Consider the following 47,017-nt stretch of genomic DNA (forward strand, 5'->3'; position numbering starts at 1 on the left):
AGTTCGAGAGACGCACAGTTCTCACCTTTTGATCCAGAATCGCCACCTTTCGCATCCCGCGCCGGCCTATTCTTGGCCGAATGAGGTGAAGCGGTAGCCCACGCCGACAGGGGCGCTGATCTAGGCGCGGTCCGCGCTCCTCACTTGCCAGTGTTCCAGATGTCCCGCGGCGCTTGGCCGCTGCGCTGCGCGTGTGAGGTGGTGACAGGGCGTCCACCGAGTACCTCCGCCCAGTCTCGCATGGCCGCGATGCTGACGTAGGGTGTGAAGTCGTCGGCGTTCAGTCCCGCGCGGTGTGCGGCTTCCTGACCCATGTAGGCCGGACTCAAGCTTCCCGTAGCGAGCGCCGCGCGCTCCGCGCGGCGATGCACAAAACCTGCCTTGAAGACCCTGAGCAGGGTCTCGTTTTCTTCGTCCGACAGATCCACAGTCGCCTTGTCGCCCGCGCGGTATCCCCGCTGGAACATGTCTGGGTCTGCGGTGGTGTTCAATTTCTTTCTTTCGTGGGCGGGGCGCGATGGGCCTGGCGCTATACGCAACGTCTCGCCGAGCGGCATTCCGCTGCGCTGGCGTGGCCGCCAGCCGGCGCATGCGGGATGGCGGCCCGCATTTTATCCGCTCGGTGCACGCTCGCGATGTGCGCCTCTAACGCGGACCGCGCTGCCGAAGACTCCTCGCCCACGTCACGCAGCACGCGAGTCGTTCCGATCACAACTTCTTCTTCCTCCTTTTCTTCCTACTCTTCGTACCCTTCCGTCGCGGACCGGTGATCCCGGCCGCATGCTCGGCAAAGACCGCCGGCGCCCTGCGCTGGACCTCCTGCCGCGAAAGCACATGTTTCGGGGTTGACGCGGCGGATCGCGCGGCTGGCGTGCTGAGGGTCCTGCCGATGCCCGGGCGACAAGGCATGTGGCGCTGGAGTTCTTCGGTTCCTGGGCCAGCCGCCTCGAGGTGGAAGATCCAGTGAATTACGAAAATGGGTAAAATAGGCAAAACCAGGAATTTGAGGATTCTTCGCATGTCTGCACCTATCGTCCAAACCGCACGGATCGAGCGCCTGTCGCGCAACCTGCCTTCGTTCTCCGCAACCAAGCTCGCCTCGGGCATGCAGGCGGTGACCACCACGGTCATGGCACGCGGCGCGGTGGTGATCACGCGCCACGAGCGGCCCGCCATGGTGCTGATGTCGGTGGAGCGCTATCTGCAGATGGAGCAGGCGTCCGAGCCAGATCTTGACGCGCTCACGCACCGCTTCGACGACATGTTCGCGCACATGCAAGGCGAGGCAGCCGCTCAGGCGATGGCGGATGCCTTCGCCATGGATCCTTCGGAACTCGGCGAGGCGGCGATGGCGGCGGCCACCGCCCAGCCCCGCGATGCGACAAGCCGCTGATCGCTGATGTCAGCGCGCATTTTTGTGCTTGCCGGCGTCAACGGGGCCGGCAAGAGCAGCGTGGGCGGCGCGGCCCTGCTGCACAAGAAGGTCGACTATTTCAACCCTGATCTGGCCGCGCGCGTGCTGCTCGATGCCAATCCGCGGTTGGCGCCCGAGGCTGCCAATGCCCAGGCCTGGGAAATTGGGCGCAAGGGTCTCGCGCGGGCGCTGGCCGAGGGCCAGAACTTCGCTTTCGAGACGACTTTGGGTGCCCGCACGATCCCCCAGATGCTGGTCGACGGCGCACGGCAGGGGGCGCAGGTGCATCTTTGGTACGCCGGGCTGTCCTCGCCGGAACTCCATCTGCAACGCGTGCGCTCTCGCGTGGTCGCCGGCGGCCATGACATTCCCGAGGCGAAGATTCGCGAGCGTTATGAGACCAGTCGCGCCAACCTGATCCGGCTGCTGCCGTGGCTGGCGAGTCTGCGCCTTTACGACAACAGCGCCGAGGGCGATCCCAAGGCCGGATGCAAACCCCAACCTCGGCTGCTGCTGCACATGGAAGGCGGCCGCATCGCGTTTCACATTCCGCTGGACCAGGTGCCGCAATGGGCCAAGCCGATCATGGCCGCCGCGTTGGCTTAGCTTTTTCGGGGGCCGTGCCGATCGGATCGTTCGTGAACTGCCGCGGCCAGCAACGACGTAGGCACCTCGTCCCGTCGCGCCCGCACAAGGGAGCACGGGGCCGCGCACTGCCAGCACCATGGCGCGGCAGCGCTGCGCCCGGTCGGAAAACCGTCCCCTGGAACCTGTCGCTCGCGATCGCGGTCACCGAGGCACGCGACAGCACAGAGCGTGCGCGGGGCAGCGTCTTTCCGGGACGTGCGATGACGGAGGTGGGGCCGTCGTCGACATCTCGCAGCCTGAAACCAAGACCTGACCTTGGCGATGCGCAGATGAAGGTCGATGGCGCTTGACGGCGTGTCGCCTCGGAACAAAGCTTCCTGCGTCAGCCCTGACTCGATGCGTCTCGCCCTGACCGTATCTCCCATTTGACGAAGCGTGGAGACGGCCGCAGGGGCACAGCTCGGACCGAAGTGCACGATGGGCGATTGCTATGCCCAGCGCCGGCTGTCCGTCGCCCAAAGCCTGGGGACGCAAGCGGCCGGCGGAGAAGTCGCGAATCCTGTCGTGCCGACTATGCCCAAGTGGCGTGTTCGGCGGCGGGCTGGTGCGCTGACGTTGGAGGGATCGGATGCAGGCACGTTCAAGACGCTTGCGATAGTTGTCGTCGACCGCTCAAGATAATTGTCGTCCGCCAGCTTGCCTGTGAGCCCTGAGGCTGCGCCCTCGTTCTCGCGTTCAAGGCGAGGCGCTGCGCGCTTGTCGCGTGCTCGGCGCGTACCGCGCGCCTGCGGCGATCTGGAGCGCTGCGCTGCGACAGGGTGTGATCTGCAGGGGCTGAAAAGTCTTTCCCTTTTGCGCTTTGCCTGCTGAGCAGGCCTTGGGGCAGATCGCCGACGCGCTCTGACTTCGGAGCCGGTCAGCGAGGCGTCCAGCCGCGTTCCGCCGCGCTCATGCAAAGCTCAATCGCCTCATGTGACCGACATCACCGCAATGATTGCCCCCGAATGGAACTACATCGGAAGGCGCGTCCAGCATGAACCGGGTTCCCGCCTCCTCGATGCAGACGCACCGCGGAGTGTTGTCTTCGGTCACTGCCGAGAAAAACGCATGGACAGGTTTCTCGATCGCGCGCAAATTGCTCAGCGATCCGCTGACGTGTCGGGCGCCGAGGTCGTGAGTCCGTAGAACTCGTGCAGCTTGGCTGCGAGCAGCTGTTTGTCGGGCAGCTGCGTCTTGTATTGCGCCACGAGCGCCGGTGACAGCGTGCGGCTCAGCGCGTACTCGACGACCTCGTTGTCCTTGGAGGCGCAGAGCAGGACGCCGATGGCGGGGTTCTCGTGGGGCTTGCGGACGTTGCGATCCAGCGCCTTCAGGTGGAAGTTCAGTTTGCCAAGGTGTTCGGGCTCGAAGCGCTCGACCTTGAGTTCGATTGCCACCAGGCAGTTCAACCCGCGGTGGAAGAACAATAGGTCCAGTGCGAAATCCCGCCCGCCCACCTGAAGCGGGAATTCCGAGCCGACGAAGCAAAAATCCCGTCCGAGCTCAATCAGGAACGTGCGCAGCTGGGCCAGCAAGCCCCGGTGGAGGTCGGCTTCCGTATGCACAACTGGCAGGTTCAGGAATTCGAGCGCGTAAGCGTCCTTGAACAGGTCCGCTCCCGCCTGTCCATGAAGTTGTGTCACCGCCGGTGACACTTGAGCGGGCGTCAGCACGGCCTGCTCGAAAGCCGCCAGGCGAAACTGCCGCACGAGTTCGCGCTTGCCCCAGTGCTCCTGAACGGCCAGACGCAGGGGCGGCCGCTCGCTCAAGTACGTGCTGGTCCCTCGTGAGGCGACGCTTTGAGGGTGCCTTCACGCGCCACAGCTAGCCGGACCGAAAGGACAACCTCGTCGTCATTGCCGTGGCGGCCGCAGGATGTCGAAGACGTGGCGCACGAGTTCGTGCAGATGGTGACCAACGCCGAGCAGGTCCGGTACCCGGTCGAACTGGGCCTGGTCGGCGACAGCCGCGTCACCCTGGCCGCGCTGCTGCCGCTGCTGCCGCTGCTGCCGCTGCTGCCGCTCCTGCAGCCCAAGGCGCACGGGGCGTGGCGCCGCGGCAACGAAGGCGACACCGCGCGCTGGTGGCGCGAACTCGAAGAGCGCACGCACGTGGAGGCGACACCGGGGAGCCCGCAGCGCGTGTTCTGGGACACGCCCGAAGCCGTCGGTCCCGCATGGGACGCCGCCTTTGCCGCCGACAGGCCCATGCTGCTGGAGATGGTGACCGACGCCGCCATTCCGCTGCCGCCCGATGTGTCGCTGGCAGAGGCCAAGGCGTATTTCGCGGCACTCTGGCACGGGGACTTGGAGGCCTTGCGCACGTTGAAGGCCGTGGCCAAGGAGTATTGGGCGAGCGCCACGGCCTCGTGAACGTGGCGACCGCTCCATGACATCTATCGCGCCGGTGCGCAATCCGCACGCGCGTGTCGGGCGATCGTCCGACACGGCGGCGCCCAGGCGCTATGCATCTTCGTGGTGCGCGGGCGTGCGGCACGTACCGATTGGCACCGATTCAACCCCATGTTCAGGAGACCCACGATGAGCAGCAAGCCGGTTACGAGTTCGGGCGATGAAGCCCTTTCCGGCGTCGGCACCGGCACCGGCACCGGCGATGACTCAGCGAGCGTCAACGCCGAGACGGGCTCGCGTGAAGAAGCCATCCGTCGTGCCGCCAATGCGAGGTACGAGCGACGCGGCGGTGGGGCCGGCCATGAGGCGGAGGGCTGGCTGGAGGCCGAAGCCGAAATCGCGGGCCGCGCCCCCGGAAAGCCCTGAGGACCCATCCACATGGCAACCAGCAGCATCCTGGGCGGCGAACGCGCCCCCATCGAACCGAAGGGCACGGACGAAGAAAGCCTGGGCCCCAGCGACTCCAGCGACAGCGGCAGCGATGCGGCGGGAACCGGAGAGCACGCGTCGGCCGAGCCGCAAAGCGACGAGGCGACCAACGCCGACATCCTTCCCGATCGCGTGGGCGTGTTGCCGCACGCGGCGCAGGAGGTGTCCGCGGCGGTAGATGACCCCGAGGAGGCGCGCGCCGAAGACCTTGCCGTTGAACGGGGCGAGGGCGAGCAAGGCGAAGAAGGCGAAGAAGGCGAAGAGGGCGACGAAGACGCCGGGAACGCCTGATGCCCGCCCGACCTGTTGGGGCGCCGGCCAGCCAGGAGCGGTCGTGGCACCGCGTGGACCGCACCCTTCGTACCGTGTTCGGCCACACCCGGCTGCGCGGCGGCCAGCCCGAAGTGATCGGGCGCGTCATGGCGGGCTTGTCCACGCTCGCCGTGATGCCCACGGGCGCCGGAAAGTCCCTCTGCTATCAGTTGCCCGCCGTGCTGCTCGAAGGGCGCACTGTCGTGGTGTCGCCGCTCATCGCATTGATGAAGGACCAATGCGACCGGCTCCGTGAACTCGGGATCCATGCGGTCCAGGTGAACAGCTCGCTCGGTGCCGAGGAGTTGACGCAGGCTGAAATGGACATCGAGAGGGGTGACGCACGCATCGTGTTGACTACGCCCGAGCGGCTGGCCGACCCGGACTTTCTGCAGCAACTGGGCGCGCATCCGGTGGCGCTGGTCGCGGTCGACGAAGCGCACTGCATTTCGCAATGGGGCCACGATTTCAGGCCGGCATTCCTGGAGATCGGCCCCGCGATCCGCAGGCTTGGCAGCCCGCCGGTCCTTGCGCTCACGGCAACGGCGAGCGAGGCCGTGGCCGCCGACGTGATGAAGTTGCTCGACATCCCGCGTGCCGGGCGAATCGAAACCGGCGCCTACCGCGCCAACCTGCATTTCGCCGTCGAGCAGTCGATGGACGACGAGGAGCGGCTGCGCCGCACGGTGGAGTTCGTGCAGCAGGCGGCGGGAAGCGGCATCGTCTATGCCGCGACGGTGAAGGCCGCACAGCAGGCGTTCGACGCATTGAAGGCGCGCGACGAATCCGTGGCGCTGTACCACGGCAAGCTCGGCACGCGGGAACGCAACGCGGCGCAGGAGGACTTCATGTCGGGCAGCGTGCGCACCATGGTGGCCACCAACGCGTTCGGCATGGGCATCGACAAGCCCGACATCCGCTTCATCCTGCATTGCCAGATGCCGTCGAGCCTGCATGCCTACTACCAGGAAGCGGGCAGGGCCGGACGCGACGGCGAGGACGCGAGTTGCGTGCTGCTGTTTCATGGCAAGGACCGGACCGTGCAGCAGTTCTTTCTGGCCGGAAGGTACCCGCAGCTCGAAGACCTCGACGCGATCTACCGGCAGGTGCTCGCCAACGCACCGGAGGCCGAAGGCTGGAAGGTGGCCAGCCTGCTCGCCGCCCTGGACCGTCCGCGGGCCCGGATGCAGTCGGGCATCGCGGTGCTCAAGCAGGAGGGGATGCTCAAGACCGACCGGCACGGACGCCTGTCGGCGGTTCGGCGCGCGGCCGTCAAGGTCGACCTGGCGCAGGTGCTCGAGGCCTACAAGCTGCGGCGGCTGCAGGATCGCGAGACGCTCGAACGCATGGTGGCGTATGCCCAGTCGGGGCAATGCCGCTGGCAGTTGCTGCTGAGCGACCTCGACCCGCGTGCCGAGCTGAACCGCTGCGGCACCTGCGACAACTGCCGGCGCATCGCGGCGCACGAGGCCGCCATGGCGCAACCGATCGTGGTGAGCGAGAGCGCGACGCCGGCCGGCAAACGGCTGCGGGCGTTCGCCGCGAGCGAGGCGGTAAGGGTGAAGCGATTCGGCGCCGGCGTCGTCGTCGCGTCGGACGCCTCGTCGGTCACGGTCGCCTTTGCGGACGGCAGCCAACGCAGCTTCCACCCCGACTATGTGACCGCCGCGAGAGCCCGGTGACTTGGCGAGGAAGACGGGATGTCTCACTCGATGCGCCTGCGCGTTCCTACAAACCCCGCCATTGCGGGCGGCCCTCCAACATTCTCAAACGTCTTCCGGAACGCACTTCACCATGCCCGTCACCGCCGTTCTCGTGGAAGACAACCAAGTCATTCGCGACAACCTCATTCCGACCATCGAGAGCCTCTCGGCCGCGCGGGTGGAAGGCATCGCGGAAACCGAGGAAGACGCCATGGCCTGGCTCGACGCGCATGACGGCCACTGAGACGGGGCCGTGGTCGACCTCTTCTTGCGCGAGGGGTCGGGACTGAACGTCGTGGACCGCTGCCGTGTGCGCGAGCCGCATCAGCGCGTGGTGATCTTTTCCAACTATGCGACGCAAGAGAACCGGCGCAGGGCGCTGCTGCTCGGCGCGGGCGCGGTCTTCGACAAGTCCACCGAAATCGACGGCCTGCTCGACTTTCTGGCCGAACTCAATGGCCCGTAGGAGCCGTATCTTCGTCCAAACGGCCTCTACAAGGCCGAACTGATCCATCGTCGGGCACCGTGGAAGACCAAGGAGGCGGTGGAGTTCGCGACGCTCGAATGGGTGTCCTGGTTCAACCACCATCGCCTGCTCGAACCCATCGGCTACATCCCGCCTGCAGAAGCTGAGGCAAACTATTACCGGCAACTCGCCAGTCAGACCGCCACGATGGCGGCATGACTTAAACCAACCGGCCTCCATGAAAGCCGGGGCGATTCAGTCGGAGTTTCACGAACGCTGCTTCGTTCTCAAGGCATGCTTTGGCAAAAGCCGCATGACTGCGCAACAGCTGCAAGAGCTTTTCGCCGGCCGCGGTTGCTTTGTTGCCGGTGCGCCACCAGGCCGAGGGGTGGTGAACCCGGTAGCAGCGGATGCTTCGGTCCAACCAGAAGCTCCACTGATGTCCTTTGCCAATGCCAAACGCCTCGCAATCGTCCGAACCAGTGCACCTAAAAGATGATGGATTCTTGGTGGGGTGGTAGTGAGGGAAGAACTCGCGCCTGACGTCGGCCGAGTCGATGCCGTTCGCGAAGACGATCAAGTCTGGCCGCAAGACCTCTATTTGGATGGCGAGCAGGACCTTCGAGAGCAGGCGGACAACAGGCCATACAGCGGTGTACCTGCGCGGGTCGCGGCGTTTGTAGTCCACAGCGAACAGATTCGAGTAGATCTGCAAGGGGGCGATTTCTCACCTTATGGTTCTCCCTACACGCCGAAAACCCGTCGGTGCGCCGGCTCGGCGATGCCATCCGGCGTGCGGTGAGCAGCCAGTCGCGCATCATCAACGACCTGCTGGACCTGTCGCGCATCCGCACCGGCAAGCTCCGGCTCAACCGGGTGACGGTGGACCTGGGCGAATTGGCACAAATCGCCGCGGCGGCCGCCATTGCGGGCGTGCCCGCCAAGAAGATCGAACTCGACGTGCAGTGCGAGGCCGGGGTGGCTTGCCATGGCGACCGCGTCCGCGTGGAGCAGATTGCCTGGAACCTGCTGAGCAACGCCGCCAAGTTCACGCCCGACGGCGGGCGCATCGCCGTTCGCGTGGGGCCGACGAGGGCTTTGCACGGCTCACCGTCACCGACAGCGGGTGCGGCATCGCGCCCGAGTTCCCGCCGCATGTGTTCGGCATGTTCAACCAGGCCCACGATGGGGTGGCGCTCAACGGCGGCCTGGGCATCGGGTTTGCGCTGGTGCACGAATTGGCAGTGGCCCACGGCGGCCACGTGGAAGCGAAATCCGACGGCGCCGGCCAGGGTGCCGAGTTCATCGTGTGGCTGCCGCAGGTCGGCGCCGAGGTGCCAGCGCCGCGCGAGGCACCGTCGGCCGACGTGGACTTCAAAGGATGGCGCGTGCTGGCGGTCGACGACTACGCCCAGGCCCTGGTGCCGTTTGCTGAAGTGCTGCGCCTGGAAGGCGCTGTCGTCGACACCGCTGCGAGCGGCAAGGAAGCCCTGGCGCTGTTGCAGACGCCACGCTACGACCTCCTGGTGTCCGACCTCGGCATGCCTGAGATGGACGGCTTCCAGCTCATCGGCGAGGTCCGGCGGCAGGAGGCCACACGCGACCTGCGCTCGGTGGCGATGTCCGGCTACGGACGCCGGGTGGACGCACGCCGTGCGCTCGAAGCCGGCTTCGATGCGCACCTGCCGAAGCCCGCGTCGATCGAGGAACTGAAGGCCGCGATCAGCCGGCTCTGATCGCGGCCGCGGCCGCGCCCGGTCGAAGGGCGCCGGCGGGTGTGGAGCGGGTTACTTCGCATTCGCCGCGAGCTGTTGCGCGTGCTTCAGATGGCCTTGCACCACCGGAAGCATCTTGCCCGCAAGAGCCTTCAGGTCAGCATCCGTGGCTTCGGCCTGGGTCTTTTTCAACAGCTTTTCGGTCGCTTCATGGTCGCCAACGCCGGCCTGCTTCACATAGCGGCTGTCGAAGGTCTCGCCTCTGAGCGCCTTGAATTCGAGCGCCACGGCCTTGTGCTTGAGATCGGGACCGTTCGGCAGGTCGGCGCCCTTGGCGGAGGCGAGCGTCTTCACGTCGCCCAAGGCTTTTGCATGGTCGTCGACCATCATCTGGGCAAACTTCTTGATCTCGACATTCGACGATTTTTCAAGCGCCATTTTTCCGGTTTCGACTTCGGCCATGTTGGCCTCGGCAATGTCCTTGAGCATGGACGCGTCGGCGGCAGTGAGCTTGTCCGCCGCCCATGAAGCAGGTGCAAGAAGAAGACTGGTTGCAAGCGTGGTGCCGAAGAGCAAGGGATGAAGACGGAGCATCATGAAAAGCCTCCATAGAAGAGTTGCGACGCGTGAAATCTGCACGTGCGTTTGCGTTCGTCGCGTAGGAAATGTCTGAAAGCAGGCGCAACGAGAACGCCAACGGCGAAGGACGGCGGCGGCTCAATTCTTCAGCGCAGCCCTGAGCTTGGTCACGTCGCCGGTCTTCACCGGTGCTGCATCGTTGCCCCACGCCTGGCGGATATAGGTGAGGGCCTGCGCCATCTGCACATCGGTCAGGGTGGATGCAAAACCGGGCATGGCCTGGAGCGCCGGCCCTGTGGCGGTGGCCGCGCTGGTGCCGCCCTGGATCACCACGCGAACGATCGACGTGGGGTCCTCACTCAACAGCGTGGGATTGCCGGCCAAGCGGGGAAAGACACCGGCGACGCCCTTGCCATCCGGATGGTGGCATTGCGCGCAAAACGACCGGTAGACGCCGGCACCCGTTGATTCGACATCCAGCGTGTGATTGCCCTGTGCCAGCGTGCGGGCGCTTTCGTCGCTGGCCGTGTAGCCGCCTTCGTTGCGCCGCGCGGGCAGGCTCTTCAAGTAGCCAGCGATTGCCTTCGCGTCCGCGGGGGTCAGGTGCTGCAGGCTTTTCTCGACTTCTTCGGCCATCGAGCCAAAGGCAAAGCGCCCATCGGCATAGCCCGTGCGAAGAAAGCTCGCAATGCTCCGGGCGTCGGTGCGTCCCAGGCCGGCACCCCGGTCGCCGGTGAGGTTGGAGGCATACCAGTTGTCGTTGACCATGCCCGTGAGGAACCTCTTGGCCGACTCGTCGTAGCCGCGCTCCTGGTAGGCCATGCCGCGCGGGGTATGGCACGAGCCGCAGTGGCCGAACGATTGCACCAGGTAGGCGCCGCGGTTCCATTCGGCATCGCGACCCGGATTTTCGGTGTACGTGCCGCGCGAAAGAAACGCAGCCTTCCAGAACCGCAGTGCCCAGCGCTGGTTGAAGGGAAAGGGCATCTTGGTCGCTGGCGGCGCGTAGTCCGAGGCAGGCACCGCGTGCATCAGGTACGCGAACAGCGCGCGCAGATCTTCGTCCGTGGCCTTGGTGTAGGCGGTGTACGCCATCGCCGGGTAGAGGTGCCGTGAGCCCGGCGCCGTGCCCTCGCGCATCACGCGTTCGAAGTCGGCGAAGGTGTAGCGGCCGATTCCCTGCTTCGGATCGGGCGTGATGTTGGTGCTGATGATCGGCCCCAGCGGCGTCGAGAGGGCGCGGCCGCCGGCAAACGGAATGCCGTCGCGCTGCATGGTGTGGCAACTGGCGCAGCCGCCGATGCGCGCGAGGTACTCGCCACGCGCGAGCAATTCGCTGCCAGGCGGCGCGGACACCTGTGCGCCCGCCGCCACCGGCAGCACGCCGATTGCGGCCAGTGCGCACCAGGCGAGACGTTTCCGATCGATGGTCATGGGCTCTTCGGCAACAAGGCGCCGCCCTCCGCCGGGCGATCGGCGACAAGCCAGCGCGCCGCAATGACCAGTGCGCCCACGAGATAGGCGACGCCCCCGGGGACCCACATGACCAGGCCGCCCATCTGCTGGTCCTGCAGCGGGTCGAAGCCCAGCGCCGACGAAGGCTCCACGTACAACGGATACCAGAGGCCCGGCGCGAGCGCGAGCAGTGCGCCGAGGGCGCCGGTGTGGACCATGGTCGTGAACAGCGAGAGCATCGAAAACGCACCGGCCTCGCCGCCGCTGCGCCGGCCGAAGATGCTCCACCAGAACAACAGCGCGCTCACCAGGAAGCTCGTGTGCTGCAAGGTGTGGATCCACGGATGCAGCAGCGCGGCCTGGAAGAATCTTGGCGCATGCCAGAGCCAGAGTGCTGCGGCGTGCAGCAGCCAGGCCGCCAGCGGCGCGGTGACGCAGCCCCAGACCGCCTTCGCCGGACGCCAGCGCACGGCCACGCCGACGGCCGCGCGCCAGCCCGCCGGCAGCGCCCACATCCACACCCCCAGGGGCCTGCCGAGCACCAGCAGCGGAGCCGCGACGAGCATGAGCAGTTCGTGCTGCACCATGTGCGCCGAGAACAGCGCTGCGCCCAGCGCGTCCAGCGGCGAGACCAGCGCCAGGACGAGCGTTGCCCATCCGCCCGCGAATGCGGCGACGTGCCGGCGGCGCAGTGCGCGCGCCGTGGGCCCGGAACGCGATTGCAGCCGCCAGAAGCCGCATGCATACAGGACGAGGCTCATCGCGAGCGCGCCGACGACCACCGGATCGAAGCTCCAGGCGAGCGACCATCCGGCGGGTGCCGAAGGGTCGATCACATGGGCCGCCGCCAGCCCCGGCCACAGGAGCGCCGAAACCAGCGTGGCTTGCGGGCGCAAGGCCGGCAATGTCGGATGGGCCATGCGCTTTTGCCTGTCAGCCGCGCGGCGCCAGGTAGATCACCGCATAGATCGGCAACCAGCTTCCCACCACGAAGTACCAGTACATCGCGTTCTCGCACACGTCGACAAAGCGCTTGCCTTCGAACGGGCCGGTAAAAAGCAGCACGGCGAGCACGCCCGTGTCGATGGTGTCGGTGACGAGGTGCGTGGTGTGGAGGCCGAGCAACAGCCAGACGATCGAGCCGTAGGCGCTGGCCTGCCAGCTGACGTTGAGCGTGGTGAACTCCAGCGCGCGCAGCGTGAGGAAAACGAGTGCAAAGACCACGCAGACCGAGAGCCAGATGCGCGTGCGGCCGCGGTCCTCGCGTTGCGCGGCGCGCTTGGCCATCTCGTTGGGCCACAGGCTTACCAGCAGGATGGCGGTATTGAGCGTGCCCCAGCGCAGCTCGGGCGGCACGGCGTCGATGGGCCACTCAACGGCCGTGCCGCGCAGGTAGAAATACATCATGACCGCGATGGCGAAGACCGTGCCTTCGATCAGCATCATCCCCATGGTGCCCCACCACATCAGGCTGCCGGCGCCGAAGCTGTAGCTCGGGAGCGCGCTCACATCGAGCACCTTGCCGGCGCCGGTTCCCTTCGCGTCGGCTTGCATCATGGCCGGCGCTCCAGCGAGAGGGCCCGTGCCGTTTCGGCGCGATCGGGCCAGAACCAGCCGATGACGGCCAGGGTGAGGGGCAGGGCGCCCCACACCACCGCCCACGGCGTGTACACCGAGCCGACGAACAGCGCGGTGGTGGCCACCGCGCTCGCGAAGGGCCACACCGAGGGCTTCGGAAACAGCGGCCGGCTTTGCGGATGCGCCGCGCGTGCGCTGGTCACCAGCACCTCGCGCGCGTCGGCGGCCAGGCCACCCACATGCGGGGGCTCCTTCGCGGGACCCCACAGCGGTTCGGTGCCGTGCACCACGGGTATCGCGTCGAAGTTGTGCGCGGGCGGCGGGCTCGGCACGCTCCATTCGAGCGTGCCCGCGTTCCACGGATCGCTGGCCGCCCGGGCGCCGCGGCAGAGGCTGAGCGCGACGTTCACGAGGAACAAGGCCATGCCCGCTGCGATCACGAGCGCGCCGATGCTCGCCAGGCTGTTCATCGATTCCCACCCGAGGCCCTTCGGATAGGTCCAGATCCGCCGCGGCATGCCGTGCAGGCCCAGCAGGTGCATCGGGAAGAACGCCACGTTGAACCCGATGAAGAACAGCCAGAAGTGCCAGAGGCCCAGCCGCTCGCCGAGCATCCGCCCGGTGAACTTCGGAAACCAGTAGTACACCGCGCCGAAAAGCGGAAACACCGCGCCGCCGAGCAGCACGTAGTGCAGGTGCGCGACCACGAAATATGTGTCGTGCAACTGGAGGTCCAGCGAGACCGAGGCGAGCATCAGGCCGGTCATGCCGCCCGCCACCAGGATGACGAAGAACGCCAGCACGAAGTACAGCGGCGTCTTCAGCACGATCCGCCCCTGCCACAGCGTGGCGATCCAGCAGAAGATCTGCAGGGCCGAGGGCACCGCGATCGCCAGACTCGCCGCGGTGAAGAACGCCTTGCCGACCTCGGGCAGGTTGGTGGCGAACATGTGGTGCACCCACAGGCCGAAGGCAAGGAATGCGGTGGCGATCAATGCGAGCACCATGGCCCGGTAGCCGAACACCGGCCGGCGTGCGAAGGTCGCGACGATGGACGAGATGAAGCCCAGCGGCGGAACGAAGATGAGATACACCTCGGGGTGACCGAAAAACCAGAACAGGTGTTGCCAGAGCAGCACGTCGCCGCCGCGCACCGGGTTGTAGAAATGCGTTCCCACCAGCCGGTCGAGGATCAGCGCGGTACTGCCCAGCATCACCGAGGGCATCGCGAACAGCACCATGAACTGCGTGACCAGCGTTGCCCACACGAAAAGCGGCATGCGGGCCAGCGTCATGCCCGGCGCGCGCATCTTGAAGATCGTGGTGATGAGCACGATGGCCACCAGCAACGCCGAGAGTTCGGTGAACGTGATCATCTGCGCCCAGATGTCCACCCCTTTGCCGGGCGCATAGTCCGACGACGCCAGCGGCACGTAGCTGAACCAGCCGGCGTTCGGCCCCGACCCCAGCACGAAGCCCGCATAGAGAAACGCACCGCCCATCACGAAGACCCAGAACGCGAAGGCGTTCATGCGCGGAAACGCGACGCTGCGCGCGCCGATCATCAGCGGCACCAGGTACAGCGCCACCGCCTGCATCACCGGCACCGCGAAGAGAAACATCATCGTGGTGCCGTGCATGGTGAACAGCTGGTTGTAGAACTCCGGGCTCACGATATGCAACTGCGGGCGGGCCAGCTGCAGCCGCATGAGCAGCGCGATGATTCCGCCGAGAAAGAAAAACACGAAGGTCGCGACGATGAAACGGCGCGCAACGGTCTTGTGATCGATCGCGCCCAGCAGGCCTCGCCAGCCGGGTGGATCGCTCCAAGTGTCGGCGAGCGCCTGCCGCACCTGCGCGCCGGCGTGCGGTCCGTCGCGCAGCAGCCCGGCATCGGCGCTCATTGCAGGCCTCCGAGGTAGGCGACCAGGGCGCGCACCTCATCGGGCGCCAGCCTGCTCGACGGCATGGTGCTGCCCGGCTTGAGCGACTGCGGATCGACGATCCACGCCGCAAGCGTGGCGGGTTCGTTGGGCACGGTGCCCGCGGCCAGGAGAGCGCGGCTGCCCACGTGCGTCAGGTCGGGGCCCAGCGACCCCGCGGCCGCGGTGCCGCGCACCGTGTGGCACTGCGCGCAGTTCGAAGACATGAACAGCTGCTGCCCGCGCACGGCGTCCGCGTTGGCGGCGGTGGCCGTGGGTGTCGCGGCGGGGCTGCGTTGGCCGGCGCGCCACCGGGCATAGGCCTCGGGCGACTGCACGGTCACGCTGAACGCCATCAATGCGTGCTGCAGCCCGCAGAACTCCGCGCATTCGCCGCGGTAGTTGCCGGCCTTGTCCGCCTGCAGCACGAGCTGCGTGCTGCGCCCGGGCAGCATGTCTTTCTTGCCGTGGAGGCTCGGCACCCAGAAGGTGTGGATCACGTCCGTGCTCTTGAGCGAAATGATGACCGGCCTGCCCACGGGCACATGCAACTCGCTGGCAACGGCGAACTCCGGCTTGCCGTCGCTGCCGAGATAGCGCGCTTCCCACCACCACTGCTGCGCCGTCATGTCGATGCGCACCGCGTCGGCCACCGGCAGGCGCGACAGCGCGCGGTCGGTGAGCATGTCGGCGCCCAGCAGCACGGCGAGCAGCACCGCCGAGGTCGCCGTGGCGCCGACGACCCATCGGCGCGACGCGGTCTCCGCGCCGACCGGCGCCGGTGCGGTGGCGGCCGCACGAGACGGGCGTCGCGCCGCCCGCACCAGCGCGACGATGAGCGCCAGCAGCACGAGCGCGAACACGGCCATGCACATCCACAGCGTGAACTGCCAGAGCTCGTGGATCCGGGCAGCCTGCGCGCCGGCCGGCCGCAGCGCACTGTGTGCGGCGGTGCCGGACAGCCACATGCCGATGTCCGCGGCAACACGCCAGGCCGGCTCCAGACCGGCGAATGGGTGTAAACCGAGAAGACAGGCCGAGTTGCGCACCGGAACCTTCGAAGTGGAGCGGTTTTTCTAGCAAACGCGTCGCCGCTTGCCAATCGGCGGCGGGCGCGAATCGACGTGTGTGCAGCCGGCCGGCAATTGTCTTGCGCCAGGCCGGCAGTCGACCGACAGGCCGGTTCGGCAACGACCTACAGCCTGCGGCGAACGGGGGCATACGTTGACCCCACGCCATAACAGAGCCGGAGCACCCTGTGACCGACAAAACGCGATTCGAGCCCTACACCCACGCGGCCGGTGGATGGGGTTCGCTGAAGGCCGTGAGCAGCTATCTGCTGCGCGAACGCATTCCCATCGCCGGCGCGGAGGCCCTGTACAGGCAGAACAAGCCCGGCGGCTTTGCCTGTGTGAGTTGCGCCTGGGCCAAACCCGAGCATCCGCATCCGGCGGAGTTTTGCGAGAACGGCGCCAAGGCCACCGCGTGGGAACTCACCGCCAAGCGCCGCCCGGCATCGTTTTTTTTGGAGCACACCGTCACCAGCCTGCGGGCGTGGGACGATCACGAGCTCGAAGCAGGCGGGCGGCTGACCGTGCCGATGAAATGGGATGCCGAAAGCGATCGCTACCTGGAGACCAGTTGGGAAGAAGCCTTCGCGGGCATCGGCGCCCAGCTGCGGGCGCTTCAGGCCGAGGACCCCGCGTCGGTGGTGTTCTACGCCTCGGGCCGCGCCTCGCTGGAGTCCAGCTACATGTACCAGCTGCTCGCGCGCCTGTACGGCAACAACAACCTGCCCGACAGCTCGAACATGTGCCATGAGAGCACCTCGGTGGCCTTGCCCGAAACCATCGGCGTGGCGGTGGGCACCGTGCGGCTGGAAGACTTCGAGCAATGCGATGCGATCTTCATCTTCGGCCAGAACACCGGCGTCAGCAGCCCGCGGATGCTCCACCAGCTGCAGGACGCGCGCAAGCGCGGCGTGCCCATCGTCACCTTCAATCCGCTGCGCGAACGCGGACTTGTCGAGTTCGTGAATCCCCAATCCCCCACCGAGATGCTGACGCCCGCGCACACGCAGATCAGCACCCAGTACCTGCAGGTGAAGAACGGCGGTGACCTGGCCGCGCTCACCGGCCTGTGCAAGGCGCTCGTGGCGGCCGATGACGAGGCCATCGCCGAAGGCCGCGCGCGCGTTCTCGATGCGGAGTTCATTGCCGGGCACACCGACGGGTTCGAAGGCTTCGCGGCCTCCTTGCGCGAGACGGCGTGGTCCGAGATCGAGACGGAATCCGGTGTGCTGCGGGCGCAGCTGGAAACCGCCGCCGCCACGCTCGCCAACGCCAAGGCAGTCATCGGCATCTACGGCATGGGCCTCACGCAACACCGTAAAGGCGTGGAGAACGTGCAGATGGTCTGCAACCTGCTGCTGCTCGGCGGCCACATCGGCAGGCCGGGTGCAGGAATCTGCCCCGTACGCGGGCATTCGAACGTTCAGGGCCAGAGAACCGTCGGCATCACCGAGAAGCCGGAGCTCGCGCCCCTGGACAAGCTGGCCGAAATGTATGGCTTCGAGCCTCCTCGCGCGAAGGGCCTTAACACCGTGGAAACCTGCGAGGGCGTGCTCTCGGGGCAGGTGCGTGCGTTCGTGGGGTTGGGCGGCAACTTCGTGCGCGCCGTGCCGGACACGGACAGGCTGGAGGCCGCATGGCAGGGCTTACAGTTGACGGTGCACGTGGCCACCAAGCTCAACCGCAGCCATCTGTTGCCTGGAAAGGTGTCCTACCTGCTGCCGTGCCGGGGCCGGATCGAAACCGATCTCCAGGCCAGCGGCGAGCAGACCGTGGCGATGGAAGACTCGACCGGCGTGATGCATGCGTCGAAGGGCGTCGCGACGCCGGCGGAAACCACGGTGCGTTCGGAGCCGGCGATCATTGCGGGCCTTGCCCGAGCCAGCTTGCTGCCCAAACCGAGGGTGCCGTGGGATGACTGGGTGGCCGACTACGCGCTGGTGCGAGACCACATCGCGCAGACTTTTCCAGAAATCTTTCACGACTTCAACGAACGATTGAAGGCGCCCGGCGGTTTTCCGCGCCCGCTGCCCGCGAGGGAGCGCGTCTGGAAAACGCCCAACGGCAAGGCGAACTTCAAGGGCTATGGCCGACTCCATGCAGACCCCGACACGCCGGAGACGGGGCCCGACGTGCTGCGACTCATGACGCTGCGCAGCGACGATCAGTTCAACACCACCATCTACAGCCTGGACGACCGCTTTCGCGGTATCCATGGCACGCGCCGCGTGCTGCTCATGAATCGCGACGACATCCGGCGCCTGGGCTTCGCGGACGGGGATATCGTGGACGTGAGCACCGCTGTCGACGACGGCCACGCGCGAAGCGTGCGCGGCCTGCGCATCACCCCATACGACATTCCGGCGGGCTGCGCGGGCGGCTACTACCCCGAATGCAACCGGCTGGTGCCGCTGGCGCACCATGCCGAGAAGAGCAAGGTGCCGGCGTCCAAGGCCATTCCGATACGGCTACAGGCATCGCTGGCCGCGCCGGCCATGGCAACGGCAGCGCATTGAGCCGCGAGGTCGAGAAGGCGCACATCGGGAACGCGTTCCGATTCGAGCTTTCGAAAGTCACGGTCCCCGCGGTCCGGCAACGCATGGTGGCAAGCCTGCTCAATGCGGCGCCCGATCTTGCGCAACGCCTGGCACAAGACCTCGGAATGCAACTTCCGGCGCCCCTGCCCAAGGCGCTGGAAAACCCTGCGCAGCCCGAGGTGGAAAGCTCGCCGGCGCTGTCCCTGATGGCACGGCCTGGCGACGGCGGCATCCGCACCCGCAAGGTCGCGGTCCTGATCGACCATGGCGTCGAGGGCGCCTCGTTGCAACAGCTGGTGTCGTCGCTCGTGGCGACCGGCGCCGTTCCGCGTCTTGTCGCCGCCCGGCTGGGCACCTACGTCGGCGCTGGCGGCGAAAAATTCGAGGCCGACGCCACGATGGAAAACTCGCCCGGCTTCCTGTTCGATGCAATCGTCCTGCCCGACGGCGAAGCGGCGGTTGAAGCCCTCAACCAGGACGCCCGCGCTCGAGTTCCTTCGCGACCAGTACTGGCACTGCAAGACCATCCTCGCGTTCGGCGCGTCCGATGCGCTGCTTGCCGAAGCGCAAATCCCGATGACCCTGCCGGATGGTGCCGTCGATCCCGGACTCATCCTGGCGGATGCCGCGAGCGCCGACGAAGGCATCGGAGCGTTCATTGAGGCAATGGGAGCGCACCGTCACTTCGGACGGGAAAACGATACGCCGAAGGCCTGACGATCGTGCGGCCGCGCGCAATCTGAACGGAGGAGAACACTTGGCACCTATGTTCATTGCCGCGAACGGCATCAAGCTGCGGGTCGTGACTGCGGGCCCGGCCACAGCGCCGCTCGTGATCCTGCTCCACGGTTTCCCAGAGACCTCCCGAGCCTGGCAGCGCTACATCGACCCGCTTGTGGCAACCGGTTGGCGTGTCGCCGTGCCGGACCAGCGCGGCTACGGGCAGTCCGACAAACCGAGTGCGGTCAGCGACTATGTTCTGGATGTCCTGGCCGACGATGTCTGTGCACTTGCTGCGGCGCTGGGTGCTGAAAGATTCGCGGTCGTGGGCCACGATTGGGGCGGCATGGTGGCTTGGCACCTGGCGGCCCGCCACCCCGGCTTGATCGATCGCCTGGCCGTCCTGAACGGGCCGCATCCGGCAAGCTTTCTGGGCTACGCGCTGACGCACCCGTTCCAACTGGCGCGCAGCGCGTACGTCGGTTTCTTCCAGTTGCCGCTGGTTCCGGAAGCATTGCTGAGTGCGCATGGGTTTTCGCTCCTGCGCGCAAGCTTGACCAGGACCAGCAAACCCGGCACCTTCGATGACGAGCTGCTGGCAGATTACCGGGAGGCATGGGAAGAACCCAGGGCGATCGGCAGCATGCTCAATTGGTATCGCGCCATGGCATTTGCCCGTCCCTTGTCGACACCCATCGAATCGCCGACCTTGGTTTTGTGGGGTGGGCAAGACTCGGCGCTGGAAGCCGGCCTGGCCGACGAAGCGCTCAAATACTGCACCAACGCAAGCCTTGTTCGCCTCGAAGATGCGACGCATTGGCTCCATCACGAGCAACCGGTCCAGGTGGGCAAACTGCTGTGCGACTTTTTCGCTTCGGCTCAGCCGTCAGCGGGCGCCTGACCGTCCGCCCCCGGGGACTCCCGCATCTGCCAGAACTTCCAGGCTCCAAGCGCGAGCGTCTGTCCGGCCAGGTCGCGCGGCCTGGACTACGCGGGAGTCGTCCCCCTCCTACCTGCATGCGATCTTGTGCCAGCCACATTCGCGGCTTGTCGCGAGTCGCTGAAAAGGAATACGCATGGATGCAAAAGTGTCGTCGCCCGATCCGCACCGGAGGCCGGATACCCGCACGGCCGTCGAGCGCTATCCCATCGAGATCCACGTCAACGGGGCAGCGCATGACCTGGAGGTCGAAGCCTGGGTCACCCTGCTCGATCTCTTGCGAGATCGCCTGGGGCTCACGGGCACGAAGAAGGGCTGCGACCACGGCCAGTGCGGCGCCTGCACGGTGCTGGTGGACGGGCAACGGATCAACTCTTGCCTCACGCTGGCGGTGATGAAGAACCATTGCCAGGTCACCACCGTGGAAGGCCTGGCGAACGGGGCAGAGCTTCATCCGCTGCAACGCGCCTTCGTGGCGCACGATGCCCTTCAGTGCGGCTACTGCACGCCCGGGCAGATATGTTCCGCCGTCGGCCTGATGAACGAAGGGGAGGCCCGAACCGCCGACGACGTCCGCGAGTTGATGAGCGGCAACATCTGCCGCTGCGGGGCCTACCCGCAGATCGTCGGTGCGGTCAGCGAGGTGATGTGGGGGCCCAAGCTATGACGCCCTTCACCTATGTCGAGCCGGGGTCCGTCGACGAGGCGCTGGCGGCCTTCGGCGAGGGCACCCGGTGGATTGCGGGCGGAACCAATCTCATCGACCTCATGAAGGAGAACGTGGAGCGCCCGCGGAGGCTGGTCGACCTGAACCGGCTGGCCTTGGACCGCATCGAGCCGTCGCGCGACGGCGGCCTGATGCTCGGTGCGCTGGCGCGAAATGCCGCGACCGCCTACGACGCTACCGTGCGCCGGCGGTATCCGCTGCTGAGCGCGGCGCTGCTGGCCGGCGCCTCGCCCCAGATACGCAACATGGCCACCAACGGCGGCAACCTGCTGCAGCGCACGCGGTGCGTGTATTTCTACGATACGGCCGCGCCCTGCAACAAGCGGGAGCCCGGCGCCGGCTGCTCGGCGACAGGGGGCCTGACGCGGCAGCACGCGATCCTCGGCGCCAGCGAGGCCTGCATTGCCACGCATCCTTCGGACATGTGCGTGGCCCTGGCCGCGCTGGAGGCCGTGGTGCATGTGCAGTCGCATACCGGCGCCAGGGCGATACTGTTCGCCGACTTCCATCGCCTCCCCGGCGAGCACCCTGAGCAAGACAACACACTCGCGCCGGAAGAGCTCATCACCCACATCGAACTGCCGCCCGCGGCGCAGTACGAAGTCCACTCGGCCTACCTGAAGGTGCGCGACCGCGCGTCGTATGCCTTTGCGCTGGTGTCGGTGGCTGCGGCCCTCGATTTGGACACGCAGGGACGCATCCGCAGTGCTCGCGTCGCGCTCGGTGGCGTTGCGCACAAGCCGTGGCGAGTGCCCGAGGCGGAGGCGCTGCTGGCAGGCAAGGCGGCGTCGGCGGAGAACTTTGCGGAGGCTGCAGAGGTGTTGCTGCAAGGCGCACGCAGCCAGGGCGACAACGCCTTCAAGCTGATCATGGCCCGCCGCGCCATCGTTCGCGCGCTCGAAACCGCCGCCGCGGGCACGGCCGCGCATGCCGAAGACCCCAACGACAGCCCCGGTCGCCCCGACCTGAAGGAGCACCCATGACCGACCTGATCGACGCCCTGCGCGCGCCCGGCGCCGACGAAGGCACCGGCGACGTGACGCTGGGCATGCCCGTGTCCCGCGTCGACGGCCGCGCCAAGGTGACCGGCCAGGCACGCTACGCCGCGGAGCACCCGGCCGACGACCTGGCCTACGGCGTCGTGGTGAACAGCACGATCGCCAAGGGGCGCATCGTGCGCATGGACCTGGAACGCGCAAAGGCGGTGCCGGGCGTGCTGGACATCCTCACGCACGACAACCATCCCAGGACCCGGTCCATCGGGATCTTCTACAAGGACATGACATCGCCCGGCGGCTCGCCGTTCAAGCCGCTGCACGACGCACGCATCCGCTACAGCGGCCAGCCCGTGGCGCTGGTGGTGGCCCAGACCTTCGAGGCCGCCCGGTATGCCGCTTCGCTGGTGCAGGTGATGTACGAGGCCGATCCGCACGAGACGAATCTCATGGCGAACCTGGGTGCCGCGCGCAAGCCCAGCCGGCTCAAGGCGGGCTATTCGCCGCCGCCCGAAGAAAAAGGAGCCGGCGAGAAGGCGTATGCCCAGGCGCCGGTGAAGATCGAGGCCGAGTACTACAGCGGCGTGGAGCACCACAACCCGATGGAGATGTTCGCCTCGACCGTCATCCGCCACGCCGACGGCCGCTACCTCGTCTACGACAAGACGCAGAGTTCGCAGAACAGCCGTTGGTACGTGTCGCACGTGTTCGGGCTTTCCAAGGACAAGGTGACCGTGCGCAACCCTTATGTGGGCGGCGCCTTCGGCTCGGGCTTGCGCCCGCAGTACCAGCTGGTGCTGGCCATGATGGCGGCTGTGCAGCTCGAGCGCTCGGTTCGCGTGGTGATGACGCGCCAGCAGATGTTCACCTTCGGCCACCGGCCCGAAACGCTGCAGCGCCTGAAGCTCGCGGCCGACCGCGACGGCACCCTGCGCGCCATCGTGCACAGCGCGGTGGCCGAGACCTCGCGCTTCGAGGACTACGTGGAGGTGGTGGTCAACTGGTCGGGGCAGCTCTACGCGTGCGACAACATCAAGCTGGCCTACCAGGTCGTTCCGCTCGACCGGTACAGCCCGATCGACATGCGCGCGCCCGGGGCGGCCCATGGCGTTCACGCGCTCGAAGTGGCGATGGACGAGCTTTCCTACGAACTGGGCATGGACCCGTTGGCGCTGCGCCTGAAGAATTATGCGGAGCGCAACCCGATGGACGACATGCCGTATTCCACCAAGGCGCTGCGCGCCTGCTACCTCCAGGGTGCCGAGCGCTTCGGCTGGGCGGCGCGGCCCCAGGCACCCCGCACCATACGCGACGGCAACGAACTCGTGGGCTGGGGCATGGCGACCGGCACGTGGGACGCCATGCAGATGTTCGCGCGCGCCAGCGCCGTGTTGCATGCGGACGGCCGGCTGGTGGTGAGCAGCGCCGCCACCGACATAGGAACCGGCACCTACACCGTGATGGGCATGATCGCGGCGGCAGCCATGGGCCTGCCGCTGGAGCGCGTGACTTTCCAGCTTGGCGATTCGACCTTGCCGGTCGCTCCGATCGAGGGCGGGTCGTCGCACGTGACCACGGTCGGCTCGGCCGTGCAGGGCGTGTGCGAGAAGCTGCAGCGCCGCCTGTTTCGCATGGCCAGGGCGTGGCCCGATTCACCCTTGGCCAAGGCGCGATTCGGCGACGTCGAGTTTGCGGAGCAACGGATCCGGTTGCGCGCGTCCCCCGAGAAGGGAGTCGCGCTGACGGCCCTGATGGCGGCCGGCGACAAGCAGCGCATCGAAGAAAAGTATCTGTTGCTGCCCAGCGCCCTGAAGCAACGCAAGTACGTGCGCGCCACGCACTCCGCGGTGTTCTGCGAGGTGAAAGTCGACGAGGCGCTCGGCACGGTGCGTGTCACGCGGGTGGTGAGCGCCATTGCCGCAGGAAGAATCCTCAGCGCCAAGACGGCACGCAGCCAGGTCACGGGCGCCGTCGTCTGGGGAATCAGCCAGGCCCTGCACGAAGAAACCCATTCCGACCATCGGCTGGGTCGTTTCATGAACCACAACCTTGCCGAGTACCACGTGGCCGTGAATGCGGACATCCACGACATCGACGTGATCTTTGCGCAGGAAGACGACCGCGTGGTGAGCGAACTCGGCGCCAAGGGTGTGGGAGAGATCGGCATCGTCGGCGTGGCCGCGGCTGTAAGCAACGCGATCTTCCATGCCACGGGACGCCGCGTGCGCAGCACGCCCATGACGCCCGACAAGGTGATGGCGCCCTGAATCGGGTCGAGCCTGCGTCGGGTGCAAACCCGTGGACGTGCGCCTGAGGACTTCCACGATTCCGTCGGGGCGAGCCAACGCCGTCCTACGAGTGCGCCGCCATCGTTGCGCGACCTTGTGCCTCCCAACCACAAGGAGTTCCACGATGACCACCACCAAACGCGCCGAGCCCGATGCATGCAGCCTGTTGGACACCGACCACAAGAACGTGAAGAAGATGTTCAGCGCCTACGAGGAGCTTGTCGGGTCCAAGGCTGCGAGCGCGCCCGCCAAAAAGCTCGAACTGGCCCAGCAGATCTGCATGGAGCTCACGGTCCACACGCAGATCGAGGAAGAAATCTTCTACCCGGCGGTTCGCGAGGCGATCAAGGAAACCGACCTGCTCGACGAGGCCGAGGTCGAGCATGCGAGCGCCAAGGACCTGATCGCGCAGATCCAGGGCGCCGAGAAGATCGACGACATGTTCGATGCCAAGGTCAAGGTGCTGGGCGAATACATCGACCACCATGTGAAGGAAGAGCGCAACGAGATGTTCCCCAAGGCGCGCGCTGCAAAGGGCCTCGACCTCGTCGCCATGCGTGAGCAGCTCGCCGCGCGCAAGGAAGAGTTGATGGCGGAGATGACCGAGGCCGCCTGACATGGCATCGCCGGGCGGCGAGGGTGGGCACGAGGCCACCGTGGCCTACCTGAAGAAGCACGCGCTGGTGGTCGTCACGGCGGAGTCGTGCACCGCGGGGCTCATCGCCTCGCGCCTTGCGGCCACGCCGGGTGCGGGGCAGGTGCTGGAATCGGCCTTCGTGGTGTACGACCCCAAGGCCAAGCGCCGCTGCCTCGGCGTGCCGGCGCAGGTGCTCGAAAAGAACAACCTCACCAGCGAACCCGTTGCGCTGGCCATGGCGCGCGGCGCGCTGGACAACAGCGACGCGGGCGTCGCCATTGCCAACACCGGCGTGGCGGACGATGCCGACCCGGAGATCGCGGCAGGCACGCAGTGCTTCGCCTGGGTGTTTCGCGAAGGCGGAGACCGGCGCGAATTCACCGAGACGCGTGTTTTCCAGGGCGACCGCAATGCCATCCGCGCGGCCAGCGCCGACTACGCGCTCAGCCGCGTGGCCCATTACCACCAGCAGGCGGCAACCGGATGAGCGAACTCATGGACCTCTTTGCGCGAGAGTTCCCGGTGTGGCACATGGTGGTGCGCGGCACCGTCGTGTACTGGTTCCTGCTCCTGGTGTTCCGCTTCCTGCTGCGGCGGGACATCGGCTCCATGGGCGTGGCCGACCTGCTATTCGTCGTGCTGGTCGCCGATGCGTCCAGCAACGCCATGCAGGGCGAGTACAAGTCCATCAACGACGGGCTGGTGCTGCTGTCGACGCTCATCGGCTGGAACTACGCGCTCGACTGGCTGAGCTTCAGATTCGCGCCCGTGGCCCGGTTCCTGGAGCCTCTGCCGGAGGTGCTGGTGCGCCATGGGCGCGCCAACCGCCGTGCGCTCAAGCGCGAGATGGTCACGATGGAGGAACTCGAGGGCAAGCTGCGCGAGCAGGGTGTGGAAGACATCGCCGAAGTTCGCATTGCGCGGCTCGAGAGCGACGGAACGCTGAGTGTCTTCAAGATCCGGACCACCAACCCGGACGCGCCGCTCAAGGCCGCCAAAGCGCCGCGACCCCCTCTCCAGTAAATCCTCGAACCCGCTGCGGGGACGCGATCTCGATCTGAAACAACGCGCGCACGCCGAAGGCCTTTGCGCCTACAACGCGGCCGTGCGCCGCGCCCTAGCTTTTGCAATGACTCAACACAAGGACAAGGAACAAGCCATGATCAATCCACCCGTGACCGGATCGGGCGACGGAACCCGCCCCACCACCAGCGGTGGCGTGGACAACATCGGCGGCGGCGAGAAGTTTTCAGGCACCCGCAACAAGGCCGGAGAAAACGTCGCCGGCCCCGCGCCGAAGGAACGCATGCAGGCCAAGCGCAAGAACGTGGAAGCCACCAAGCATGACGACTCCGACGACTTCGACCTGCACGAAGACCTCACCCCCGTGACGAACCAGGAGCCGGCGAAAGACTGAGGACACCTGCGCGCGCTTCAGGTTCGTTCCGGACCTGTCGCCAACCCCAGCCGCTGCGCCAGATGCGCAGCGTCGTAGGGTGCATGCACCTTAGCGTCGTTGTCGAAGTAGCAGAACACGTCGCGCATGCTGCGGCGTGCAGCGGTTGGCGATGCCAGCTTCGCGCCCCGCAACTGGCGCCCGTGGTGCCAACCTTCGATGCGCGATGCCCAGTGGTCGAGCGCCTGGTCCACATAGCCGCTCGCATACAGCTCCTTGTCGCCGTGCAGGCGCACGTAGACGAAATCGGACGTGATGTCTTCGATGAGCGGCCAGCGCCCGGCGGTGTCCGCGACCACCAGCGCCGCGTGGTGGCGGCGCAGCATCGCCACGAAGTCCGGATTCGCAAAGCTCGGATGGCGCACCTCGATGGCGTGCCGCAGCCTGAGGCCGCGCGGTGCTTTCAGGAATGCCCGCCCGTCGACGCGTTCGTCGTGACTGCGTGCCAACGCGAGCGCCGAAGGCGCGTCGCGCGGCAGCAGCGACAGGAAGTGTTCGATGCGCTCCGGGTCATAGCGCATGCGCGGCGGCAACTGCCACAGCACGGGGCCGAGCTTGGCCCCCAGCGCCAGCACCCCGGAGGCGAAGAAATTCGCCAGCGCCGTTTCGGCATTCTTCAGCGCCAGCATGTGCGTGACGTAGCGCGGGCCCTTCACTGCGAAGACGAAGTCCTTCGGCGTCTGTTCGTGCCATGCCTGGTAAGACTCGGGCCTTTGCAGCGAATAGAAGGAACCGTTGAGCTCGATCGTCGAAAACATGCCCGACGCGAAGGCGAGCTCCTTGCGTTGCTGCAATCCTTCAGGGTAGAACTTGCCGCGCCACGGCGCGTACCTCCAACCCGATATGCCGATTCGTACCTGCTTGCGCATCGTCCACGGCGGCGGAACTCAAAAGCCGTAGTACTTGTTGATGCTCGAGGTGTAGCGGTCGTCGTAGTCGGGAACGCTGCTGTCTGCATACCGCGGCGCGCCTTCGAGCCGGGCCTTGTCCAGCGGCACCACGTAGCCGTCCTGCGAGGTGTCGTACTTCAGCATGTTCCAGGGAATGGGATAGCGGTCGGTGCCCATGCCGAGGAAGCCGCCGAACTCCATGACGGCGTAGCGGACCTCGCCCGAGAGCTTGTCGATCATGAGATCGTCGATGGTGCCGAGCTTGTCGCCGGCGGCGTTGTAGACGGTGGTTCCTTCGACGCGGTCCGACGAGATGACGTTTGCAGAACTGGCCATGGCCTTCTCCTTGCCGACGCATCTGGGAGGCGCCGACGCTGCTTCAGAGCCCAGGCGACGGGTGTCGCCCGCGCGGGGCACACGGTTCATCGGCGAGGCCTTGAGCTCATCTTCAAGGCGGATGGTCGTTGTCGACATGTTGATGGACCTCATGACGTTGGCGGTGGCGCACCCTGTAGCACACTTGTAGCACATCGGGTCTTCGACTGTCATTCCGTTCCGTTCCGTGCCGGCGGTGACTGGCTGGATCTTTCGGGGCGCTGCAACCGCAGCCGGGGTGTTAGCGCCAGTGCAATCGAGATCAGCAGGGGGCGCGGATAAAAACTTGGAGCCTTTCTGCGGAATATCGGTTGGCGCCCGCATGCGAATGCGTGCATTGTTGGATTCACTTGTTGGTCGCGCCAGCTGATCGATCCTCATGGCGCGCCTGGATGAGTGTGGAGGTATTGCGCAGGTGTGCCGTGGATGGACACACGTTTATCCACGACGGTCGGTCAGGAGCGTGGACCTGCGCGATCTATCTGTTGAAAACTGAAGACAGTCATTTCGTTGCGCTGGGGCGACATTTCCCCCCCTCAATCGTCACCGATGCAAGCTTGTGGTGTGCCGACCCACATCTCCGCCAAGGTCGGCATCGACATCCTCAAGCGCCGCTGCATCGCCTGGATAGAACAGGCAGCCCTTTCTGCCTGAGCCCGCTCCGGATCAGGAGGTCGTTTTCAACCGGCCGGCCGTAAAGCTGGCCCAGTATTCCCGTATCACAGCCTTCAGCGTGCGCATGCCTTCGGGGTCGCCCTGCCACAACGCCGCGAAGTAGGCCTTGGCTTGCGCCAGCGAAACGTCGGGCGGCAATGGCGGAACCGCGGCATCGGTCACCATTTCGAGCAGCACGGGCCTGTCGGCCGCAAAGGCCGCGTCCCATGCGCCGCCAATGGCTTCGGGCATATCCACGCGGATGCCTTCAAGCCCCAGCATCTGCGCGAAGCGCGCGTAAGGAAAGTCTGGCAACTCCTGCGACGCCTCGAACTTCGGATCGCCGCCGAGCACGCGCTGCTCCCAGCTCACGAGGTTCAGGTCGCGGTTGTTCAGCACCATCACCACGAGCCGCGGATCGACCCAGTCGCGCCACAGCCGCGCGATGGTGATGAGGCCGTTGATGCCATTCATCTGCATTGCGCCATCGCCCAACAGCGCGACCACGGGCCGCTCGGGATGGACGTGCTTCGCCGCGATCGCATACGGTATCGCCGGCCCCATGGTCGCGAGCCCGCCTGACAAGCTGGCCTTCATGCCGCGGCGCAGCTTCACGTCGCGTGCATACCAGTTGGCGGCCGATCCGCTGTCGCAGGTGATCACCGAGTAGTCGGGCAGGCGCGGCGAGAGGTCCCAGAACACTCGCTGCGGGTTGATCGGCGATGCCGGCACATGGGCTCGCGCCTCGAGCACGCGCCACCAGCGCGCGACTTCACTTTCGATCGATAGGCGCCAGGACGCGTCGCCCTTGGGCTCCAGCAGCGGGAGAAGCGCCGCCAATGTGGCAGCGCTGTCGCCCATCAGGCCCAGCTCCACCGGATAGCGCAAGCCCAAAGCGCGCGCGTCGGTATCGATCTGCACGCAGCGCGCCTGACCTTCCTCGGGCAGGAACTCGGCATACGGAAACGACGAGCCCACGATCAGCAGCGTGTCGCACTCTTCCATCATCCACGAACTGGGCCGCGTGCCGAGTACGCCGATGGCGCCCGTCACGAATGAAAGATCGTCGGGCACTGCGGCCTTGCCGAGCAACGCCTTGGCGACGCCCGCACCCAGGCGCTCGGCCACGGCGATGACCTCGTCACCCGCATGGAGCGCGCCCGCGCCGGCAAGGATCGCGACCTTGCGCCCCGTGTTCAGGATGTCCGCCGCGTACTGCAGAGCATCAGGGGGCGGCACCACCGACTGCACCGTGGTGCCAATGCCGCTGTGCACCGTGCCGTGCTCGCGCGGTGGCACCGGTACGGCGGGAAGCTCCTGCACGTCGTTCGGAAAGATCACGCAGGTCACGGTGCGGCGGTCGCGCGCGATGCGCATCGCGCGGTCGATCAGGTGTCGCACCTGCTCGGCGCTGGTGACCATCTGCACGAACTCGTGGGCCACGTCCTTGAAGAGCGAGACGAGGTCCACCTCCTGCTGGTAGTCGCCACCCAGCGCGCTGCGCTTCTGCTGGCCGACCAGGGCCACCACCGGCTGGTGGTCGAGCTCGGCGTCGTAGAGACCGTTCAGGAGGTGGATGGCGCCTGGCCCCGAGGTCGCGAGGCACACACCCACCTCGCCCGAGAACTTGGCATGTGCGCAGGCCATGAACGCCGCCAGCTCCTCGTGGCGGGCCTGCACGAATTCGATGGCACCATCGGCACGGTCAAGTGCGCCCACGATGCCGTTGATGCCATCGCCCGGATAGCCGTAGATGCGGCGCACACCCCATTGGTGCATGCGTTCGACGACGAAGTCACCGACTGTGTTTGCAGCCATGGCGGTGCCGCTCCTCAGCCCATGTCGGGCTGGCCATTGGACGCCATCAGCCCGCCGTCCACCGGCATCGCGATCCCCGAGACGAAGCTCGCGTCGTCGCTCGCCAGGAAGGCGACCACGGCGGCGATTTCCGAGGGATCTGCGCCGCGCCCGAGCGGAATGCGTTCTGCGAACTTCGCCATCAGCGCGCTGTCACTCTTCATGTCCTCGGTCATGGGCGTGAAGGTGAGGCTGGGGCACACCGCGTTCACGCGCACGCCGTCCTTGCCGTGGTCCAGCGCGAGCGCCTTGGTGAAGTTGACGATGGCGCCCTTCGACGCGTTGTAGAAGCCCATTCCCCAGTCGCCGCCCAGGCCGGAGACCGACGCGGTGTTCACGATGCAGCCCTTGCTCCGGATCAGGTGCGGCATGGCCGCGCGGCAGCCGTGGAACACACCGCCGACGTTGACCGCCATGATCCGGCCCCAGTCTTCCAGCGGCGGCTGTGTGACCGTGCCTTCGACCGCGATGCCGGCATTGTTGAAGAGCACGTGCAGCGCGGCGAAGTGCTCGATGGTCGCGTCCACCAGCGCCTGCACTTGGCTGAAGCTGGACACGTCGGCCACCTTCACCAGCGTGCGTTCTTGCGGCAGCTCGCGAGCGACGCGCTCCAGCTTGGCGAGCGTATTGCCTGCGAGCACCACGCTCGCGCCTTCCTGCGAAAAGCGGCGTGCGGTGGCTTCGCCGATGCCGCTGCCCGCGCCGGTCACGATGACGACGCGATCCTTGAAACGTCGCATATAGATCCTCTCGATGATGGGTCGGGTTAATGAAGAGGAAGCCGGCCCATTTACGCTTGCCTACTTCGTCGCAGGAGCCGCGGTGGGCGCCGTCCGCGCACCGCCCTGCACCTGCGCGGCCGGGGGCGAGGCCTCATGGGAGGGCCCCTCGCCGCGCTTGTCCACGGCATAGAAATAGAACAGAGCGCCGAGCATCACGACAATGGCCACCGTCGCAGTGAATACGAAGACGCCCCGGTTGTCGCGCCTGTCGTCCCTGGCTTGCTGTCTTCTCGATAGTTCGCTCATGGCATTTTTTCCTTTCCTGCGATGGCGCGAATGAATGGAATGCGGGGCGAATGAAGAACATCCACCGAAAGGGAAACGCTAGGACTTCGTACCGGGCGGCGTGTCGGACATCGGCTGACGCGGCTGTCGCGAAAAGGCGCCTTGGGGGGATGAGTGTGTCTGCAACACTCCAATCGGGCTCGCCAGACCCGCTTGACGGGTGTCTGGCGCAGCAAATCGATGTTCAGGCTGTTCGATTTGATCGCCGCGATGGTTCGCCATCACCCTGTTCACTCAGCCGCGATCGCAGATCGACCGAAGCGCCTTGTGGACGTCACCCGCCTGCCGCTGCGGGAGATCCAGCGCACACGTTCAGGACTGTCTATCGGTGCACTGGCGACCAACACCAAAACGGCCAACCACCCGCTGGTGCGCGAGAACTATCCGCCCTTCGCGATGGTCTCCGTGGCAGCCGCTCTGGACATGGATGGCAGCGAGATCCGTCAGGCGCGTGTGGTGCTGGGCGTCGTCGCGCACAAGCCTTGGCGCAGTGCCGAGGCCGAGGCCATCCTGGTGGGCCAGCGTGCAGACGAAGCGACCTTCAAGCGCGCTGCCGAAGCCGCGCTGCGCGATGCGCGCCCGCTGGCGCATAACGCGCACAAAGTGGAACTGGGTCGCCGTTCTGTGGTGCGAGCGCTGATGCGCGCTTCGCGCCTGGCGTGAAAAAGGAAATCGCATGGCACGCTATCTAGGCAAAGAAACGACCCGCGTCGACGGGCTCGCCAAGGTCACCGGCAAGGCGAAGTACACCGCCGAGTTCCAGATCCCGAATGTCAGCTACGGCTTCATCGTGCTGAGCACGGTGGCCAAGGGCCGCATCACGGCCATCGACACGCGCGAAGCCGAGCAGGCGGGCGGCGTGATCCACGTCTTCACGCACCTGAACGCCGGCAAACTGGGGGCCGGCACCTGAGGCCGGCGCGGCGCCCGCATGGACCTGGCCGCTGCAATCGGACCGGGTGTTCTTCAACGGCCAACCGATTGCGCTGGTCGTTGCGGAGAGCTACGAACAGGCACGGCACGCGGCGCGACGGATGAAAGCGACCTACCGGACGGAGCCGCACAACTCCGACTTCGCCATCGTGCTGGACCGTGCGCAGCCGGACCCTGCGACAGCGAAGAGCACGGCCCGAGGTAACCCTGTCGCCGCGATGCAGACCGCGGCGGTCAAGGTCGAGGCGCAGTACCACATTCCGATCGCGAGGGCGGCGGACGTCGAGATGCTTGATGGTCTGTTGCGCCTCAAAAGCAATCCGTCGCGTTCTATCGTCATTACCGACGTCATGCGCCGCAACGGAACGAACGAGATCACCGAGACGTACGACTCGACACCCTCGCCCGAGCGCGCAAAGTACGCCTCGCTGGCGCACGGCGCCCAGTTCGTCGAGGTGAAGGTCGATCCGGACCTGGGCACGGTGAAGGTCACCCGCGTGATCGAGGTCACGGCCTGCGGGAAGATCCTGAATCCGCTTGCCTCCCACAGCCAGGAGATCGGCGGTGTGGTCTGGGGCATCGGCATGGCGCTGGAAGAGGCCACCGAGATCGATCACCGTTACGGCCGCATCATGAACGCCAACCTGCAGCACTACCATGTGCCGGTGAATGCAGACATTCATTCCATCGAAACCATCTTCGTCGAGGAAGACGACACCATCGTCAATCCGCTCGGCGTGAAGGGCATGGGCGAGCTGGGCATGGTGGGGATTCCGGCAGCCATCGCCAACGCGATCTTTCATGCCACCGGCAAGCGCGTGCGCGATCTGCCGATCACTCCGGAGAAGTTGATGTGATGGCCGTCGACAGACAGAGACGCCGTCCCCAAAAAGCCATTGAGTCAATTCAAGAAGGACAGGTCAACCAGATGAACCTCAGGATGAGCATCGACGGCGTCGTCATCGCAACTGCAACGCTTGACGTCTCACGCAGCGCCGAAGATTTCGCCACCCTTCTTGCCGCTGACGTTGCGTCTGAAAGACTACGAAGCAACAGAAAAGATTGCCGACCTGCCGAGGCAACTGACAACAGCGGGCGTGCCTGACTCTTACACGCCTTCTGCGGGGGACATCTGTTTTTACGCTCCGTGGGGCAACCTTGCGTTCTTCTACAAGGCCGGCGCTCCCTCGCAAGGCCTTGTGCGCCTTGGACGTTTCGCGTCTGGGCTCGATCAGCTTGTGCGGGACAGTACAGGCAATGTGGCAGTGAAGGTGGAACTGTCCCGCCCGTAAGCCATCGCCGTGAATGTCTTGGGGCCGCTAAGAATCAAAAGCTGCGGCGTTCGAAGGCTGCTTCAGACTGGCTGCTAACCTTGAGTTTTCAGATCTGAATGACCGTCGCTTACGAAACCCGAAATTCACGCTCGCCAAGCGCGTCGGTCCGCTGTACCCTCTTCATCGGTCAATCAGCGAAAGCTCACCGCTAGATCACGCGAACGGCTGCTCGCGCAGCTGGTGAACTATCGCTCTGCGCCCGTTGCGGTCGGTCACCGCCGCGACCCTGAGTGCACGCCGGCGGACAATTGCAAGGGTCCGGGCGTTGGCAATATCAATCCGCGGAGCGCCACAGGCACCATGCCAAGCACCAGTCTCCGATGTGGGTATGCCCGACGAACGCTGCGCTCGGCCGCCGTTCTGGGCGCGCTCATGGATCCGCGAAGCGCTGGAAGCTGACGAACTCATGCACGGCCCGACGCGGCGTGGCCACCTGATTCACAGGCACATCGCGATCGGGGTAGCCCAGCGACATGCCGCACACCGTCAGCTCGTGCTCCATGAAGGCCAGGTGCTGTGCGATGACCGGATGGAACCGCGCGAACGACACCTGCGGACAGGTGCCCAGGCCGCGCGCTGCGGCGGCGATCATCACGTTCTGGACAAATAGGCCCAGGTCGAGCCAGCTGTGGGGCGCCAGGCGCCTGTCGATGGTGAAGATCAGGCCGACCGGCGCGCCGAAGAACACAAAGTTTTTTTCGGTCTGCCGGATGCGGCTGAGCATGTCGGCGACGTCCACGCCGAGCGTCTGGTAGTAGATCGCACCGAAATCGCGCTGCCGCTGGGCGTATTCGTCGGGCAATGGGTCGGGGAAGTGCGGGGATGGCGGAAGCGTGTTCTCGCGGCATGCGCTCACCAACGCGGCGCCCAGTACTGCCAGGTGCGCACCGGCGACGGCGTGCACCTGCCATGGCTGGGTATTGGAGTTGCTGGGCGCGCTCGATGCCACGTCCAAGATCTCTTCCAGCAGGGAACGCGGAACGGGGTCCGGCTTGTAGGCGCGCAGGCTGCGTCGCCCCCGTAGTACACCGTCGACCACGCGCGTGGTGTGCGCGACGTCGCCCTGCGTCATGGCCGCTCCTCGGCCTGCGCTTCGACCGGTGGCGCGTGGTATGCAATGCGCCCGGCAGGCAGGTAGAACAGGGCAATGACCGCGCCGCCGCGGGCTTCCGGGTAGTGGTGGCTGCCCGGGCCGGGCGCCGTCCAGCCCGCTTCGCACCAGCCGTTGGGCCCTGCCAGCGCTGCGCCGGCGTTGAGGGGGACCACCATGTTCAGCTCGCCATAGGGATGCGCGTGGTACTGCCCGCGAAACGTGTTGCCCGGGTTGCCCTGCGTGTTGGCCGTGCTGTCCATGTACACGGCCGTGATGCTGAACCAGTGCGTGCGCTCCGACGGATCCACGAGGCGGCTGCGCCGGTAGTGCGGTCCGGTGATCTCGACGTGGGCGGCCCAGCCGTCGCGCACGCCGGCCTTCACCAGGCGCGCGAGCTGCTCGTACACCTCGCTGCCTGGGCCATGGGTCTGGTTCAGCCAGCGCTCGACGTCTGTGCCCGCGGTCATGTCCTTCACTTCGCCGAGAAAGGCGATGCTGCGCGCTATCAGTTCTTCCCGGTCTTGGTTGCTGTCATGCTTGCTCATGGTCACTCCTCTGATGTGAAGCCGGAGGCCCGCACGACCGGACCCCATTTGTCGCGTTCGGTCCGGATGTGGTTTTCGTAGGCCTTGGGCGTGAGCGTGAACAGCTCCATCCCGACCTCCTCGAAGCCCGCCACCAGGGCCGGGTCCTTGCTGGCCGTGAGCACGTCGTCGTACAGCCTCTTCACCACGGCTTCGGGTGTGCCGGGGGGAGCGAAGACACCGTAGGATTCGACGCCGGTGATCGCGGGGTAGCCCTGCTCGGCGAAGGTCGGAACGCCAGGCATGGCGCGCGAGCGCTTGTCGCCGCTCACGGCCAGGATGCGCAGTTTGCCGCTCTGCAGGTACGGCAGGAAGTCGGCGACAAAGCCCAGGTACGCGGGGATCTGACCACCGAGCAGGTCGTTCATGGCTGGCGACGAACCTCGGTAGCCCACGTGCTGCAATTTGAGCGCCGCCGCCTCGGACAACTGGAAACCCAGAAAGTGCGCCATGGAGCCCGCCGCCGGCGACGCGAACATAGCGCGGCTGGGAGCCTGTTGCACCCACCGCACGTAGTCGGCGAGGGTCTTGACGGTCGCGGGGACGGCGTTGCTGACGGCCAGGGCACAGGTCGCCGAGACGACCGGTGTGATGGGCACGAAATCGGCTGCCGCGTCGTACGCAAGCTTCGTGTAGACGTGCGGGTAGATGCTGAGCGCCGAGGTGTGCGTGCACAGCAGGGTGTTGCCGTCCGCGCGCTCGCGCTTGAGCTGTGCGTTGGCCAGGCGGCCCGCGCCGCCAGGCCGGTTGTCGACGATGGTGGTAATGCCTTGCTTGCGCCATGCCTCGGCCACGCGGCGCGCGGTCTGGTCCAGCGTGCCTCCTGCGGGGTAACCCACGACGATCCGTCGCGGGGGCGCCGGGGCTTGCGCCCAGCCCATGGGCTGCAGTGCCGAGGTCGCCAGCGTGGTGAGACCGAGGGCACCGAAGCGCCGGCGTGAGAGTGGGTTCATGGGGGGCTCCGCGAGGTTGCAAGGGGTTGTGGGCTCCATGATCGTCATCCGTCGCCATGAACGGAATCGCCCGTTTTGCAAGAGCACAATGCACGCCGTGCAATATCGGAGACGCGCACCATGAGCATCGGACGCATCGACCTGAACCTCATCAAGGTGTTCGACGCGGTCTATGAAGACCGCAACCTGCTGCGTGCGGGAAAGCGCCTGAACCTGAGCCAGTCGGCAGTCAGCCACGCGCTCACGCGCTTGCGCGAGGTGGTGGGCGACGAGCTGTTCGTCCGCACGTCCAAGGGCATGGTGCCCACGGCACGGTCAGCGGCGATGGCCGACGGGCTGCGCGACTCGTTGCGCCGGATCGAGGCCACGCTGGGGGTGGAGCCCTTCGACCCGGGCAAGTCCACATGCCGCTTCGCGGTGGCCGCCAACGACCACCTGACGGCGGTGATGGTGGCGGAGCTGAGCCGGCTCATGGCGGTGGAGGCCCCCGGCATCGACCTCGTGGTCCGGCCGTCCACGCGCCTCGATCTCGCCGAGCAGATCGACGTCGGCAAGATCGACATCGCCGTGGGCATCTTCGCGCAGGTGCCGTCGCGCCTGAGCGCGCGGACCTTGATGACGCAGGGCGAGATGATCGTCATGCGCAAGGGGCACCCGGCTTCTCGCCGCAAGCTGGCACTGCGCGACCTGGCGCGTTATCCCTTGGTGACGGTGTCTGTGGGCGGCCAGGAGGAGGGTGCCGTCGGCGGCTTCATCCTGGAGCGTGGCCTGGCGCGGCAGGCCGAGATGTTCGACCGCCATGCGCTCGAAGAGGCGTTGTCGGCCGAGGGCCTGGCGCCGCGGTATCGCACGACCGTCCCGCATTCCCTGGCGATTCCAGCCTTGCTACGCGGCTCCGACATGTTGTCCATCATGCCGTCGTCGCTGGCGCGCAGTCTGGCAGGTGCGGGCGAGTTACTGGTGCGCGAGCCGCCCTATCCAACCGCGCTGTCCACGTTCCGCGCGGTCTGGCACAGCCGCAATGACCACGACCCCGCGCAGGTGTGGCTGCAGGAAAGCATCGCGCGGGTGGCGCAACAGGTGGCTTAGCCGTTTGCCGGGGGGTGTGGATGGTCGTGGCGCGGGCAGCCGCCTGCCGCCTGGCAGCCCGTTCTGCGGGTCCAGTCCGAAGCCAGGATGATGCTGCACATGTCCATGCGCTGGAAGGCGGGGTCCTTGAAAGCTAGGACATCGTCGTTGAAGGTGCCGAAGGTGCTGAGCGGGCGGTGTTGCATGCCTTCGTAGAAGGCGTCGATGATGCCCTGCGCGAAGTCTGCTTCCCGCGGAGAGGCGGCGACCACGGCCGCGCGCTGCGCCTCGGAAAACTGGTCGTAGCCGCGGCCCGCCACGTCCATGCCTGCCCCGGCCTGGACCAGTGCGATCTCCGGGCGCATGAACTGCGGTATGCCCGGCGTGGTGTGCAACGCAACGGCGTTCCAGACGGTCTCGATGTCTGCATCGCGCACGCCGTGGCTCCGCAGGAATTCCCGTGCGGCATTCGCACCGTCCACTTCGAAACGCAACTGGCTGTCGCGGTAACGTGCGGTGAGGCCGATGTCGTGGAACATCGACGCCGCGTAGAGCAGCTCCGGATCGAAGCTCAAGCCTGTGCGGGCGCCGGTCAGGTAGCCCCAGCAATACACGCGCACGGAGTGGTGGAAGAGCAGATCGCTCTCGGTGTCGCGGATGAACTGGGTCATCTCCCGCGCGAGCTTGCTGTCGGGTATGTACACCCCAGGGATGGCTGAGTGCGTCATGGCGTGGTCCTTGTGCTGGTGGATGTCGCTTGTGCGTGCGCGCCGCTGCAGTGGCCCCGTATCACAGGGCGGCCAGGGCCTGGGGCGTGTTGCGGAACGCGATTGCCATCCGGTTGTAGGTGTTCATCAGACCGATGGCGATCGTCAGGTCCACGAGTTCGGGCTCGCTGAGCACGGAGCGGGCGGCGGCGAAATCGCTGTCGGGCACGCCGGTCTCTGCCACGCGGGTCACCGATTCAGCCCAGGCCAGAGCAGCGCGCTCATGCGCGTCGAAGAGCGCGCCAGCCTCGCGCCATGCTTGCAGCAGGGCAATCTTTTCGATGGGCTGGCCCTTCTTCAGCAGATCGCGCGTGTGCATGTCCAGGCAGTAGGCGCAGTTGTTGATTTGGGAAACGCGCAGGTACACCAGGTCGACGAGAACAGGCGACAGGCCGCTCTTCGAGATGTACCCATACACGCCGCCCAGCGCCTTGACGCCAGCCGGGGCGACCGTGTTGTAGTCGATGCGGTTGCTCATGGTTGTGATCCTCTTGATCGGTTATTGAATGGGGGTGGTGAGTGCCGTGTCGGCGCTGTCCACGACGAACACCGCCAGCAGCTTTGCGGGCCGGGTCTTGCTGGCATTCCTGCTGACGGTGTGCCGTGCGCCGGGAGGCTCATAGAAACTGTCTCCAGCACGCAGGATCTGCCTGGGGCCTTCATTCACCTGCGACTCGATGGCGCCCGAGACCACGTAGCCATAGATGAACGCGGACTTCGCGTGCACATGGGAGGGTGAACCGGCGCCGGGCGCGTAGTCGACGACCACGGCAACCAGCGACTTTCCGGGAATGTTCGCAATCTGCTGCTGTAACGCGGGCGTGACTCTTTCGCCCGCGCCGTGTGCGTTCGCGGCAGGGGTCGTCAACAAGCCGGTCGCTCCGGCGGTGAGCGTGATGGCGAGCAGCCAGGAAGCGTGCATGGAGCTTCTCCTTGAAAAAATGATGGGTGGCGTTGCAGGGGTTCAGCCGGCGAACCCGAGGATCTGTGCGAAATCCTGCAAGCGAACCCGGGGCATGGCAGCCCGGTTCACCGGGGCCTGCGTGTCCCCGTATCCCATGGACATGCCGAACGCGGTGATCTCTTCCTGCGGCATCTGCAGATACGACGCAATCGGCTCGTGGAACTGCGCGAAGGCCACCTGGGGGCAGGTGTCGATGCCGCGTGCCTTGGCCGCGAGCATCACGGTCTGCGCGAACAGGCCGAGGTCGATCCAGCTATGTGGCTTCAACCGGCGGTCGATGCTGAAGATGAGGCCGACCGGGGCGCCGAAGAAGGCGTAGTTGCGCTCGGTCTGGCGCGTGCGCGCAGCGGTGTCGGAGCGTTCGATGCCGAGCGATGCGTAGTAGCGGGCACCGAAGTCCTGCAGCCGGTTGCGAAACATGTGGGGCAAGGGGTCAGGGAAATGCGCCGGTGCTGGCGCAACGCCAGCGCGTGACGCGGTGACCAGCGCATGCGTCAAGCCGTCCTTCACCTCGCCACTGACCACGTACACGCGCCAGGGCTGGATGTTGGCGCCACTGGGGGCGCAGGCTGCCTCGGTCAGGATCTCCTCCACGGCTTCCCGAGGAAGAGGGCTGGCTTTGAATGCGCGCGTGGCCCGGCGCGAACGCACGACGCAAGAAACGCATGCTGCGGTGGTTTCTGGCGACCATGGCGCAGCGATGGCGCTCGGAACGTCGCGGTGTTGGGCGAGGGTTTCAGTCATCGTGTTCTCTTCGTGATCGCTTGGAGAAATGCGATCTTCGAGGAGATCCGACTTGAATGGAATTGATGTGTTTGCAGTTGCATATTGCACGCAATGCACTGCGCAGACCGGCATCTGGGGGCCACCGAACTGCGGATCCACACCGACCTGAGCGCCCGCGGGGCGACTCCAAGCCGAGAGCCTGTCGGTGGTCTCCACGCTACGGGAGTGACTGCGCACCCGTGAGGGGCGCGAGGTGTTCCCGGGCGGTGCCGGCTGGGGAGTGCCGTTGCGTCGGTTGCTTCGCGATGTGGGCGCCCCTCCGCGCAAGTTCGTGATGGACACACCCATCCGTCGCTTGATCACGATAAATAGCCAGCTCTCTCCTCCCGCGCGCGCTTCTTCTTGCTCAAGAGGTGCGTTGGGCCACGCCGACATGGGGCCCGCTCCGGGCGGGATCCGGGTTCACACCTTGCCGGTGTTCCAGACGTCCCGTGCTGCTTGGCCGATGTGCGGCGGGTGTGAGGTGGCGACAGGGCGTCCGCAGAGTACCTCTGCCCAGTCCCGGATGGCCGCGATGCTGACGTAGGGTGTGAAGTCGTCGGCGTTCAGTCTCGCGCGGTGTGCGGCGTCCTGACCCATGTAGGCCGGACTCAAGCTTCCCGTGGCGAGCGCCGTGCGCTCCGCGCGGCGGTGCACAAAACCCGCCTTGAAGGCCCTGAGCAGGGTCTCGTTCTCTTCATCCGACAGATCCACCGTCGCCTTGTCGCCCGCGCGGTATCCCCGCTGAAACAGGTCTGGGTCTGGGGCGGTGTTCATTTCTTTCTTTCGTGGGCGGGGCGCGATGGGCCAGGCGCCGGACGCAACGCTCTCACCGAGCGGCATTCCGTCAAGCTGGCCTGGCCGCCAGGTGGAGGTCGGCTTCCGACTTGATGTATAGCATTTGCTATACATTGGGGCCATGAAGACGACCCAACTCCCCCCGGTCCGGGTGACGGCCGCCGTTCGAGAACAGATCGAGGGCGTGCTGCTCGACGGGGAAACGCTGTCGCATTTCGTTGAGCAGGCTTCAATCGATGCGGCGCGTCGTCGCAAGGCGCAGCAAGAATTCGTGGCGCGTGGACGCGCATCGCTTGCCCGCGCGCTTGAGACGGGCGAGTCCTATGCGGCAGACCAGGTCCTCGAGGCGATGAAGTCCCGATTTGACATCGCGCGCAAGGCGGTCGAGGCGGAGCGCGGCGGCGTCTTCACACGGCGCCCGTGACATACGTCGTGCGGTTGACGCGCGAAGCGGTGGAAGATCTGCAGCGTCTTGAGCCTTTCTTCTTGACGCCGCGCTCACGCATGGAGACTGGGAGTTGCCGGACCGCGCGCTCCTGGCCATCCGAAGGGAGTTCCGGATCTTGGAGACCAATCCCTTCACTTGTCGAATTGCCTTCGACGACCGGCTGGAGCGGGAACTGGTCATTCCATTTGGCGCGTCAGGCCACGTCGCTTTGTTTCATGTCGTCAGCGAAAGGGAGATCGTGGTGTCTGCTATTCGGCATCAGCGAGAGGACGACTACCACTGAAAGTGAGCTAGGCGTCTATCAAGCAGGGTAGACGCGCCCCGCAAAAACGTAACATGGGCTGCGAGCAACCAGACGGCAATTGGCCATGAGCGCGGACTTGGGTAACGTATTACTCATGACCACTTCGAGTTCTTCCTCCGCCATCAGCCTGACGCCGGTCAAATTCGACCCGCAGCTCTAGGGGTGCCTAGAGCGCCTGGCCGAGGCGCGTCACCGTGCACCGCACTGGCTCATGCGCGAAGCCATCGCGCAGTACGTGGAGCGCGAGGAGAAGCGCCAGGAGAAGCGCCAGGAGATGCACCAGCAGGCGGTGGCTGCCTGGGAGGAGTTCCAGCGCAAAGGTCTGCACGCTACAGGCGAAGAGGTGCAGGCTTGGCTGACCAGTTGGGGTACGGACAACGAACTGCCCGCGCCCGAATGCCACGAGTGAGGTTCGACAGCGCCTGCGCGAGTTCCTGCGTCCGAAGAATCCGCAGGCGGCACGGCATGCCGGCCAGACCATTTTGCAGGAGCGTGCAGGTGCAGGGCCTGCAGCCGCTGATCGGCCGCTCGTTGGAAGACCTGCCACCGCAGTACCGCGAGTGGGTGAGCGACTTCGGTCACGGTGGCTACGTGGCGCTGTACCGGTATGACGAGGACATCGACACGCTCACAGTGATGGCCGTGCGCCACCAGCGCGGAGCCGGGTACTGAAACGTGCGCCGCGCCGCAAGTCCAGATGAGAGTAGGTCGCACGGCAACACTGCCTGCGTGCCATCCAGATCGCCAATGCATGGCGTCACCTGTTCTTGGCCGCATGCTCCCTTCGGATTGAGATCGCGTGAGTGCGAAAGGGCGCTGGCGGGTGCCTGCGGCCGACCTGGGCGAGAGTAGATCGCCCGCCAAAGCCGGCGTCCGCGCGCGGGGCGGCGCGAGCGCTTGCTTGGGCTCGGCTGGGTGCCTGAAAAGCCGCGCCAACGCTAGCGCACGGGCGACATGGCTATGGCTGACCTACCGGCAGGCGCAGAGCCTCGGTGCCCAGGTGCGCAGGGGCGAGCGCGGCGTGCTGTGCGCACACTTCGAGCGCCGGGCGCGCGAGCGTCGCGGCGATGCCGACGACGTCCTCTCGCAAGACGGGGGGACGAGGAGGCGAGGCTGCGGATGCCGGTGCCCGTGCCGGCGTGCTGCTGTGCCTGCCGTTCTGGCCGTTTAACGTGGCGCAGATCGACGGGCTGCCGCTCGAAGTGGTGGACCTCGGTGTCGCTGCGCCAGCGGCGAACGTGCAGGGTCCGGTGGAGCGGGCGATGCGGCTGCTCGGAGGCTGCGATGCGACGATCCGCCACGGCTTCGACCGGGCGGCGTACCTGCCGGCGCTCGGCGAGATCCGGCTGCCGTGGCCGCGGCAGTTCACGAGTCCCGAGGCGCAGTGCGCGACGGCGCTGCACGAGCTGGTGCATTGGACCAGGCATCCCGGCCGGTTGAACCGGCGCTTCGGGCAACGATTCGGCGATGCGGCCTATGCATTCGAGGAGTTGGTGGCCGAGCTGGGCAGTGCGTTCGTGATGGCGCACTGCGGGCTGGTCGATGCCACGGTCGAGGGGCATGCGGCCTACATCGACGCCTCGCTGCAGGTGCTGCGCGGCGATCGCACGGCGATCTTCACGGCGGCGCGTCTCGCGGAGGAGGCCTTCGCGTTCATCGCGGCGCGGGAGATGCCTGCACTTGGGGAGTCCGCAGCGAGCGCGGAGGACGCATGAAGGTCGTCGACGGTCTCAGGACCTGCCGGCGCGCATACGGGCGTGGCGCAGGTTTGTTCCGCGTCATGCAACGCGATGGCTGCCAGCACCTGGATTTCGGCCATGGCGGCCTTCGGGAAAGTACACATGTCGCGCACGCGTTGCGGAGCACGCCCGCGGTCCGGATCATCACGGCCTCCGTCGTGAAGACGTGCGGGCCCCCAACGCCGGGATCTCGATGCGGCGTGCGCTGGAGACCCGTGCGCTTCTCTCCACCGTTGTTGTTGCCCGTGCCGTTCAAACTCATGAAAACCTTCTCCCTTTGCGCTGTCACGATGGCCACGCTCGCCATGGGCGTCTCCTCGATCACCAGCGCCCAGATCGCCTACCTGGGACCGGCAGGCAGTTGGACTCACGAAGCCTGCATGGACCTGTTCGGCGACACGAATCTGGTCGCGCTCGACAGGCAGGCGCTCTTCAAGGCCCTGCGCGCGAAAACCGTCGCCAAGGCCTGCGTGCCCGCCACGACGTCGGTGGTCGGAGTCACGCCCTATCTGGACGACGTGCTGGCGCTGGACACGGTGCATGTGGTGGGCGAGCACCCGAAGGCACTGGGCTACAGCCTGCTGGCCAAGCCCGGCACCCGCAAGGAGGACATCCGCACGGTGCTCGCGCACCCCGTGGCGCTGGAGGAGGTCAAGCTCTGGCTCGATCTGGAGATGCCGGACGTAGAACGCCAGCCAGCGGCCAGCGGCCAGCGGCGGTGGGTGCTGGGGCATGCGATCCCGGCACCCAGCGGCCATGACAAGACGACGCTGCTGCTGACCGTCGACGAAGAAGGCTTTCAGCGATCGCTGCAGGCGCTCGCGCAATCGGCCCGGGTCTTGGCAGTCTACGAACGCCCGGGCAAGCGATCGCTGGATGGGCACCGCTATGTCATCGACGTCGTGGGCCATGCCTCGCAGCCGGAAATCGCCAGGCTGCTGGCCGACCGTGCAGAGTTCCGGCTTCTCGGCTCCTACCCGAGGCGGTATTGAACGCGGGCGCGGCGCCGCAGCGCTTTGCGGCGAATGGTCTGCCCAGCGCGGGTTGAGCGGAGGCTCGGTCGCCTCGCATCGTCTTCCGTTCATGCACATCGTGCGCTTCGAAGTAATCTGGCGCGAGGCCGGCCAAGGCCCGGTCGCCCGGCGCAGGTTCAGCGCCCGGTCGGCGCGCGAAGCCAGTTATCCAGCACCAGGCCAGGCACGCGCGCGAAATGCTTCGTGTTGTCCGTGACGATGACGGCGCCGACCGCCAGCGCGTGGGCAGCGATCATCTCGTCGAAATCGCCGATGGGCGTGCCGCCCGCTTTCAGCTGGGCACGCAGATCGCCATGTCGCAGCGCTGCGTGCACATCCCAGGGCAGAACCGGCGCAATGCGCAGGAACTCCTGCACGATCCGATGCAGCCGCACGGCCTCGGGACGTCGGGCGATGCCGAATCTCAGTTCGGAACAGGTCACGGCGGAGATGCACCATTGCCCCGGGGTCATGGCTTGCAAGCGCGTATCGAAAACCGGATTGCCGCGGATGGCTTCGCTCGCCGCGTTGGTGTCGAGCATGTACAGCGTCATTCCTTCCAGCCTTCGAAAGGGTCGCGCAACTGCTCGCTCTGTTCGCGCGCGTCCGGAAAGTCTGGAGGAACGATGCCCAGTTGCTCCCGCATCTGCATGAACGCACGCCAGTGCGCCGGTGCGCGTTTGGACAGGATGACATCGCCGGTCGCGTCGTCGCGTCGAATATAGACCTCTGTGGTGCCGTCGAAGCGGAATTCCGCGGGCAGGCGTACGGCTTGGCTGCCCCCGGTGGCAAAGAGTTTGGCGGTAGATTGCTGCACGACGGACTCCGGACAGGTGGTGTATCTACTAATGTAGCTACATGACCTCGCCGAGTCAAGGCCCTGGAGCACGAAACACTGCGACGCTGCTTGTGCCGACCAGGACTTTCGTCGTCAAGCGCCTTTGGTCGGGACGCGGCCGAACAAGGCTCGAGGGCCGGCCGTTCGGTCAGTGCTCGAACCCGGACTCGCGCTGAGGTCGCAGTGCCAGGATGAAGACGGTCTCGATCCCGGCCAGGGTAGCGGTACAGCGATGCGGACCATGGGTCGGTCAGAGCCCCGGCCTGCGCGCCAGAGGCCGGCGAGGTTTCTGGCCTGTTGGCGCCGACCGGAATCTGAGCCAGTTTTGCGGGTGGCTCAGTTCTACTTCGGCGCGCACAAGAAAGGCCGTGCGGGGGCGTCCGGCCATGCCGCACCTCTCTGACCTCCCGCCGATGCTGCTCGACGAGCGGCGGCTCAGCCTCGGTGTCAGCACTGCTACGCTCGGAACCAAATCTTGAGGGTCACATACATCGCATAGCTCAGGCCAAAGACCATCCACGCGAGGAAAAACATGTTTGCCCAGTACTCGCCAGCATTGGCCGCCAAGGTGTAGATCTGCATCTTGCAAGCTTTGCCAACGCATGGCACTTCACCTCGCACCAGCGCGCGCAAAAACGCGAACAAGAGATAGCAGGCTACGCCAGCACACAGGAGTAATCCCGCTGGCCCCACGACCCCTTCGGTGCGGTTGCCGCTTTCGTCCCAACGCCTTTTGCGAAGCAAGTTTTGCCCCAGCCTGTACCAGGCAAATCCGAGCAAGAGCATTAGCGTGTAGTAGAGGGCGGTACGCATGTCATCGACTCGTTGGGCTGCGAGAAAGGAGGAAGGGCGGCGTAAGGATCGTATCTGAGCAAGAAGCCCGGCCGGGTCAACGGAAACGCGCGCTTGAAGCTGACCGAGCGGCAGGGCGCCATTCGGCCCGAGCGCTTCAAGCGCCCGTAGGAAAACGCTACTTGAGGTCGTGTCTGAACCGGGCAACAACGTAGGCCCGCATCGCAGCTGCCAGCGGCGTTGGACCTTCGATCCAGCCGCCGCCGGTACCGCCGCTCGCGCGCACCGGCAGGCGGCCGACTGCGACGGCGCACCAGGTCGAACCCTTGGCCGGCATCGGAGCGACCTGGATGCCCTCGCGCTCGATGATCGGTCCGCCGATTGCCCAGTCCGTCGACGGGCGGAAATCGTCGTCGGCGGCCTTTCCATCGGCCCTGGCCACCCAACGATCCAGCGCGAGGCCTATGAGATCGCTGGCGCGCTCAGCACTCAATGCAGCGAGACCTTGGCGCCATCCACGGCCACCATCACGCCCGGCGTGCCTTCCGCGACCTCGACGGGCACGCCCATGTGCTCAGTGACGTCCGCGGCGGCGCCGCCTATGCCGGCGCGCCGCGAGTCCACGTAGCCCTTGTGCTGCTCGGGCGTGAGGATGAATTTCTTCGGATACCAATGCTCTGCATCAAGCTCCGCGAGAAGGCGTCGGGAACAGAGCCGCCATGTCCTTTGCGACAGGGATGTCGAGGTACTTTTCCCATCTTGCCCACAGCAGTTTTATGGGTCAAGCTACTTGAGCTGGCGAGTGTTTTTGGCCAAGTTCGCACAGACATCGCCAATCATCGCCAGAAAATCCGGCGTCGCGCTTGGCGACCGCGCGAAGTTGCTGGCGATGACCGGGCAGGAGCTTCTTGTCAAACTTGTATCTGATGGACGGCGTCATCTTCTCACGCAAGGACGTGGATTTTCGGATTGCGCAGAGGCCTATAGCCAGGAAAAGCTGCGCACCTTTGAGTCGACGCAGTAGCAGTTAAAAGGCACTAGCCCGGGGATCTGCTTGCGATTTCGTATGGCGTAGTTGATGGCTGCTGGCCCGCCTGTGTCGTACCCAACGGGTGCGACTTCTTCGAAGCGCAGCGCATTGACGACCACTGCCACGTCCACCAGCTGCGCGAAGCTGTATGGGTGGCCCAAGCGATTTGTCTGAATCAACAAACCCAGGGAAGTGGAATACGACAGCGTTTGCTCCAAAGCATCGAGCACGCCGCTACTTGAAAGCGCGACCCAACTTCGAGGAGTTGCCATGCAATTCGAGCCCCATGCCAATCACCGCCATGTTGATCTGTCGAGTGCGACAGCCCCCGCATTTTTTCGCGTGGCCGACGTGATACGCATCACCGCACTGAGCCGCGCCACCTTGTATCGCAGAATCGCTGGAGGCAAGTTTCCTCCTCCTGTGCATTTGGGCGGACGCGCCTGTGGATGGCCGCGCGGGGCACTTCAGCGCTCGATCGATGATCCGGAGGGGTATTCAAACGTCTCACGGCTTGGTTAATCTCAGCCGAGGCCCATTACTCAATTGCCGAATGCGGCCGCTGTTGGGTCAATTAGTCCTTTGAACTCGAGATGGGTGTCCGCTACAGACGGCGGATTCAACCGGTCGATGCAACACACTAACCACTGCTGAGGCAGAAGGAGTGTTGCAGATGTAAGCGTCTTCTCAGTACCCTCTGTTTTCGTTGAAGGCTGATGTGCAGGATCGGTGGTCCATGCACGCTGCGATGGTGTGCATGAAGAACCGCT

The 47,017-nt window shown here is 66.0% G+C and carries 63 protein-coding genes and 2 pseudogenes; 36 read left to right on the top strand and 29 right to left on the bottom strand.

Annotation, left to right across the window (positions count from 1 at the left end; all coding sequences use genetic code 11):
• Positions 1–140: 140 nt before the first annotated feature.
• Complete coding sequence (locus tag BM004_RS38930; RefSeq protein WP_143072659.1) at positions 141–491, bottom strand: hypothetical protein; 351 nt, start codon at positions 489–491, stop codon at positions 141–143.
• Positions 492–1,018: 527 nt separating this feature from the next.
• Between BM004_RS38930 and BM004_RS38935 the strand changes: the two genes are divergently transcribed.
• Complete coding sequence (locus tag BM004_RS38935; RefSeq protein ID WP_093222050.1) at positions 1,019–1,393, top strand: hypothetical protein; 375 nt, start codon at positions 1,019–1,021, stop codon at positions 1,391–1,393.
• Positions 1,394–1,399: 6 nt separating this feature from the next.
• Positions 1,400–2,020 carry an ATPase gene (locus BM004_RS38940; RefSeq protein ID WP_093222052.1) on the top strand — a complete coding sequence of 207 codons (621 nt, stop codon included), beginning with the start codon at positions 1,400–1,402 and terminating at the stop codon, positions 2,018–2,020.
• A 1,121-nt stretch (positions 2,021–3,141) separates the two neighbouring features.
• Here BM004_RS38940 and BM004_RS38945 read toward each other — a convergent pair.
• Positions 3,142–3,810, bottom strand: a complete 669-nt coding sequence (locus BM004_RS38945; protein WP_093222055.1) for a PDDEXK nuclease domain-containing protein — start codon at positions 3,808–3,810, stop codon at positions 3,142–3,144.
• Between the two features lie 117 nt (positions 3,811–3,927).
• Here BM004_RS38945 and BM004_RS38950 point away from each other — a divergent pair, with 117 nt between their 5' ends.
• The 7 genes and pseudogenes from BM004_RS38950 to BM004_RS38975 all read left to right on the top strand — a co-directional run.
• Positions 3,928–4,413 carry a hypothetical protein gene (locus BM004_RS38950; RefSeq protein ID WP_256220274.1) on the top strand — a complete coding sequence of 162 codons (486 nt, stop codon included), beginning with the start codon at positions 3,928–3,930 and terminating at the stop codon, positions 4,411–4,413.
• A gap of 168 nt (positions 4,414–4,581) precedes the next feature.
• On the top strand, positions 4,582–4,818 hold the full coding sequence (locus BM004_RS38955) for a DUF2934 domain-containing protein (RefSeq protein WP_177206774.1): 237 nt from the start codon (positions 4,582–4,584) through the stop codon (positions 4,816–4,818).
• A gap of 12 nt (positions 4,819–4,830) precedes the next feature.
• A complete protein-coding gene (locus tag BM004_RS38960) occupies positions 4,831–5,172 on the top strand; it encodes a hypothetical protein (RefSeq protein WP_093222060.1) in 342 nt (113 codons plus the stop codon).
• On the top strand, positions 5,172–6,875 hold the full coding sequence (locus BM004_RS38965; protein ID WP_093222063.1) for a RecQ family ATP-dependent DNA helicase: 1,704 nt from the start codon (positions 5,172–5,174) through the stop codon (positions 6,873–6,875). The genes BM004_RS38960 and BM004_RS38965 overlap by 1 nt, the downstream gene beginning before the upstream one ends.
• Before the next feature lie 112 nt (positions 6,876–6,987).
• Positions 6,988–7,140 (top strand): hypothetical protein, encoded by a 153-nt coding sequence (locus tag BM004_RS42575; protein ID WP_371271236.1) that lies wholly within the window; start codon positions 6,988–6,990, stop codon positions 7,138–7,140.
• Positions 7,141–7,149: 9 nt separating this feature from the next.
• Entirely contained in the window at positions 7,150–7,362 is a 213-nt protein-coding gene (locus BM004_RS42580) for a response regulator (protein ID WP_371271237.1), read from the top strand.
• Between the two features lie 18 nt (positions 7,363–7,380).
• Positions 7,381–7,581: pseudogene (locus BM004_RS38975) on the top strand (IS3 family transposase); the annotation flags it as partial.
• A 1-nt stretch (position 7,582) separates the two neighbouring features.
• Here BM004_RS38975 and BM004_RS42250 read toward each other — a convergent pair.
• Entirely contained in the window at positions 7,583–8,077 is a 495-nt protein-coding gene (locus BM004_RS42250; RefSeq protein ID WP_256220275.1) for a hypothetical protein, read from the bottom strand.
• 29 nt (positions 8,078–8,106) lie between these two features.
• Positions 8,107–8,352, bottom strand: a complete 246-nt coding sequence (locus BM004_RS42255; RefSeq protein ID WP_256220276.1) for a hypothetical protein — start codon at positions 8,350–8,352, stop codon at positions 8,107–8,109.
• Here BM004_RS42255 and BM004_RS38980 point away from each other — a divergent pair.
• Entirely contained in the window at positions 8,328–9,098 is a 771-nt protein-coding gene (locus BM004_RS38980) for an ATP-binding response regulator (RefSeq protein WP_256220277.1), read from the top strand. The two genes, BM004_RS42255 and BM004_RS38980, sit on opposite strands and share 25 nt — an antisense overlap.
• A gap of 51 nt (positions 9,099–9,149) precedes the next feature.
• On the opposite strand, the gene BM004_RS38985 is transcribed toward BM004_RS38980, so the two are convergent.
• The 6 genes from BM004_RS38985 to coxB form a co-directional block, all read right to left on the bottom strand.
• On the bottom strand, positions 9,150–9,674 hold the full coding sequence (locus BM004_RS38985; RefSeq protein ID WP_093222065.1) for a DUF4142 domain-containing protein: 525 nt from the start codon (positions 9,672–9,674) through the stop codon (positions 9,150–9,152).
• A 120-nt stretch (positions 9,675–9,794) separates the two neighbouring features.
• Positions 9,795–11,090 (bottom strand): cytochrome c, encoded by a 1,296-nt coding sequence (locus BM004_RS38990; RefSeq protein ID WP_093222068.1) that lies wholly within the window; start codon positions 11,088–11,090, stop codon positions 9,795–9,797.
• Complete coding sequence (locus tag BM004_RS38995) at positions 11,087–12,031, bottom strand: cytochrome c oxidase assembly protein (RefSeq protein WP_093222071.1); 945 nt, start codon at positions 12,029–12,031, stop codon at positions 11,087–11,089. The genes BM004_RS38990 and BM004_RS38995 overlap by 4 nt, the downstream gene beginning before the upstream one ends.
• Positions 12,032–12,044: 13 nt before the next feature.
• Positions 12,045–12,668 (bottom strand): cytochrome c oxidase subunit 3, encoded by a 624-nt coding sequence (locus BM004_RS39000; RefSeq protein WP_093222073.1) that lies wholly within the window; start codon positions 12,666–12,668, stop codon positions 12,045–12,047.
• On the bottom strand, positions 12,665–14,593 hold the full coding sequence (ctaD, locus tag BM004_RS39005; RefSeq protein WP_093222076.1) for a cytochrome c oxidase subunit I: 1,929 nt from the start codon (positions 14,591–14,593) through the stop codon (positions 12,665–12,667). Before ctaD ends, BM004_RS39000 begins: the two co-directional genes overlap by 4 nt.
• Positions 14,590–15,579, bottom strand: a complete 990-nt coding sequence (gene coxB / locus BM004_RS39010; protein WP_093222077.1) for a cytochrome c oxidase subunit II — start codon at positions 15,577–15,579, stop codon at positions 14,590–14,592. The genes ctaD and coxB overlap by 4 nt, the downstream gene beginning before the upstream one ends.
• Before the next feature lie 290 nt (positions 15,580–15,869).
• Between coxB and BM004_RS39015 the strand changes: the two genes are divergently transcribed.
• The 11 genes and pseudogenes from BM004_RS39015 (at position 15,870) to BM004_RS39060 (ending at position 25,942) form a co-directional block, all read left to right on the top strand.
• Entirely contained in the window at positions 15,870–18,197 is a 2,328-nt protein-coding gene (locus tag BM004_RS39015) for an FdhF/YdeP family oxidoreductase (protein WP_093222079.1), read from the top strand.
• Positions 18,194–18,277: pseudogene (locus BM004_RS42260) on the top strand (hypothetical protein); the annotation flags it as partial. The gene BM004_RS39015 and the pseudogene BM004_RS42260, both read left to right, overlap by 4 nt.
• Before the next feature lie 367 nt (positions 18,278–18,644).
• Complete coding sequence (locus tag BM004_RS42265) at positions 18,645–18,935, top strand: type 1 glutamine amidotransferase family protein (RefSeq protein ID WP_256220279.1); 291 nt, start codon at positions 18,645–18,647, stop codon at positions 18,933–18,935.
• Between the two features lie 49 nt (positions 18,936–18,984).
• Positions 18,985–19,839, top strand: a complete 855-nt coding sequence (locus tag BM004_RS39025; protein WP_093222082.1) for an alpha/beta fold hydrolase — start codon at positions 18,985–18,987, stop codon at positions 19,837–19,839.
• A 175-nt stretch (positions 19,840–20,014) separates the two neighbouring features.
• Positions 20,015–20,545 carry a (2Fe-2S)-binding protein gene (locus BM004_RS39030; protein ID WP_093222084.1) on the top strand — a complete coding sequence of 177 codons (531 nt, stop codon included), beginning with the start codon at positions 20,015–20,017 and terminating at the stop codon, positions 20,543–20,545.
• Positions 20,542–21,588, top strand: a complete 1,047-nt coding sequence (locus BM004_RS39035; RefSeq protein WP_093222085.1) for an FAD binding domain-containing protein — start codon at positions 20,542–20,544, stop codon at positions 21,586–21,588. The genes BM004_RS39030 and BM004_RS39035 overlap by 4 nt, the downstream gene beginning before the upstream one ends.
• Positions 21,585–23,867 (top strand): xanthine dehydrogenase family protein molybdopterin-binding subunit, encoded by a 2,283-nt coding sequence (locus tag BM004_RS39040; protein ID WP_093222087.1) that lies wholly within the window; start codon positions 21,585–21,587, stop codon positions 23,865–23,867. The genes BM004_RS39035 and BM004_RS39040 overlap by 4 nt, the downstream gene beginning before the upstream one ends.
• Before the next feature lie 145 nt (positions 23,868–24,012).
• Positions 24,013–24,504, top strand: a complete 492-nt coding sequence (locus tag BM004_RS39045) for a hemerythrin domain-containing protein (RefSeq protein ID WP_093222089.1) — start codon at positions 24,013–24,015, stop codon at positions 24,502–24,504.
• Position 24,505: 1 nt separating this feature from the next.
• Entirely contained in the window at positions 24,506–25,012 is a 507-nt protein-coding gene (locus tag BM004_RS39050) for a CinA family protein (protein ID WP_093222091.1), read from the top strand.
• Entirely contained in the window at positions 25,009–25,548 is a 540-nt protein-coding gene (locus tag BM004_RS39055; protein ID WP_093222093.1) for a DUF421 domain-containing protein, read from the top strand. The genes BM004_RS39050 and BM004_RS39055 overlap by 4 nt, the downstream gene beginning before the upstream one ends.
• 136 nt (positions 25,549–25,684) lie before the next feature.
• On the top strand, positions 25,685–25,942 hold the full coding sequence (locus BM004_RS39060; RefSeq protein WP_093222095.1) for a hypothetical protein: 258 nt from the start codon (positions 25,685–25,687) through the stop codon (positions 25,940–25,942).
• Positions 25,943–25,959: 17 nt separating this feature from the next.
• Here BM004_RS39060 and BM004_RS39065 read toward each other — a convergent pair whose 3' ends face one another.
• From BM004_RS39065 to BM004_RS39090, 5 genes are all read right to left on the bottom strand, one after another.
• Complete coding sequence (locus BM004_RS39065; RefSeq protein ID WP_093222098.1) at positions 25,960–26,850, bottom strand: DUF72 domain-containing protein; 891 nt, start codon at positions 26,848–26,850, stop codon at positions 25,960–25,962.
• Between the two features lie 18 nt (positions 26,851–26,868).
• Complete coding sequence (locus BM004_RS39070; RefSeq protein ID WP_093222100.1) at positions 26,869–27,207, bottom strand: PRC-barrel domain-containing protein; 339 nt, start codon at positions 27,205–27,207, stop codon at positions 26,869–26,871.
• A 705-nt stretch (positions 27,208–27,912) separates the two neighbouring features.
• Positions 27,913–29,718: a thiamine pyrophosphate-requiring protein gene (locus BM004_RS39080; protein ID WP_093222105.1), complete on the bottom strand. Its 1,806-nt coding sequence runs from the start codon at positions 29,716–29,718 to the stop codon at positions 27,913–27,915.
• 14 nt (positions 29,719–29,732) lie between these two features.
• The gene (locus BM004_RS39085; RefSeq protein ID WP_093131495.1) at positions 29,733–30,497 is read right to left on the bottom strand and encodes a meso-2,3-butanediol dehydrogenase; all 765 of its coding nucleotides are present in this window, start codon (positions 30,495–30,497) and stop codon (positions 29,733–29,735) included.
• A gap of 60 nt (positions 30,498–30,557) precedes the next feature.
• Complete coding sequence (locus tag BM004_RS39090; protein WP_093131493.1) at positions 30,558–30,785, bottom strand: hypothetical protein; 228 nt, start codon at positions 30,783–30,785, stop codon at positions 30,558–30,560.
• A gap of 192 nt (positions 30,786–30,977) precedes the next feature.
• Here BM004_RS39090 and BM004_RS39095 point away from each other — a divergent pair, with 192 nt between their 5' ends.
• Genes BM004_RS39095 through BM004_RS39105 form a run of 5 tightly spaced genes read left to right on the top strand, consistent with a single transcriptional unit; the run spans position 30,978 to position 33,049 of the window.
• Positions 30,978–31,487 (top strand): FAD binding domain-containing protein, encoded by a 510-nt coding sequence (locus tag BM004_RS39095; protein ID WP_256220280.1) that lies wholly within the window; start codon positions 30,978–30,980, stop codon positions 31,485–31,487.
• A gap of 13 nt (positions 31,488–31,500) precedes the next feature.
• Entirely contained in the window at positions 31,501–31,737 is a 237-nt protein-coding gene (locus BM004_RS41855) for a hypothetical protein (RefSeq protein WP_218152780.1), read from the top strand.
• Between the two features lie 46 nt (positions 31,738–31,783).
• On the top strand, positions 31,784–32,614 hold the full coding sequence (locus tag BM004_RS39100) for a xanthine dehydrogenase family protein molybdopterin-binding subunit (RefSeq protein WP_256220281.1): 831 nt from the start codon (positions 31,784–31,786) through the stop codon (positions 32,612–32,614).
• Positions 32,614–32,862: a hypothetical protein gene (locus BM004_RS42270; RefSeq protein ID WP_256220292.1), complete on the top strand. Its 249-nt coding sequence runs from the start codon at positions 32,614–32,616 to the stop codon at positions 32,860–32,862. Before BM004_RS39100 ends, BM004_RS42270 begins: the two co-directional genes overlap by 1 nt.
• Entirely contained in the window at positions 32,786–33,049 is a 264-nt protein-coding gene (locus tag BM004_RS39105; RefSeq protein ID WP_256220289.1) for a cyclophilin-like fold protein, read from the top strand. Before BM004_RS42270 ends, BM004_RS39105 begins: the two co-directional genes overlap by 77 nt.
• Before the next feature lie 412 nt (positions 33,050–33,461).
• Here the strand turns inward: BM004_RS39105 and BM004_RS39110 are convergent, their stop codons facing one another.
• Genes BM004_RS39110 through BM004_RS39120 form a run of 3 tightly spaced genes read right to left on the bottom strand, consistent with a single transcriptional unit; the run spans position 33,462 to position 35,721 of the window.
• The gene (locus tag BM004_RS39110) at positions 33,462–34,163 is read right to left on the bottom strand and encodes a nitroreductase (RefSeq protein ID WP_093131489.1); all 702 of its coding nucleotides are present in this window, start codon (positions 34,161–34,163) and stop codon (positions 33,462–33,464) included.
• Positions 34,160–34,729, bottom strand: a complete 570-nt coding sequence (locus BM004_RS39115) for a 4-hydroxylaminobenzoate lyase (protein ID WP_093131487.1) — start codon at positions 34,727–34,729, stop codon at positions 34,160–34,162. Before BM004_RS39115 ends, BM004_RS39110 begins: the two co-directional genes overlap by 4 nt.
• A gap of 2 nt (positions 34,730–34,731) precedes the next feature.
• The gene (locus tag BM004_RS39120) at positions 34,732–35,721 is read right to left on the bottom strand and encodes a tripartite tricarboxylate transporter substrate-binding protein (RefSeq protein WP_256220282.1); all 990 of its coding nucleotides are present in this window, start codon (positions 35,719–35,721) and stop codon (positions 34,732–34,734) included.
• Positions 35,722–35,841: 120 nt separating this feature from the next.
• On the opposite strand from BM004_RS39120, the gene BM004_RS39125 reads away from it, so the two are divergent.
• Entirely contained in the window at positions 35,842–36,810 is a 969-nt protein-coding gene (locus tag BM004_RS39125; protein WP_093222111.1) for a LysR family transcriptional regulator, read from the top strand.
• On the opposite strand, the gene BM004_RS39130 is transcribed toward BM004_RS39125, so the two are convergent.
• From BM004_RS39130 to BM004_RS39150, 5 genes are all read right to left on the bottom strand, one after another.
• Positions 36,807–37,517, bottom strand: coding sequence for an HD domain-containing protein (locus tag BM004_RS39130; RefSeq protein ID WP_093131483.1), 711 nt, complete (start codon positions 37,515–37,517; stop codon positions 36,807–36,809). The genes BM004_RS39125 and BM004_RS39130 overlap by 4 nt on opposite strands.
• 61 nt (positions 37,518–37,578) lie before the next feature.
• Positions 37,579–38,034, bottom strand: coding sequence for a carboxymuconolactone decarboxylase family protein (locus BM004_RS39135; protein ID WP_093131481.1), 456 nt, complete (start codon positions 38,032–38,034; stop codon positions 37,579–37,581).
• A gap of 21 nt (positions 38,035–38,055) precedes the next feature.
• Entirely contained in the window at positions 38,056–38,478 is a 423-nt protein-coding gene (locus BM004_RS39140; RefSeq protein WP_093131479.1) for a cupin domain-containing protein, read from the bottom strand.
• Between the two features lie 42 nt (positions 38,479–38,520).
• Positions 38,521–39,264, bottom strand: a complete 744-nt coding sequence (locus tag BM004_RS39145) for a nitroreductase (RefSeq protein ID WP_093131477.1) — start codon at positions 39,262–39,264, stop codon at positions 38,521–38,523.
• Between the two features lie 444 nt (positions 39,265–39,708).
• Positions 39,709–40,062 (bottom strand): hypothetical protein, encoded by a 354-nt coding sequence (locus BM004_RS39150; RefSeq protein ID WP_093222114.1) that lies wholly within the window; start codon positions 40,060–40,062, stop codon positions 39,709–39,711.
• Between the two features lie 142 nt (positions 40,063–40,204).
• Here BM004_RS39150 and BM004_RS39155 point away from each other — a divergent pair, with 142 nt between their 5' ends.
• From BM004_RS39155 to BM004_RS39180, 7 genes are all read left to right on the top strand, one after another.
• Entirely contained in the window at positions 40,205–40,507 is a 303-nt protein-coding gene (locus tag BM004_RS39155; RefSeq protein WP_093222125.1) for a YlcI/YnfO family protein, read from the top strand.
• Positions 40,508–40,646: 139 nt separating this feature from the next.
• Complete coding sequence (locus tag BM004_RS42275; RefSeq protein ID WP_256220283.1) at positions 40,647–40,814, top strand: type II toxin-antitoxin system RelE/ParE family toxin; 168 nt, start codon at positions 40,647–40,649, stop codon at positions 40,812–40,814.
• A 196-nt stretch (positions 40,815–41,010) separates the two neighbouring features.
• The gene (locus tag BM004_RS39165) at positions 41,011–41,244 is read left to right on the top strand and encodes a CopG family ribbon-helix-helix protein (RefSeq protein WP_256220290.1); all 234 of its coding nucleotides are present in this window, start codon (positions 41,011–41,013) and stop codon (positions 41,242–41,244) included.
• A gap of 56 nt (positions 41,245–41,300) precedes the next feature.
• The gene (locus tag BM004_RS39170) at positions 41,301–41,507 is read left to right on the top strand and encodes a type II toxin-antitoxin system RelE/ParE family toxin (RefSeq protein WP_256220284.1); all 207 of its coding nucleotides are present in this window, start codon (positions 41,301–41,303) and stop codon (positions 41,505–41,507) included.
• A 151-nt stretch (positions 41,508–41,658) separates the two neighbouring features.
• Positions 41,659–42,006, top strand: a complete 348-nt coding sequence (locus BM004_RS42280) for an ArdC family protein (protein ID WP_256220291.1) — start codon at positions 41,659–41,661, stop codon at positions 42,004–42,006.
• Positions 41,903–42,550, top strand: coding sequence for a zincin-like metallopeptidase domain-containing protein (locus tag BM004_RS39175; protein ID WP_256220285.1), 648 nt, complete (start codon positions 41,903–41,905; stop codon positions 42,548–42,550). Before BM004_RS42280 ends, BM004_RS39175 begins: the two co-directional genes overlap by 104 nt.
• The gene (locus BM004_RS39180) at positions 42,547–43,566 is read left to right on the top strand and encodes a prephenate dehydratase domain-containing protein (RefSeq protein ID WP_256220286.1); all 1,020 of its coding nucleotides are present in this window, start codon (positions 42,547–42,549) and stop codon (positions 43,564–43,566) included. Before BM004_RS39175 ends, BM004_RS39180 begins: the two co-directional genes overlap by 4 nt.
• A gap of 158 nt (positions 43,567–43,724) precedes the next feature.
• Here BM004_RS39180 and BM004_RS39185 read toward each other — a convergent pair whose 3' ends face one another.
• The 5 genes from BM004_RS39185 to BM004_RS42285 form a co-directional block, all read right to left on the bottom strand.
• Positions 43,725–44,129 (bottom strand): type II toxin-antitoxin system VapC family toxin, encoded by a 405-nt coding sequence (locus tag BM004_RS39185; RefSeq protein ID WP_256220287.1) that lies wholly within the window; start codon positions 44,127–44,129, stop codon positions 43,725–43,727.
• An 8-nt stretch (positions 44,130–44,137) separates the two neighbouring features.
• Positions 44,138–44,404, bottom strand: coding sequence for an antitoxin (locus BM004_RS39190; RefSeq protein ID WP_093135692.1), 267 nt, complete (start codon positions 44,402–44,404; stop codon positions 44,138–44,140).
• Positions 44,405–44,881: 477 nt separating this feature from the next.
• Positions 44,882–45,238: a hypothetical protein gene (locus BM004_RS39195; RefSeq protein WP_093135672.1), complete on the bottom strand. Its 357-nt coding sequence runs from the start codon at positions 45,236–45,238 to the stop codon at positions 44,882–44,884.
• A gap of 157 nt (positions 45,239–45,395) precedes the next feature.
• The gene (locus BM004_RS39200) at positions 45,396–45,710 is read right to left on the bottom strand and encodes a phage protein NinX family protein (protein WP_093222119.1); all 315 of its coding nucleotides are present in this window, start codon (positions 45,708–45,710) and stop codon (positions 45,396–45,398) included.
• Positions 45,707–45,841 (bottom strand): hypothetical protein, encoded by a 135-nt coding sequence (locus BM004_RS42285; RefSeq protein ID WP_256220288.1) that lies wholly within the window; start codon positions 45,839–45,841, stop codon positions 45,707–45,709. Before BM004_RS42285 ends, BM004_RS39200 begins: the two co-directional genes overlap by 4 nt.
• Before the next feature lie 184 nt (positions 45,842–46,025).
• On the opposite strand from BM004_RS42285, the gene BM004_RS41125 reads away from it, so the two are divergent.
• Together BM004_RS41125 and BM004_RS39210 are read left to right on the top strand one after the other, a co-directional pair.
• Positions 46,026–46,241 (top strand): hypothetical protein, encoded by a 216-nt coding sequence (locus BM004_RS41125; protein ID WP_143072661.1) that lies wholly within the window; start codon positions 46,026–46,028, stop codon positions 46,239–46,241.
• Between the two features lie 276 nt (positions 46,242–46,517).
• Positions 46,518–46,769, top strand: coding sequence for a helix-turn-helix transcriptional regulator (locus BM004_RS39210; protein WP_093222123.1), 252 nt, complete (start codon positions 46,518–46,520; stop codon positions 46,767–46,769).
• 20 nt (positions 46,770–46,789) lie between these two features.
• On the opposite strand, the gene BM004_RS41860 is transcribed toward BM004_RS39210, so the two are convergent.
• A partial coding sequence (locus BM004_RS41860; protein WP_218152781.1) for a hypothetical protein occupies positions 46,790–47,017 on the bottom strand: 228 nt, incomplete at its 5' end.

Origin of the sequence: Variovorax sp. OK212 (genome assembly GCF_900112425.1) — a bacterium.
Classification (GTDB): Bacteria; Pseudomonadota; Gammaproteobacteria; order Burkholderiales; family Burkholderiaceae_C; genus Variovorax.

Coding starts and splice junctions, on each gene's coding strand:
- BM004_RS39030 (WP_093222084.1), top strand. CDS start 20,015: ATGGATGCAAAAGTGTCGTCGCCCGATCCGCACCGGAGGCCGGATACC.
- BM004_RS39150 (WP_093222114.1), bottom strand. CDS start 40,062: ATGAACACCGCCCCAGACCCAGACCTGTTTCAGCGGGGATACCGCGCG.
- BM004_RS39130 (WP_093131483.1), bottom strand. CDS start 37,517: ATGACGCACTCAGCCATCCCTGGGGTGTACATACCCGACAGCAAGCTC.
- BM004_RS39185 (WP_256220287.1), bottom strand. CDS start 44,129: ATGCTCGACACCAACGCGGCGAGCGAAGCCATCCGCGGCAATCCGGTT.
- BM004_RS38985 (WP_093222065.1), bottom strand. CDS start 9,674: ATGATGCTCCGTCTTCATCCCTTGCTCTTCGGCACCACGCTTGCAACC.
- BM004_RS38965 (WP_093222063.1), top strand. CDS start 5,172: ATGCCCGCCCGACCTGTTGGGGCGCCGGCCAGCCAGGAGCGGTCGTGG.
- BM004_RS42270 (WP_256220292.1), top strand. CDS start 32,614: ATGGCCGTCGACAGACAGAGACGCCGTCCCCAAAAAGCCATTGAGTCA.
- coxB (WP_093222077.1), bottom strand. CDS start 15,579: ATGTGGCTGTCCGGCACCGCCGCACACAGTGCGCTGCGGCCGGCCGGC.
- BM004_RS39115 (WP_093131487.1), bottom strand. CDS start 34,729: ATGAGCAAGCATGACAGCAACCAAGACCGGGAAGAACTGATAGCGCGC.
- BM004_RS42265 (WP_256220279.1), top strand. CDS start 18,645: ATGCAATCGTCCTGCCCGACGGCGAAGCGGCGGTTGAAGCCCTCAACC.
- BM004_RS39055 (WP_093222093.1), top strand. CDS start 25,009: ATGAGCGAACTCATGGACCTCTTTGCGCGAGAGTTCCCGGTGTGGCAC.
- BM004_RS39080 (WP_093222105.1), bottom strand. CDS start 29,718: ATGGCTGCAAACACAGTCGGTGACTTCGTCGTCGAACGCATGCACCAA.
- BM004_RS39025 (WP_093222082.1), top strand. CDS start 18,985: ATGTTCATTGCCGCGAACGGCATCAAGCTGCGGGTCGTGACTGCGGGC.
- BM004_RS39175 (WP_256220285.1), top strand. CDS start 41,903: ATGCCGACGACGTCCTCTCGCAAGACGGGGGGACGAGGAGGCGAGGCT.
- BM004_RS39060 (WP_093222095.1), top strand. CDS start 25,685: ATGATCAATCCACCCGTGACCGGATCGGGCGACGGAACCCGCCCCACC.
- BM004_RS39155 (WP_093222125.1), top strand. CDS start 40,205: ATGAAGACGACCCAACTCCCCCCGGTCCGGGTGACGGCCGCCGTTCGA.
- BM004_RS42575 (WP_371271236.1), top strand. CDS start 6,988: ATGCCCGTCACCGCCGTTCTCGTGGAAGACAACCAAGTCATTCGCGAC.
- BM004_RS39070 (WP_093222100.1), bottom strand. CDS start 27,207: ATGGCCAGTTCTGCAAACGTCATCTCGTCGGACCGCGTCGAAGGAACC.
- BM004_RS39065 (WP_093222098.1), bottom strand. CDS start 26,850: ATGCGCAAGCAGGTACGAATCGGCATATCGGGTTGGAGGTACGCGCCG.
- BM004_RS39210 (WP_093222123.1), top strand. CDS start 46,518: ATGCAATTCGAGCCCCATGCCAATCACCGCCATGTTGATCTGTCGAGT.
- BM004_RS39000 (WP_093222073.1), bottom strand. CDS start 12,668: ATGATGCAAGCCGACGCGAAGGGAACCGGCGCCGGCAAGGTGCTCGAT.
- BM004_RS42255 (WP_256220276.1), bottom strand. CDS start 8,352: ATGGCAAGCCACCCCGGCCTCGCACTGCACGTCGAGTTCGATCTTCTT.
- BM004_RS38960 (WP_093222060.1), top strand. CDS start 4,831: ATGGCAACCAGCAGCATCCTGGGCGGCGAACGCGCCCCCATCGAACCG.
- BM004_RS39125 (WP_093222111.1), top strand. CDS start 35,842: ATGAGCATCGGACGCATCGACCTGAACCTCATCAAGGTGTTCGACGCG.
- BM004_RS39120 (WP_256220282.1), bottom strand. CDS start 35,721: ATGAACCCACTCTCACGCCGGCGCTTCGGTGCCCTCGGTCTCACCACG.
- BM004_RS39180 (WP_256220286.1), top strand. CDS start 42,547: ATGAAGGTCGTCGACGGTCTCAGGACCTGCCGGCGCGCATACGGGCGT.
- BM004_RS39085 (WP_093131495.1), bottom strand. CDS start 30,497: ATGCGACGTTTCAAGGATCGCGTCGTCATCGTGACCGGCGCGGGCAGC.
- BM004_RS38935 (WP_093222050.1), top strand. CDS start 1,019: ATGTCTGCACCTATCGTCCAAACCGCACGGATCGAGCGCCTGTCGCGC.
- BM004_RS41855 (WP_218152780.1), top strand. CDS start 31,501: ATGGCACGCTATCTAGGCAAAGAAACGACCCGCGTCGACGGGCTCGCC.
- BM004_RS39195 (WP_093135672.1), bottom strand. CDS start 45,238: ATGCGTACCGCCCTCTACTACACGCTAATGCTCTTGCTCGGATTTGCC.
- BM004_RS39050 (WP_093222091.1), top strand. CDS start 24,506: ATGGCATCGCCGGGCGGCGAGGGTGGGCACGAGGCCACCGTGGCCTAC.
- ctaD (WP_093222076.1), bottom strand. CDS start 14,593: ATGAGCGCCGATGCCGGGCTGCTGCGCGACGGACCGCACGCCGGCGCG.
- BM004_RS38990 (WP_093222068.1), bottom strand. CDS start 11,090: ATGACCATCGATCGGAAACGTCTCGCCTGGTGCGCACTGGCCGCAATC.
- BM004_RS39040 (WP_093222087.1), top strand. CDS start 21,585: ATGACCGACCTGATCGACGCCCTGCGCGCGCCCGGCGCCGACGAAGGC.
- BM004_RS39035 (WP_093222085.1), top strand. CDS start 20,542: ATGACGCCCTTCACCTATGTCGAGCCGGGGTCCGTCGACGAGGCGCTG.
- BM004_RS39140 (WP_093131479.1), bottom strand. CDS start 38,478: ATGCACGCTTCCTGGCTGCTCGCCATCACGCTCACCGCCGGAGCGACC.
- BM004_RS39135 (WP_093131481.1), bottom strand. CDS start 38,034: ATGAGCAACCGCATCGACTACAACACGGTCGCCCCGGCTGGCGTCAAG.
- BM004_RS39045 (WP_093222089.1), top strand. CDS start 24,013: ATGACCACCACCAAACGCGCCGAGCCCGATGCATGCAGCCTGTTGGAC.
- BM004_RS38995 (WP_093222071.1), bottom strand. CDS start 12,031: ATGGCCCATCCGACATTGCCGGCCTTGCGCCCGCAAGCCACGCTGGTT.
- BM004_RS39090 (WP_093131493.1), bottom strand. CDS start 30,785: ATGAGCGAACTATCGAGAAGACAGCAAGCCAGGGACGACAGGCGCGAC.
- BM004_RS39110 (WP_093131489.1), bottom strand. CDS start 34,163: ATGACGCAGGGCGACGTCGCGCACACCACGCGCGTGGTCGACGGTGTA.
- BM004_RS38940 (WP_093222052.1), top strand. CDS start 1,400: ATGTCAGCGCGCATTTTTGTGCTTGCCGGCGTCAACGGGGCCGGCAAG.
- BM004_RS38955 (WP_177206774.1), top strand. CDS start 4,582: ATGAGCAGCAAGCCGGTTACGAGTTCGGGCGATGAAGCCCTTTCCGGC.
- BM004_RS39170 (WP_256220284.1), top strand. CDS start 41,301: ATGCCGGCCAGACCATTTTGCAGGAGCGTGCAGGTGCAGGGCCTGCAG.
- BM004_RS39145 (WP_093131477.1), bottom strand. CDS start 39,264: ATGACTGAAACCCTCGCCCAACACCGCGACGTTCCGAGCGCCATCGCT.